This is a genomic window from Synechococcus sp. R55.4 (genome assembly GCF_047461935.1).
Classification (GTDB): domain Bacteria; phylum Cyanobacteriota; class Cyanobacteriia; order Thermostichales; family Thermostichaceae; genus Thermostichus.
This window is the reverse complement of sequence record NZ_JANSIF010000014.1, coordinates 1-55,592: the sequence shown is the minus strand read 5'-3', so window position 1 is coordinate 55,592 and position 55,592 is coordinate 1. Positions and strand designations below refer to the sequence as shown.

The following is a 55,592-nucleotide window of genomic DNA, read 5'->3' as shown; positions in this document are numbered from 1 at the left end:
CTAAAAGGAATAGAAAGACGCAGCGGCATTATGACAAGCATCTGTATCAAGAGAGGCATTTAATCGAATGCTTTTTTCATAAGTTAAAGCAGTACCGGCATCTATGTTCTCGTTTTGACAAATTGGCCAGGAACTTCTTGAGTTTTCTCTATCTCGTCAGTGCTCTCTTTTGGCTCAAATGAAAGATCAACACAACCTAGAGGTGTCCGATGTCTGCTTCGATCCCTGCTCCCCCTCAAGCCAACGTTCAGGAACGCCCCCCGCGTACCCTGTGGGGGGATGCTTGGCGGCGCTTTCGTCGGGATAGGCTGGCCCTGTTTGGGACGGCCACCTTGCTGCTCATCATCTTGGGATGTGTGGTGGGCCCGCTGATCTACACAGCTTCCCCCAGCCAGATCGACTTTTCTCGTTCTCAACTGCCCCCCAGTTGGGCCCATCCCTTTGGCACCAACGACCTGGGACAAGATGTCTTGGCGCGGGTGTTGCGCGGCGGGCGAGTATCGCTTTCAGTGGGCATTACCTCAATGCTGGTGGCCATTACGATGGGCACCTTGATCGGGGCGATATCGGGGTTTTATGGGGGTTGGATCGATGTGGCCCTGATGCGGTTTACGGATTTGTTTCTCTCCTTGCCGCAATTGCCGCTGTTGTTGTTGGTGATCTTTCTGTTTCGAGAGAGCTTGCGACGCTTGGCAGGGCCAGAAACGGGGATTTTTATCCTGGTGGTGCTGGTGATCGGCAGCTTGAATTGGATGTCGGTGGCGCGGCTGGTACGGGCCAGCTTCTTGAGCGTGCGGGAAATGGATTTTGTCTTGGCGGCTCGCGCCATTGGGGCTCCGGCCCGTCGGCTGATCTGGGTGCATATTTTCCCCAATGTGCTCAGCCCTGTGATTGTGGCGGCGACGCTATCAGTAGGGACGGCGATCATCACCGAGTCAACGCTGAGCTTCTTGGGGCTGGGGTTCCCGCCGGATGTGCCCACTTGGGGCAGATTGCTCTTCGATGCCCGCAATTACCTGGAGCAAGCGCCCCACATGGCCTTCTTCCCCGGACTGATGATTTTTTTGACCGTGCTGAGCATCAATTTTGTCGGGGATGGATTGCGAGATGCCTTGGATCCGCAAATGCGGCAACGGTGAAGTTCGTTGTTTTTCCTTCTGATTTTTTGAAACTTAACAAAGCTCCAAAGGACTCCTCCTCAAAATATTATACTATATAGAATTTTTGTATTTCTTTCACGGTTCTGGCATCAGCGGTTATCCTTAGTTCCAACTCCTTCTCGCCCAACGCTCTCTGTTGTCATGGCTAAGCCCTTTAACGTCCACATCGTTACTGCTCTCGCGGCTGCCGCCATTGCCTCTCTGCCTCAGCCAGCTTTTAGGAGAGCTCTCACGGTGGCTCTTGTAGCAGGAGCTGGCAGTGTAGCGGCTCAGAAAGTAGAGCGTAACAAATCACTGGCAGGATCCCAGGCTCAAAGAGGTCAGGTTGTCTTAGAGCTGCCTCGTCCTTCCTTTGAGCAATTTCAGGAAACGGAGGATCAGCTTCTACAGAAGGATGAGGAAACCCAGAGACAGGCACCAGAGCAGCTACGAAGCGCTCAGGCAGAGAACCTGGAACCGGGGAATCAAGCTGCACAAAAAGAGGAAGAGATCCAAAGACTGTTAGTGGATCTGCAAAAATGGCGGCAGTCCGCTACAAATTTGTCTCAGCAAGTTCAGGAAAAAGAGCATCTGCTGCGTAGTAAGCAAGACGAACTTGCACAGCTACAAGCTCGGCTTCAGCAGAGCAATGAGCAAATCCAGGCTCTGAAAGCGCAACTGGCTCAGCAGGCTCATTCGATTGAAAAGCTTCAGCTCCAGGAGCAGAGAATCAGGGATCTCTCTCAGCAAATAGAAGAAAGGAAGCAGCAACTACGCAATTACGAAAGCCAGCTCTCTGAACTACAAGCTCAGCTCCAGCGGAAGAACGAGCAAGTCACAAGCCTGGAAGCTCGGGTAGCTGAGCAAAACTGCCTGATTGAGAAGCTCCAACTCCAAGAGCAAAGAGCCAGGGATCTCTTTCAGCAAATTGAGGAGAAAGAACAGTGGCGGCAAAGTTACGAAAGGCAGCTTTCAGATCTGCGACGCCAGCTTCAACAGAAAGATGAAAAACTACAAGAATTAGAGATAGAACTAGAAGACCGGAACCAAAAGATCAAGAGTCTTGAAGAGGAGAGAGATTTTCTTAATTTAATTGTAGAAGGTTTTCAAAAGACTCTGTCTGTGCAGTACCAATGCAAAGGGGATAAACGTTACAGAGAGCAGATCTTATCAGAATGTGATATAGTATTAAGGCTAGAAAATGAGAGAGACTTTTACCCACAAGAGGCTAAGAGCTTTATCCTGGAAATTCTACGCAGGACAATTAACCAAGTGCACCAAGAAAGTCGAGTTCAGCATATCCTTAAAGACTTAATCCAGAGTAACGATGCATGTGAGGGCGACAGTTGCCGCCAAAGCATTAGAGAATTTGTAGACCACTGGTTTCGTGACTACCGAAAATGGAGTAATCGTGCCGAAAAAGAGCTTCAGAATTTTGGTTTTGAGCTTGTTTCAGAATCCCCTCACATCAAGATTTGCTTTTATGGGGATCGACGTTATTTGATTACCCTGTCTAAGACTGCTGGAGATTGGCGTGCCGGTCTTGAAATCGCTCATGATATTCGCAACAAAATCTTCGGCCTATAGACTGAGTAAAGCCGATTGCAGACTTATTTCTCATTCAAAGGATAGAGATCCCACTGGTTACAGACCTTGCCCGAAAAAATCACACTCAGTCTTGATAGGCTGGAGCTGACACCCGAGCGCCAGGGATCCCTGCCATGTTCTACCTGCCGGTCTCGCTGCTGTTGTTTTTCATGCTGGTGTTGCTGCTGCCTTTCCTCTGGCTGGGGCTGGCAGTGGATGTGGTGGCGCTGGCGGTGGGAAAGCTGGGGTTCTCGCGGGAGGGAGCGCTGTTACTGCTGCTGGCCATCCTGGTGGGCAGCTCGGTCAATATTCCCCTCTATCGAGTGAAATGCGAGGTGACGCTGGTGGAGGACTTAGCCAGCCTGTGGATGCGGCAATTCTGGGGGATCCCTTTGGCGAAAATCCCTCAGGAGACGGTAATTGCCTTGAACGTGGGCGGGGGGTTGATCCCGGTGCTCTTGGCCCTATATCAATTTGGGCGGGCCGACAGCGTGCTGATCCTGGCGGTGACGGCGCTGGTAACCTTGGTCAGCTACTATGCTTCCCACGTGGTGCCGGGGATCGGCATTCAAATGAACCCCTTGATTGCCCCGGCTACGGCAGCCTTAGCCGCTCTGTTTTGGGCAGGGGACCAGGCACCGGCAGTGGCCTTTGCTGGTGGAGTTTTGGGCACGGTGATCGGGGCAGATCTCCTGCATCTGCCAGAAGTCCTGCGGCGCAACTGCTCTGGCATTCTCAGCATTGGTGGGGCCGGGGTTTTTGATGGCATTGCCCTCTGCGGCCTGTTTGCCCTGCTGCTGAGCTAAACCAGCAAATAGGTAAGGGAAAGGGTGATGGATTGGGCGGGATCCAGCCAACGCAAGTCGGGATCCCCTTCGGAGGCACGCTGAGTCAACTCCTCGAGGAGCGTTTGCGTCCATTCCAGCGGCCCATTGAGCAACATCGGCGAACGGGCTACCCCCAGTTTGCGGGCCATAGCCTTGAGGGCTTCCAAGCTGGCGGACAGGGGGCGGGTGCTGGCCACAAACAACAGCTCCGTCAGCCCTTGGTCATGACAGGTGAGCAAGTCAGAGCTCACAGCAGAGCGCAGCTCGCCATCGACCTCCGGCAAGGGTGGCAAAGTTAAACTGCTCTTGGCTTCCAAGCGAAGAGGTGTGGTGAAGTTGTCCTGAGGCAGGGGGGCCAGCAGGTGCAGTTGTCCGGTCGGGTCGATCAGCAACAGGTAGCCGAACAGATGCTGATCGCTGTTGTTGCAAAGGGTGAGATGCAAGGGATCCCCTCGCGTAAACCGCTGCATACCCACCTCAGCAGGAGCGGAAGTTGCGGACTGGACAAGGCGTGCCGCCAACGAGGGAGCTTTGGCAGCTCTACCTTTGACAGCCAACTCCGCCACCACCGCCAAGGAAGAGGAAACAGCATTGAGAGTGGTGCGCAAACGTTTGGCAGCCAGCAGATGGGCAAGACGGGGAGCTAACCGCTGGACGGCCATTGCTGCAGCCTCTCCTGCTGGGCCACAGGAATTCAGGAGCAATTCTCGCCCCGGCCAGAACAGGCTGTAGCTGTTCACTTCCAGAGGCTTGAGCAGGGTGTCCGACCGTTCGCGCCAGCGGGACGGAGTCCTAAAAGCAGCGGCCATTTCCGGGGTGATGCGGCCCAACAAACAGTCCACCTGTCGCTCGCGGGGGTTGGCCGTTTCCATCCAGCTATAGCCGGCAATGGCATTGGTCAGATCCACCTTTTCGATGCGGCCCAGGTTCTCTTCTAGGCCAACCAAAAGCTTGAGCGTGCTGGAGAGGCCGCGCAGCTGCTCCCGCAAAGGTGTGCCCACAGGGGGAAACTGCCCTTCCGGGCTGGCCACCTGAACCTGAGCCAACAGCCCACTGCGAGAACGCATGAGCAGCGGCGTCGGCGAAGAGGCGGAAGGATCGGCGGGAATGGGAGCCAAAAGAGTACCCGGCTGCAAACCACACAGGGCCGCCGATGGGATCCCGCCTAACCACACCTGAGCCCGATTTCCCTTCACTTCTTGAACTACCCCGCTGACCCCTGCCGGTGTGGGCATGAGAAAATAGGGGTGGATGTGTCGAGCAGTGTCTTTGCCTTCCAAGGTGGGGCGTTGGCAGGCGAATAGGCCCAGCTCTCGCCGGCTAACCACTTGGTTAAAGGCCACCAGCAGACGAGTGGCAGGCGTGGTTTCCCACAGGTACTGCGTCAGCAGATAGGTGAGTACCCCAGCATAGAATCCTGGCCAAGCGGCTTCTGCTGCCAAGTCCTGGGGAGTGGTGGCCGAAATCAGCAAGCCCTTGGGCGGAGACGGCCAAACCCGCTGCGGCTCCGAGGAGTCCGAGATCGCGGCTGGGGGACGGGAACGCAGTTGCAAGTTGCCTCGCACCGACGGCGAGACATAGGTAAAGCCACAGTCCAGAAGGGTGGTGATCTGGGCAGTGCCCAAGCCTTCCAAAAGCCGGAAAAAGCTGTCTAGCTCCATTGCTGCCACTCCCTCAGAGCTAGACAACAGCAGCACCGGCTGCCAACAGTTGGGCGCGGATCCCAGCCGCCACTGGCCATAGCCGCTAAACTGCACCACTACCGTTTCAGCCGTGTGACCTTGACCCCCCAAGTGCTCTGCAAAGGCCGATTGGATCCCAGCCGGCGTGGCTGCCCCATCGGTAAGGGTGAGAATGTCTGCCGGGTCAAAACCAAAGCGATAGAGGAGTAGCTCCCGCTGCAACTCCACATCTGTCAAACACCCTTGTAGCGCGGATCCCTCACCAAGGTAGCGGTTAATACCGATGAGAACAGCCAGCTTGCGGGAGCCAGCCGCCAAAGCTTGCCCATATCGCTCAGCCCGGCCCCTCAACCAGCCAGGGGACAGGCCAAGACCGGCAGCAACCAGGAGGAGTTTTTGCAGAAAAGACCGCCTTTCCATGTTGACCCTCTGGGTTGACCCCCGGCCCAACGACTACCCCATCGGCCAGCGAGCCACAGCTAAACTTTGCACTGGAATCTGTTGCTGCCTATTTCAGGATATCCCCATCCACACAGCTTTTTCCCGAGATCGAGTGACAGTTTTTGGCGTTTTCTTTGCATTCCTTATCAATCAAACCTCCGCTACTTCCCATGGGGATCCCACGGCAGCGCTCTTCTGTCAGACAAGTCCGTCAGACAGGAGGGAAAGTGTGAGGAAGTCAATACTCAGCGGTTCAGGAAATAGGGCAAGCAAGCCCCACGCTCCGGCCAATGGAAGCGGACGAAGGGAACCAAAATGAACCTAGCTATCCCCAGACAGAACAGGCCAAAGTAGAGGTGGAAAGCCCCGACTGGATCAGCTGGTTCCATCCTTCCCCCTCCTAGGGATCCCAGCGCTAAGGCCAAGAGATTGTTCAAGGCATGAGCCAAGACAGGCAAGGTCAGGGAGCGAGTCTGCAAGTAGAACAGGCCCATCACCAAGCCGAACACCGTCAACCCGACTGGGTTGGGGTGCAGCAGGCCGAACACCACAGAAGAAGCCAGTAGCCCTCTGGAGAGGCCCCACTTGAGGCCCCAGCGGTGTAGCAAGATGCCGCGAAACAGCCACTCCTCCGTTATGGGGGCCACCACCCCAATCGAGAGCCAGCGCAACCCCTGATACACCTGCGGCCAGGCCATTTCTCCATCCTCTTCCCCCAGTGAGTGCAGCATCGACTCCGCCAGCTCCGGCGCAGGCAGGGATACCAGGTAGAGCATCAACAAAGTTGTGCCCAGGGAGAGCACCAGCAAAGCCGGCACCACCCGCAGCAGGGATCCCCAGGGAATAGCAGCCCGCCAGTTGCCCCACAGCCGCCTCATCTGCAGATGGGCTTGCTGCCCCCGCCGCCAGCTCCAAATACAGGTGAGGACAAAAGTGGAGCAATAGACCAGGTAGGCCAGCAGTGGATCATCCGGTGGGAGATGCAACATCTGGGCCAAAGCCACGGCTCCCAAACCCACGCCCAGGTTGATCACCAAGAAGGCCAACAGCAGGTGGCGCGCCTTAAGGGCTGCAAATCCGGTCGAACTCGGCTCGGCAGGCGGCAGAGGGGGGGATCCAGACACAAAGGCAGAGATCGCGGTTTTCCCATTTTAGGTTTGGCGGGGATCCCCGTAGGTGGGCTGCTGTCACCTTCTCCGGGAGAGGATGAAGATCCTTTTCTGAAGGTTTGGCTGGCCTTTTCAAGCCCAATCGAGCAGGCCGGTGGCCGCCTCCAAGAGTCGCCAGGCTGAGCCAGCAAGTTAAGATGTGTTACGGAATCCGTTGGGGCATCTATGGGCGCAACACCGTCAACACCGGTAGTGACAACAGCAGCGAGGCAGCATAACTTGGGTTCCGCAGCGGCGGACTCTCCGGTTATGACCATCCCGCCAGCAAATCTGGGAGTGGCACCGGAGTTGAGCCTGCGTTATGACCCAGAACAGTTGGCCAAGCAATATCGAGGGCGCTGGGATCTGGTGGTGCGGCGCCTGTTTCAGTTGATCACCCCTTTTTTGGGCTTGTTGGCCTGGGTGTTTTGGGATCGCTGGCGGGGAGTAGAACTGAAGAATCGCCCGAAACATGCGGCCCGGCTACGGGAGATCCTCACGGAATTGGGGCCGACAGCCATCAAAATCGGCCAAGCCCTCTCCACCCGTCCCGATCTGGTTTCGCCCCTGTTTCTGGAGGAACTGGCCAAACTGCAGGATGAGCTGCCCCCCTTTGACAATGCCATCGCTTTTGCCCTCATCGAGTCGGAAATCGGCAAACCCGTAGACAAAATCTTTCGAGAAATCAGCCCCGAACCGATTGCCGCCGCCAGCTTGGGGCAAGTGTACCAAGCCTACTTGCATACCGGAGAGAAAGTCGCCGTCAAGGTGCAGCGGCCCGATTTGATCGGGCGCATCTCTCTCGACATGTACATTGTTCGCAGCTTGGCGCTGTGGGCCAAAAAAACTTTCCGCCGCATCCGCAGCGACCTGGTAGGCATCGTCGATGAGTTCGCCGGGCGCCTTTACGAAGAGATGGACTACACCCAGGAGGGCCGCAATGCCGAGCGGTTCCTGGCCCTGTACCGTCACCCCTCCATCTATGCCCCCAGAATTTACTGGGAGTACACCCGCACCAAGGTGCTGACGATGGAGTGGATTGATGGCATCAAGCTGACTCAGGTTGACAAAATCGCTGCTGCGGGGCTGGATGGACGGCACTTGATCGAGATCGGTGTCAATTGCTCCCTCAAGCAGCTTTTGGAAAATGGCTTTTTCCACGCCGATCCCCACCCGGGCAACCTCTTGGCCATGTACGACGGGCGGCTGGCCTATATCGATTTCGGCATGATGAGCACCATCGCGCCCCATCAGCGCTACGGCCTGATCAAGGCGATTGTGCATTTGGTGAACCGAGACTTCGCCGGGCTGGCCCAAGACTACGTGGACTTGGAGTTCCTGGATCCAGATACCGACCTGACTCCCATCATCCCTGCTCTGGAAGCTGTCTTCGCCGAAGCGATGGGCAAATCGGTCTCCGAACTGAATTTCAAGAGCATCACCGATCGGCTCTCGGGGGTGATGTACGACTTTCCCTTTCGAGTTCCCGCCTACTACGCCTTGATCATCCGCTCTTTGCTCACCCTGGAAGGGATTGCCATCGGCCTGGATCCCAACTTTAAGGTGTTGAGCGTGGCCTATCCCTACGTGGCTCAGCGCCTGCTCACCGACCCGGCCCCGGAGCTGCGCGTATCTCTGCGGGAGCTGCTGTTTAACCAGGGGCAATTTCGCTGGAACCGCCTGGAGAACCTGCTGCGCAACGCCGTCAACAGCGAGGATTTTGACCTGCAGGGATCCCTGGAAAAGGCCGTTGATTTTATCTTTTCTGAGCGGGGCGCTTTCCTGCGGGAGCGCCTAGTGGATGTGCTCTTTTCCAGCTCGGGATCCCAGGGTGGCTCAGATGGCTTGGCTCATTTGCAGCGTCTGTGGGAACTCCTCAGCAGCAACCCGAGCTTTCAGCCGCTGCAGCTTCTGCCGATTGTTGCCAAGGTGGCTGCCAAACCGGAAGCTCAACAACTGGGCCGTCAATTGGCCTCCCGCTGGTTGCAACGCTCGGCAGCTCGCCTCATCCGCGACCTGCTATTGCCGGATACAGAAAAGCCCAGTTCACCCTCTTCCCTCAACGGGCGTGGTGGGATCCCTGGGCCAGCAACCTCTGCTTCTACCGCTCAACTTCCCCTTCCGGCCTAGCTCAGGTGCTCTTGGGGGGCAGTATCGCTGTTGGGGTTAACAGAGGCCAGAGCCAGCGTAATCCACTCGGAAAATTCATCGCGGCGGAAAACCTGGGGGCGGGAGCGGGGGCCAAAACGCAGCAGGCTGGGCATGCCGTGCTCCTTGAGTCGAGACTGTAGCCAGGTGCCCACACCGGTTTTGCCATCGTTGGGCATTTCGGTTTGGAAGTCACTGTACATCAACAACAACTGGCTGCGAGATTGGAGCACCGCATTCTCTTGAATTAACTTCGGCAAGGAGAGATGGGTGGCTGAGACTGCCCCTTTGCTCCCTTTGGCCGATTCACGACGACGGTCGCGCGGGCGCGGGTTAGTGCTTTCACGGCTCTTGCGGGTTTTGGGTTCACTAGGCATAGAATCTCCTAAACGACAGAGTGCTCCCCAACGGGGGTTAAAGCGGGAACTCGCAGGCCAAAAGCCGAGCCCGCTGTGAAAGTGGCTCGATGGGTACAGTTCTGGAGCAATCGCTGAGAAGAGGGACACCTGCTCTTGAGTAAGCGAAGAAGAACTGCGCTGAGCCGGCACGAAAGGCTGGGATCCCTTCGGCGCAACAGCAGTCCACAGCGGGCCGAGCTCCTGCCAATACATCCAAGGCCTGCCCTTGTTTTTCCTGTCGGAGGCCAGTTTGGCTACCACGAATCCGCAGGGCAAGCAAGCCCGGATGTTACCCCTATATTGACTTAAAAATGGACAAGTGGACAGTCCCTGGCCGAGAATTTAGCTGCTGCGGCGGGAGCTTCGGAAGGAACTAGGCTTGCCCGCCGGTGGCGAGTATCGCTGAGCTACGGGAGCAGCCTCCTACTACACCTGGAAGCGGTTGTTGGTGGTGTCCAAAAAGGAGTTTCACTGGCTTACTGAGATACTATGCGCATTGCCATTGTCGGGTTGGGGTTGATTGGCGGATCCCTGGCCCTCAAACTGACCGAAAAGGGATATCCCGTCTGGGGGATAAGCCGCAACCCGGCCACCTGCAAACAGGCTCTGGAACGGGGTGCTGTCCAAGGCTGTGGAACCGAGTTGGCCCAGTTGGCTCGCTTTGATCCGCAAATGGTGCTGATCTGTACCCCTCTGGAGCAGGTGTTGACCACGCTAGCCGCCCTGTTGCCTTATTTGTCGGCAGAAACCGTGGTGAGCGATGTCGGCTCGGTTAAGCAGCCCATCGTTGCTCCGGCAACCGAATTGTGGCCCTGGTTTGTGGGGGGGCACCCCATGGCCGGCAAAAGCCTGCAAGGGATCCAAGCGGCAGAAGCTGACTTGTTTCGGGGGCGGCCCTACGTGCTCACTCCCATCGCCGAGACCCAACCTCAGGCTCTCGATGCGGTGAAAGAACTGATTGCTGCTGTTGGCGCAGAAGCTGTCCTCACGGATCCCGCCCGCCATGACCGAGCGGTGGCCTGGATCAGCCATTTGCCGGTTATGGTCAGTGCCAGCTTGATCGCAGCCGTCAGCCAGGAGGAGGATCCCGCGATTCTGGAATTGGCCCGCACCTTGGCCAGCAGCGGATTCCGCGATACCAGCCGTGTTGGCGGAGGGATCCCGCAATTGGGTTTGGAAATGGCCCGCCACAACCGGCAGGCGCTGCTGACTGCCCTGAGCAGCTACCAAGCCCAGTTACGACAGATAGAGCGGTTGATCGATGGCGAAAAGTGGGACGAATTGCTCCGGGTGCTGCAACGAACTCAACAAGAATGGCAGCAGTTCCCGGTCAACCATCCTCGCGAAATTCTCCACAACCTGGGCGGTGGGAATGGATAGCAAAGATATCTTGAACGGGCTCGGGGATCCTTCATGCTACCTTGGGCTTATGTTGACAGATTGAGCTTATGTTGAATGCGGCTCAGCTCTGGCTTTACCACCTAGAACAATGGGCAACTGAGCTGGTGCAGTTTCAACTGCAGCACCTTTCTCCCGTCAGTCTGTTGGTGGTGGGTCTGGCGGGCTTGCTCACCAGTCTTTCCCCCTGCACGTTGTCTATGCTGCCGGTGACCATCGGCTACATCGGCGGCTACACCCCCGCTTCTGAGGAAACGGCTGGGGAAGGGCGGCGGCAAGTTTGGGCTCAATCCCTGGGTTTTGCGGCTGGCGTGGCTTTTACCCTGACCCTGCTGGGTTTGTCGGCAGCTTTGCTGGGTCGCGTTTACGGACAAACGGGATCCTTTGGGCCCACTGTGGCGGGGGGAATTGCCATCTTGATGGGGCTGAACTTGTTAGAGGTGATCCCCCTGCGTTTTCCCGATGGGTTTAACCGCCTCGAGATCCCCGGGAAATGGCCCAGGTTAGGCCGGGCAGTGTTGCTGGGGTTAACCTTTGGCCTGGTGGCCTCTCCCTGCAGTACGCCGGTTTTGGTGGCTTTGCTGGCTTGGGTTTCCACCACAGGGCAGCCATGGGTAGGGGGTGGGCTGTTGCTGGCTTACGGGCTGGGGTTGGCCTTTCCCCTGCTCCTGGCGGGGGTGTTTACCGGAGCGGTGAAGCAACTGTTGGCCTTGCGGCGCTGGTCGGGCTGGCTCACCTACGCCAGTGGGGTGATGTTGGTGGGGTTCGGCAGCGTAACGATCCTGTCGGCCTGGGTCTAAGGGATCCCTGCTGCTGCAGGCTAAGATGGGGCTACACCTACAGCACCCTGTTGAAAACTGCACCTTGCCTGGCAAGAGCAGCGATCTGAATCTTGAGCCGACAAACTTCTCATGGTCATATACTCTCTCCCGCTTGCCCGCTGGGCTTCCTCGCTGCGGCGGTATTTTCGACATGAGCTGCTGCCGCTGCTGGCGGATCTGCGCCTGGCCATCGGCCTTTTGTTGGCGATTGCGGTTTTGAGCGCCACCGGCACGGTAATTGAGCAAGAGGAAACAGCGGCTTTTTATCAAGCCCACTATCCGGAGCATCCGGCCCTGTTTGGCTTTCTCACGTGGCGGGTGATCCTGAACTTGGGATTGGATCACGTCTACCGCACCCCTTGGTTTCTGGCTATTTTAATCCTGTTCGGCAGCAGCCTTATCGCCTGTTCCTTTACGCGCCAGTGGCCAATGCTCAAGGTGGCTCGCCGTTGGAGCTATCTCACCCGTCCGCAGTCTTTTCAGCGCCTGCCCTTTTGGACTTATCTGCCCCAACAATCCTTACAATGGCTGCCGCAGCAGTTGCGTCGACAGGGCTATCTGGTGTTTCAGGAGGGCCATTACCTCTACGCCCGCAAGGGGTTAATCGGCAGGATCGGCCCCATCTTGGTGCATGTCAGCATGCTGCTGATCTTGCTGGGGGCGATTTGGGGCAGCATTGGCGGCTTCAAGGCCCAAGAACTCATTCCCAGCGGCAGCGTGGCTTCCATTCAACACTTGACCGGAGCAGGGGATCTGGCTCGCGCTCACTTGCCTACCTGGCAAATTCGGGCCAATCGCTTCTGGATTGACTACGCTCCCGATGGCCGTGTCAAGCAGTTTTATTCCGACCTCTCGATCTTGGATCAGGGTCAGGAGGTCAAACGTCAGACCATTTCCGTCAACCATCCTCTCTCCTACCGGGGTGTGACCCTTTACCAAGCCGATTGGAGCATCGACAGCATCCGCATCCGCATCAACAACAGCCCCACTTTTCAAATCCCGGTGGTGCCGGTGCGTACCGAGGCAGGCAACAAACTCTGGGGCGCTTTTGTGCCCACCCAGCCGGACATGAGCCAGGGACTCACGCTGCTGCTGCCGGATTTGCAGGGGACAGCCCTGCTCTACGACACTGAAGGGCAATGGATGGGATCCCTGCGCCAAGGCATGAGCTTGGCCCTCGACGAGGTCGCTCCCCAACGCTTCCCCAACCCCCTCACTCTGTATCTGGATGAGGTGATCGGCGCTACCGGACTGCAAATTAAATCCGATCCAGGGATCCCTGCGGTGTATCTCGGATTTGGCCTGTTGATGGTGGGGGTGGTGATGAGCTACTTCAGCTACAGCCAAATCTGGGCTTTGCAAACGGAGACGGGGCTCTACTTGGGGGGCAAAACCAACCGGGCCTTGGTTACTTTCGAGCGAGAATTCGACCGCTTGGTGGAGCAACAAAAGGTCGCCTTCTCTCTTTCCCAGATCCTGGCGGAAGCTGAGATTGGATAGGTGCTGCCTTTTCCTCCGAAACTGAGCTCTATCTCCTGCCCAATAGGGATCCCATGAGGTTGAAAGCCCTCATTTGATTTTCCTTGCCACATCCTAAAGTTCTCTGGAAGGATGTATACAATGCAGGGATCCAGTGGCCAGTCAGGGGGATCCCTTGGGTCGGGCTCATGGCTTGAGTTTGAGGGGATGTTCTCGGGTCATCCAAAGTGAGAGGGAACTTGAGAAAAATGCAAACTACTGTTTCAGTTTCCACACACTTCTCCACATCCGGAAAGCTTGCTTAGAGATTGAGTTAGAGTGTTTCCAGTCGGTTCCTGCAGTATGCTGCCTTTTCAGGAGGGCAAGACATGAAAGTTGGAGATCGGGTGCGGGTGCGTACCAGCGTGATTGTCTATCACCACCCGGAACATCGCAATCAACCTTTTGACCTCAAAGGTATGGAAGGGGAACTGAAGGCCGTGCTTCGAGATTGGAATGGCCGCCCGATCAGCGCCAATTTTCCCTTTCAGGTGCAGTTTGGCAACAAGTTCCGTGCCCATCTCCAGGCTGATGAGCTGGAGGTGGTGGAGTCGGCTGGTTCTGGAGAGTCTGCTGAGACGGCTGCCTAGTTGAGGCCCAACAGCGTGCGGTTGGTTTCCAGAATCGGCCTGATCAACTTGGTTTCTTCGGGGGTGAGGTAATTGGCTATCACTTCTTGTAGGAAGCGATAGGTGGCCTCGCAACTGCGTTGGGTGCGGAAGGCCCGCATTAAGGTCTGGAACCAGTAGAGAAATCGATCTTTGTAGCGTTGCTCATCGTCCAGGAGCATGGCCAAAGCCGAGAGGCGCAAAACCCGCACGGTGTCAGCCTTCCACTTGTTGCTGAAGTCTTCCACCCCTCGCATGAGCAAGTAGGGATCCAGCGCGCGCATTTTCATCTCCACATCCCGGATGATCTGGGCCTCCGCCGCCTGAATCTTGCGATAGGCGCTCAGGCGTAGGTCAAAGGAGGCTAGATAGGTCTCCATGAACTGCAGCTCTTCATCCCTGAGATAGCGCCCGTCGGCAGCGATGCTCAGTTCGCGCAGTTGAGTCAGCATAGGGATCCCTGGGCAAGCTGGAATGAGAGTGGAAAAAACACCACCTATCCTGGCTGACGGCACAGCCTTGGTCTCTCAATCCTATCCCCAAACTCCCGGCCAGAAGAGGGGAATTGCAGGGATCCCCGGCAACCCTCTCAGTCAGGTTAATATTAATTAACAGTCTGTTGCTGCAAGAACCCACCCGACCCCAGATTGTTACCCACAAGTCGCCATCTGCGAGTTCGATTCAAAAACACCCTTTGGGAGGAAACACTTCCGTGAGTCAGAAAGGTAAAAACAAGAAATGGAGAAGCGCGGGGTTATATGCGCTACTGGCCATCGTCTTGATCTCTTTAGCCACCACCTTCTTGGGTACCCGCCCGGCTGAGCGTTTGGAGATCAGCTACTCCGACCTGATCAGCCGCGTCGAACGGGGCGAGGTCAGCAAAGTTTTGGTGGAGACGGCCCCGGATGGTCGCCAAGTTGCCATTGCCGAGGCAGAAATCAACAACCGCGCCACCCAAGTGCAGGTGAATCTGCCCCCCCTTACCCCTGAGTTTGAGAACACCCTGGTTGCCAACGGGGTGGAGCTGGCGGTACGCCCTGTTCAAGAGGAGGGGCTACTTGGGCGCATTCTCAGCACCTTCTTCCTGCCGGTTTTGCTCTTGCTGGGGCTCTTTTTCCTGCTGCGGCGGGCTCAAAATGGCCCAGGCAGCCAAGCTCTCAACTTCGGCAAATCCAGGGCACGGGTGCAGATGGAGCCGAAAACCCAAATTACCTTCAACGATGTGGCCGGCATCGATCAGGCCAAGCTGGAGCTGGCAGAGGTGGTGGATTTCCTGAAAAACTCAGAGCGCTTCACCGCTTTGGGAGCCAAGATTCCCCGCGGGGTGCTGCTGGTGGGCCCGCCCGGCACAGGTAAGACCCTGTTGGCCCGCGCCGTAGCCGGAGAGGCGGGTGTGCCCTTTTTCTCCATTTCCGGCTCCGAGTTTGTGGAGATGTTTGTTGGGGTCGGCGCTTCTCGCGTGCGGGATCTGTTCGAGCAGGCCAAGCAAAATGCTCCCTGCATCGTCTTCATCGATGAAATTGATGCAGTCGGTCGCCAGCGGGGAGCTGGCTTGGGAGGTGGCAACGACGAACGGGAGCAGACCCTGAACCAGTTGCTCACCGAGATGGACGGTTTTGAGGGCAACTCCGGTATCATCGTCATTGCGGCCACCAACCGACCGGATGTGCTGGATGCGGCGCTGCTGCGGCCTGGCCGGTTCGATCGCCAAGTTACGGTGGATCGCCCCGATTTTCAGGGCCGGCTAGAAATCCTCAAGGTGCATGCCCGCGGCAAAACCCTGTCTGCCGATGTGGATCTGGAGAAATTGGCCCGCCGTACCCCTGGGTTTACCGGCGCCGACTTGGCCAACCTCCTGAACGAAGCGGCTATTCTGGCTGCCCGCCGCAACCTCACCGAGATCTCCATGGACGAGATCAACGACGCGGTGGATCGGGTGTTGGCCGGCCCAGAGAAGAAGGATCGGCTGATGAGCGAACGGCGCAAGGAGTTGGTGGCCTACCATGAGGCGGGCCATGCCCTGGTGGGATCCCTCTTGCCCAACTACGATCCCATCCAAAAAGTGACGATCATCCCCCGGGGACAAGCAGGTGGCCTCACCTGGTTCATGCCCAGCGATGACGACATGGGACTAACCACCCGTGCCCATCTGAAGAACATGATGACTGTTGCCTTGGGTGGGCGCGTGGCCGAAGAAGTGGTCTATGGAGAGTCGGAGATCACCACAGGGGCAGCCAGTGACCTGCAGCAGGTGGCCCGCATCGCCCGCAACATGGTGACCCGCTTCGGTATGAGCGATCGCCTGGGAAATGTAGCCCTAGGTCGCCAGTACACCAACATTTTCCTGGGCCGGGAAATTGCCGCAGAACGGGATTTCTCGGAGGAAACAGCGGCCCTCATTGACGAAGAGGTGCGGCGGCTGGTGAACGAGGCCTACCAACGGGCCACCTACTTGATTCGGGAAAACCGCGCCCTCTTGGATCGGATCGCCCGCCGCCTGGTAGAGGCCGAAACCATCGATGGGGAAGAGCTGCAGGCCATCATCGACAACTCTGAGGTGGTGATGTTGCCCCCCGAAGAGGAGCCAGAACCGCTGACTCTGCCTATGGCCGTCAACGCCAGCGCCTAGTCTCTTTTCCCCAAGCGCAAACTTGGGATCCCTGCTTTTCCTCTTGAGGAGAGAGGGATCCCAATGTTTTGTATGATTTGCGCTGGGAGAGGGGGAGTCCACCCTAGCCGGCAACAGCCGAACCCAACAAAGTCCGGCTCGCCTCTGCTTCCAGGGGCTGAGGCTCGTAGATTTTCAGCACGTACTCGGCCACCATGCGGTCGGTGTTGAAAACGGGGTTGAGCGTGCGGATCGCCTCCTTCATGCGGGCAATCCAACGACGTGGGATCCCTTTCTCATCCCGGTCGTAGAACATGGGGATTACTTCATACTCCAACAAGTCGTAGAGGGAGTTGGCGTCCAAGTCGTCTTGGGCAGCGGGATCCAGACCTTCGATTTCTTGGCCAATAGCCCAGCCATTGCGACCGTTGTAACCTTCCGGCCACCAGCCATCCAGCACCGACAAATTCAATCCCCCGCTGAAGCCCACCTTTTGTCCTGAGGTGCCGGAGGCCTCCAGAGGGCGTCGCGGGTTGTTCAGCCACACATCGACCCCCTGCACCAAATTGCGAGCGACATAGGCATCGTAATTTTCGATGAAGGCGACCCGGTTGGCCACCTCAGGCCGGTTCGACCATTCCACCACCCGCTGGATCAGGCGCTTGCCCCCTTCATCCCGGGGATGGGCCTTGCCGGCGAAGATAATCTGTACAGGGTACTCTTTGTTGGTGAAGATGCGGGTAATTCGCTCCAGATTTCGCAGGATCAAATCTCCTCGCTTGTAGGTGCTGAAGCGACGGGCAAACCCAATCGTCAAGACCTTGGGATCCAGCAACTGGTTGACCGCTTGGATGCGCTCGTTGCTTTCGCCGCGATTGCGCCGGGCCCGCAACACCCGGTGGCGGGTAAAAGACACCAACCGCTCCCGCAGAGCCTCTTTGCGCCGCCACAGTTCTTCATCTGGGATCTCTTCCACCTTGGCCCACAGTTCCGGGTCTGACACCCGCTCCGGCCAATCGGGGCCCAAGTACTGGTCGTAGAGATTCCAGAAGAGGGGGGAAACCCAGGTACGGGCGTGAACCCCATTGGTAATGGAGCTGATGGGCACCTCATCCACCGATCGCTCAGGGTAGAGCACATGCCACATTTCGCGAGAAACCCGTCCGTGGAGCTTGCTTACGCCATTGGCTGCCCGCGCGTACCGCAAAGCCAGCACCGTCATGTTAAAGCGCTCCCAGGGATCCCCGGTGCGCCGAGCTCCCAAGGCCAAAAATTGTTCCCGCGTCAGGCCCAGTTGAGGCCAGAAGGAGGCAAAGAACGCATCCATCTCATTGGGGCTAAAGGCATCGTGGCCAGCCGGCACCGGTGTATGGGTAGTAAACACACATTTTTCCCGCACCTTGGCCTCTGCCGTCTCGAAGGGGGTGCCCCGCGCCACTTCCTCCCGCAGCAACTCCAGCGTCAGGAAAGCAGCGTGCCCTTCATTCATGTGATAAACCATGGGATCCAAACCCAACTGGCGCAGCAGGCGCACCCCACCGATACCCAGGATGCACTCTTGGGCAATGCGAGTATCGGTGCTGCCCCCGTAGAGGTGGGCGGTAATCCAGCGATCGATGGGGTCGTTCTCCGGCAGGTCGGTGTCCAGCAGAAAAAGAGGTACCCGGCCCACGTCCGCCCGCCAGGCACGCGCCTTCACCAACCGCTGCCGCATCGCCACTTCCACCAACAGAGGGCTGCCATCCGGCTGGCGCACCAGAGTCAACGGCAGAGACTCAAACTCAGAGTCTTCGTAAAGCTCCCCCTGCCAGCCATTGTTGTCCAGGCGCTGTTGGAAGTAGCCCTGACGGTAGAGCAATCCGACGGCCACCAGGGGCACTCCCAAATCCGAGGCCGACTTGAGGTGATCGGCGGCCAACATACCCAGCCCGCCAGAGTAGGTGGGCAAAGACTCGTGCAAGCCGTATTCGGCACAGAAATAGGCAATAGGACGCTGCCAGTCGTAGGTTTTCATGGTGCGCTTGGCCCAGGTATCCTCAGCCGCCATGTACTTCCGATAGGACTGCACCATCCGGTTCAACGTGTTGAGGTAGTTCACATCGGTGGCCAAGGCTGCCAACCGCAAGTAGGAAACCTCCTCCAGCATGCGCACCGGGTTGTGGGAGGTTTTTTCCCACAGGGCGGGATCCATTTCCCGGAAAATGGTGAGGTGATCGGGGTTCCAGGTCCACCAATAGTTGCGGGCGATCTCGCACAGGGGCGTGAGCGCTTCCGGCAGCACCGGACAACGTTCGGGAAAAGCAGGAGCTAAGGTGGCAATGGACATAGGACAGATACCTGGGGTTAAAGTTATGGGCTCGAAAAAGAAGAGGTAGAGGTCGATGCTGGTAAACGTATCTCAATTATTATTGAGCCGATCCTGAGGATCCCGAGAGGGGAATTCAAGATCTCTACAAAATCTTCACAAAATCTTCAGGGATGTAACCCAAATTTGCCCAGGCTTCTCTCGATCTTGTCATAGCAGCGCGGAGCCTTCAAAAGCAGCGTTCACAGGCAGCCCAGCTTTCGATTCCGGCAGAAGCTGCCCGTCTATCTTCAGAGATGGTGCAACGTTAGAGTTAACTCAAAGTTAACAAAATCTACAGAACCCCAACGAACCCTTGGGGAACCCCTCCGGTTCAATTAAAATGCTGCTTCTCATAAGCTCTTAAAAACTGCAGCCGCTTTTGCTACCAATCGATGATTTTGTTGGCTTCTCCCTGAAGTTGAGCCCTAACGTCCTTCCACCACTGCCAAGGTGGTGTTGCGGTAGTAGTGGCTGAGGATCTGTTGGTAGGAGTAGTTCTGGCTGGCCATCCCAGCCGCTCCCCACTGGCTCATGCCCACCCCGTGCCCGTAGCCCCGCCCCTGAATCTCAAAGAAAGCTGGGAATGTCCCTGCCACAGGAGCCAAGCTGGCTGTAGTGGCGGCCTCTCCGCGTGGACTAATGGCAATCTTTGTGCTGCGCAACCCTAGAGCCCGACGAAAATCGCCGGCATTGAGATCTTTGATCCCTTGGGATCCCGTCAAGCGCACCGTGATTGCCCGTCCCCACGGGGAGCTGCGCAGTACCTCCACAGAACGAATGGCACCGATCCCGGCAGCCAATTGCTGAATCTGTTGGGCAGGAACGGTGGCCGTCCAGCTAAACACCGGTGAGTGCTGATCGAAATCCGGCACCCCCTGTAAGTAGGGCCGCGACTCTAACCAGACATTGCCTGCATCATCCGTATGTCCCCCCGCAGAGGAGTGGAAAACCGCATTGATCAACTGCCCCTGGTAGATGAGAACCTGCCCGGCGGTCTCACGGGCAGCCGCTTGGGTACGGCTGGATTCGGCAGCCACTCCCTTGTAAACCTGCCAATCAATCCCGTTTCCTAAGTCAAAAGGCTGCTGGGAACGGCGACTGCGGTGGTAGAGGGCATAGGTGCGGGAGGCCACGGCTTGGGCTTTAAGAGCCTCCATGGGAAAACGGTGTCCCATCTCGCTGCCCACCACGCTGGAAACGTAGTCTTCCAAGCCAACTTGGTTGATGGCAATCACCCCACGCTCGCCAGGGATCAACTCCACCCAGCCACGGTACCAATTCTGGTCGATAAACACTAACCCATCGGAGGTGGTGGGCTGTAGGTAAAGACGTTCTCCCTGTTGGCCGGCCAAACTGACTGCTGAACCCGAACGGCTGGCCTGCAGCGGTTGCATGGCCTGCACCTCTGCCAGCGGCTGTCCCTGGGCATTCAATATGCGGGCTCCGGTAGAGCTGCCGATCGTGACCTGAGACTTGTTGACGGCAATACCTACCCGCAGCAGCACCCGTGCCTGCACCGGAAAAGTTAAGCACAGCCAAGCCCAAACCAGGAGGGCAATACCTCTAATCGAGGCTGATGGGAGAGGAGAAAAGGAGAGGGTAATAGTCACACACCAATCCTCTGGGAAAGAGTATCACAGCCGGCGAGGGATCCCAGACAAGTCGGGTTTTGAGAATCCAGGCATAGGGCCGACGCACCCTCAACAACCCAAGCGGCCACCGTTGGGCTCAAGAGATCCCGCACTCGGAAAGCCTTTTTTGAGGCTGGTGCGGGATCCCGGGCAAGGGCCAGCCGAACCCGTTATGACAGTATCAAAAACATCCTGCAGATGCACGACTTCAACCCAGAATTTTCCGCCCCCAGTCCCTCGGTCAGGATTCAGCCGGCTCAGAGGGGATCCCGCGCCGGCGGCAAAACCACTGCTGCAATAGGCGGCGACACTCGGCCTCGCAGACTCCGCCGATGACCTCCGGGCAATGGAAGCTGGCGGCAGAAGCTGGCAAATTGAGCACGCTGCGCAGTGCTCCGGCCTTGGGATCATCGGCGCCGTAGATTACCTGGGCCAGCCGCGATTGGCTGATTGCCCCCGCACACATGGGGCAGGGCTCCAGGGTCACATACAGCCGACAGCCCTGCAGCTGCCAATCGCCCAAGCGCTGCCCTGCCTGCCGTAGGGCCAGAATCTCCGCATGGGCCGTGGGATCCCGATCCCGTTCCCGCCGGTTGCTGCTCAAAGCCAGCAACTTTTCCCCTGGCCCCACCACCAGAGCGGCCACCGGCACCTCTCCGGCTTCTCCTGCTTGCTTAGCTTCTCGCAAGGCCAACTGCATCCAGGCGCGGTGGCGCTGCCACGGATCCCGCCCTTGCGGCTCGGAGGAATGGAGCTCGCTCGGATCCCCGATCATTTTGGGCGTTTCGAGCACTGCCTCTGTCCGCAAGATTTGCTAGGGTAAGCACACATACCCCGAACATCCAAAAGTAAAGAGTAGGAATAGATAGAATAGACCAGGAGTGAACTGGGTCTTGATGGCGTAAGTCGGGGGAGCGGGTTCACGCCTTTTGAGTCTTGGCGATACGGCTTAGCTTTGGGAGGGATCATGGCGCGGATTCTACGGCATACACTTTTGGCGATGGCTCTGTTTGGTGGAGGCGTCGCAGGTGGGGTCTGGCTATCGTCTCGAGCGGGGCAGGAGTGGTTACAGCAAACTCCTCTGGTCACTTGGACGCGACGGGCCGGTGAGGGAGTAGGATCCCTTTTGCCCTGGTCTGAGTCCCGCCCTGAGGCTGCGAATTCTGCCCCTCCCGCCGATGCCGTCCGGCCTTCTAATTTTATTGCCGCCGTTGCCCAAAAGGTCGGCCCAGCGGTGGTGCGCATCGATGCCACCCGCACCGTGTCGAGGGGGGTCAACCCAGAACTGTTCAACCAGCCCCTGTTTCGCCGCTTCTTTGGGGATCAACTACCGCAGTTGCCGCAGGAGTTTCGGCAAGAAGGCACCGGATCGGGGTTTATCATCGACGCCAGTGGCCTGATCCTCACCAACGCCCATGTGGTGGAAGGCAGCGAGCGAGTCAGGGTTCATCTGCTGGATGGGCGCACCTTTGAAGGAGAGGTGAAGGGCTCAGATCCGGTTACCGATATCGCGGTGATCAAGATTGAGGGGGAGAATCTGCCCACGGTTACTTTGGGCAACTCTGACTTGGTGCGACCAGGGGATTGGGCTATTGCCATTGGCAACCCGCTGGGCCTGGACAATACCGTGACTGCCGGGATCATCAGCGCTGTTGGGCGCTCCTCCGGGCAAATTGGGGCTGTCAACAAGCGGGTGACTTTCCTGCAAACGGATGCGGCCATTAACCCCGGCAACTCGGGTGGCCCACTGCTGGATGCGGAAGGCCGCGTGATTGGGGTGAATACGGCCATCTTCCAGCGGGCCCAGAGTGTGGGCTTTGCCATCCCCATCAACCGCGCCATGGACATTGCCGAGCAATTGATCCGGAATGGTCGGGTAGAGCACGCTTTCTTGGGCATTCGCATGATCACCCTCAACCCCGACATTGTGGCCCGCCTCAACCGCGACCCCGCTCGCCCCACCACGCTGACGGTGGAAGAAGGGGTTTTGATCGGGCAGGTGATTTCGGGATCCCCGGCTGAGGAGATTGGCTTGCGGGAGGGGGATGTGATCACTGAAATCAATGGGCAGGCCATCCGCGATGCCGAGCAGGTGCAGCAGTTGGTGGAAGCCGCCGGGGTGGGCAATACGCTGACGCTGCGGGTCATCCGAAATGGACAGGCGCGCACCTTCCAGGTGAAAACTGGAGTGCTGCCCGTAGACTTCTAAGCAGTTTTATGTGCCGTCAATTTACTGATCCCCGTGTTACTGATCCCCGTGACACAATGGCCCTAGAGGCGGGGGTCAGATATGGCTTGGGCAGTTGGTGAACAATTGCAAGGGGGACGCTACCGCATCGAGGCCGTTTTGGGGGAGGGGGGTTTCGGCATCACCTACCGGGCCTGGGATAGCGTTCGTGCCGACCAGGTGGTTATCAAAGTTTTGAACGACAGCCTTCGTGAGGATCCCGACTATCCCCACTTCCAGCAGAACTTCATGAATGAGGCGCTGCAACTGGCCCGCTGCCGCCACCCCCATGTGGTGAAGGTGGAAGAAGTGATTTGGGAGCAGGAGCGCTGGTGTATTGTGATGGAGTACATCCGCGGCCAGACTCTGCACCAGCTTCTGCGGCAAAAAGGGCCGTTGCCCCTGCCGGAAGCCCTGCGCCTGACGCAGGAGGTGGGATCCGCCCTGATGGCCTTGCACGAACAGGGGATCCTGCATCGGGATGTGAAGCCATCCAACATCATGGTGCGGGAGGGATCCGGGCAGGCAGTTTTGATCGACTTTGGCCTAGCTCGCGGCTACACCCAAGGTCTGATCCAACGCCACACCTCCTACGGCACCGATGGCTATGCTCCTCTAGAGCAATACGACAGCTTGCGCCGCCGCGGCGCCTTCACCGATGTCTACGCCTTGGCAGCAACCCTCTACACGGCGCTGACGGGGATGGTGCCTATGTGTGCGCCAGTGCGGGCCACAGGCCGCCAGTTGGATACCCCTCGCAGCCTTAACCCCAACATTCCCGAGGTTGTGGAGGCTGCCATTCTCAAAGGGATGGCTCTCCACCCAGAAGAGCGCCCGCAAACCATGGCCGAGTGGCTGGCACTGTTACCGGCAGAAGCCTCTCAACAAGGGAGGAAGCCGGTTGCTTTTGAGCCAGCCATCCGCACCCAAGAGCTGAGGGAGCTGGAGCAGATCTTGGCCCAGCCTCCACAACCCCAAGACGAGCTGGAACAGCTCCTGTCCCGGCACTCGGCGGAAGAGCTAGAGCAACTGGTGGCACCTCCCACCCCCCCGACGGTGAAAAGAGAGACAGGGCCCGGATCCCTGATTTTCCCGGAAGTCTGTCCAGAAGGGCAGGGAAGTCGAGAGGGATCCCTGCCCGGAACTCTCTCTTGGCCAGAGTGGGTGGGGGAAGCAGCCCCTGCCTTGCAAGGTCTGTGGGATCGGCTGCGAGCGGGGCAGTGGGGGGAGGCGGATCGCTGGACGACAGCCCTGATGCTGAAGCTTGCTGGGCGCTCGCAAGTGGGCTTTTTTGATCCCAAGGATGTTCAGGCCTTCCCCTGCCCCATGCTGCGGCTGATTGACCAACTGTGGGTGCGGGCCAGCCATGGGCGCTTTGGCTTTACCGTCCAGAAGCAACTTTGGCAGGAGTGTGACCCGGAGGGAAGAGGAGGGATCCGTTCGGGCTCCTTCTTAGCCTTGCCCCGCGAAGACTGCATGGGGGAAAGAGTCGGCTGGCAGGTGCAGGGCCGCTGGCTGGGGTATGGGGAGCTCACAACCTGTCTGGCAGCGCCTAAGGGTCATCTGCCGGTGGGCTTTTTTTGGGGCTACTCAGGTGGCCTACGTGCGGCGCTGCTGATGCTGGATCGGGCGGTATTGAAAAAGTTCAAAGCTTGCCTGTAAAAAACTCCCCCCTCCCAAAGGGAGAGGGGCTGGGGAGTGAGGGGATAGAAAGCCCTAGTAGCGGTGCACCAGCTTGTTGATGGGCTTGAAGATGTCTGCCTCAAACTTTTTGCCCTTGAGCATGCGGTTCCAATAGAGCCAGGGTAATAGATGCACCTTGGCTAGGTACATGGAGTAGCGCTCCCGCGTCGGATCCAGCGGGAAGGAGGGAGCCAGTTTCCCCCCGTAGGCAAACTCCGCCATGATTAGGGAGTTATAGCCTGTGATCAGGGGACAACAGGTGTAGCCATCATACTGGGCCACCGGGGGCTTGGACTGCATGGCAGCCAAGAGATTTTCGGCCAGTACCGGCGCTTGCTTGCGGGCGGCAGCCGCCGTTTTGGACGTTGGCAGAGAAGAGGCATCTCCCAAGGAAAACACGTTGGGGTAGCGGGTGTGCTGCAGCGTTGCCTTATCCACATCCACCCATCCTCCCGGCCCGGCCAGGGGGCTGCGCTTGACAAAGTCCGGAGCGCTCATGGGCGGAGCCACGTGGATCATGTCGTAGTGCAGGCTCACCTCTTCTTTGCCATTGTCGGTGGTGACTTCAAAGATGGCTTCCTGAGTCTCAGGCCGGATGGCTTTGAGGTTGTGCTTGAATTTCACCTGGATCCCTCGCCGCTCTACCACCTTCTCCAGGGCAGCACTGTACTCCGGCACGGCAAAGAGAGTGGGAGTGGCTGTGCAAAAGAGAACCTTGGTGTTGACGCCAACCCCACTTTTGCTTTTGAAGACATCGTCGGCCAGGTACATGATTTTTTGGGGGGCGCCACCGCACTTGATTGGGGTAGCCGGGTACGTGAAGATGGCTGTTCCCCCCTTGAAGTTGCGGATGGTCTCCCAAGTGTAGGGGGCGTAGTCCTTGGAGTAGTTGCTGGTTACTCCTCCTTTGCCCAGCGCCTCCGGCAAGCCCTCGATCAAGTGCCAGTCGATTTGGATCCCTGGGGCAACGATGAGGTAGTCATACTGAATGATCTGCCCGCTCTCTGTGATCACGCGGTTGTGATCCGGATCTAACTCCGCCACGCGTGCTTGGATCCAGGTGGCTCCCTTGGGGATCACTGTTTTTTCGTCCCGGATAAACTTGGCCAGGGGGGCAATACCTCCCCCTACCAATGTCCAGCCGGGCTGGTAGTAGTGCTTGTCGGAGGGCTCGACAATCGCGATATCAAGATTGCGCTTGCGCTCCAGCAACTGGGCCGCTGCGCTGATGCCGGCAGCCCCTCCTCCCACTACAACAATTTGATGGTGAATGACAGGTTGCGAAGTTCTGGAGGTGGATCCCTCCACGCCAGGGCGCCCGTTCGTTTGGGTGGAGGCGGGTGGGGATTGGGTTTTGAGTTCCATTGGCTTAGTAGTCGTTGACACAGCAGTTTCCTCAAACAGAACTGAACTTGAGCTCAAGAAGCTGTTTAGTTTAATGCGGAAGAACCTGTTAAATGACAGCCAACAACCCCGAACTGGCAATCCGTAGAAGACTCTGCAGATTGCCAGCCTTCAGGAGTTGCAGCTGGGAAACAAGCGTAATCATAACACCCGATAAGAATATAGCCATTTTTTCAAGCTGTCGAGAATTTGAGGCAAATCTTAGCCTGGGACTTAGGCTTTGTTGACGCTGGTGGCAGCAGTGGCATCTCGGAGGATGAGCAGCATCCGCTAGGCTGTGGACTGTACGAAGGATTTGCCGCTGGGTTCACGGCTGGCCTTCAAGTTCTGTTGCGATTCAACTGGAGACCTTCATCACGATGGCAAAATCCATCCCTGCTGGCTCATTGCCGGTTGCTCCCTGGCACGCCCTGCCCGAAGAGGAAGTTGCCCGCCAAATCGTTGCAGTGGATCTGCCTCTGGCGGCGCTTCTGGAACGGGGTCTGTCTCAAGCTGAGGTGATCCAGCGGCAGAAGCAATATGGCCCCAACGAGCTAAAGGCCAAGGCAGCTACCCCGGCCTGGGTGAAGTTTCTGCAGCAGTTCAACCAATCCTTGCTCTACATCTTGATGGTTGCCGGGGCGGTCAAGGCGTTCTTGGGATCCTGGCGCAATGCCATCGTGATCTGGGCGGTGGTGGTAATCAACGCTCTCATCGGCTACATCCAGGAGTCCAAAGCGGAGGAAGCGATTGCCGCTCTGGCCCAGTCGGTGGTGACGGAGGTCACGGTCATCCGGGAGGGGCAAAAACTGCGGGTGCCCTCGCGGGAGCTGGTGCCGGGGGATGTGGTGCTCTTGAGCTCGGGAGATAAGGTACCCGCCGACCTGCGCTTGCTGAGCGTGCGCAACTTGCAGGTGGATGAATCGGCCCTGACCGGAGAGTCGGTGCCGGTGGAAAAACGGCTGGGATCCCTGCCAGAGGAGACTTCTCTTGCGGACCGCCAGAACATGGCCTATGCCGGCAGCTTTGTTACCTTCGGCCAAGGAGCGGGGGTGGTGGTGGCCATTGGCAACCAGACTCAAACAGGCCGTATCTCGGAGTTGGTCGAAAAGGGGGGATCCCTGCAAACCCCCCTGACTCGCAAGTTCGAGGAGTTCAGCCTCATGCTGCTCAGGATCATCCTCAGCTTGGCCGGGCTCACCTTTTTGGTGGGATTGGCTCAGGGACAGGGGGCGGCCAGTGTCTTTGAGGCGGCAGTGGCGCTGGCGGTGAGTGCTATCCCCGAAGGCTTGCCGGCGGTAGTCACTGTAACCTTGGCGATTGGGGTTTCCCGCATGGCAAAACGCCACGCCATTATTCGCAAGCTACCGGCAGTGGAAACCCTGGGCAGTGCCACGGTGATCTGCTCTGACAAAACCGGCACCCTCACGGAAAACCAGATGACGGTGCAGGCCATCTACGCCGGATCCCAGCTCTACCAAGTTACGGGCAGTGGCTACAGTCCTCAGGGACAAATCCTGGCCCAGGAGGGGGGTGATCCAGTGGAAGTGGAGCGGCTGCTGGCGTTACAGGCTTGTCTCTTGGCCGGCTGCCTCTGCAATGACACCCGTCTGCAACCCAAAGACAACGGCCAGTGGGAGGTGGTAGGGGATCCCACCGAAGCTGCCCTCATTGTGGCAGCCCAGAAGGGGGGTCTGGATCTGGAAGAACTGCAGCGCCGCCGCCCTCGCCTGGACAGCATCCCCTTTGAATCCGAGTTTCAGTACATGGCTACCTTACACAGATTGGGGCCGGAGGAGCATTGCATTTACGTCAAGGGATCCGTAGAGGCTCTCTTGTCCCGCTGCCATAGCCAGATGGGATCCCAGGGGGAGATCCAGCCTCTGGAAGAGGAGCGGATTCGCCAGCAGGTGGAGGCCTTGGCACAGCAGGGGCTGCGAGTTCTGGCCTTTGCCCAAAAAACCGTCCCCAGCAGCCAAACTCGGGTGGATCACCCAGATCTGCAGGAGGGTTTAATCTTCCTCGGTTTGCAGGGAATGATTGACCCGCCGCGGCCAGAGGCCATTGCCGCCGTGCGTTCCTGTCAAACAGCTGGGATCCAGGTGAAGATGATTACCGGCGACCACGTGCTCACGGCTCAAGCCATTGCCGAGCAGATGGGCCTGGGGGGTGGCAAACCAGTCAAAGCCTATAGCGGCCAGGATCTGGAGCGGCTCAGCCCCGAGAAGTTTGTTACAGCCGCCAATGAGGGATCCGTCTTCGCACGGGTGGTGCCAGAGCAAAAGCTGCGCCTGGTGGAAGCTCTGCAAGCGCGGGGGCAGATCGTGGCCATGACCGGCGATGGCGTCAACGACGCTCCGGCCCTAAAGCAAGCAGATGTGGGGATTGCCATGGGGCGAGGCGGCACCGAAGTGGCCAAAGCTGCTGCCGACATGATCCTGACCGATGACAACTTCGCCTCCATTGAGGCAGCCGTTGAGGAGGGGCGCACGGTTTACAACAACCTGCTCAAAGCCATTGCCTTCATCCTGCCGGTGAACGGAGGGGAGTCAATGACCCTTCTCCTCAGCGTCCTCCTCAACCGCAAACTGCCCATTTTGGCCATCCAGGTGTTGTGGCTCAACATGATCAACTCCATCACCATGACGGTGCCTCTTGCCTTTGAGCCGAGCACAGGCCGAGAGATGACTCGCCCGCCGCGGGATCCGAACGCCAACTTGCTCTCTCCTAGGCTGCTGCAGCGCATCCTGCTGGTGTCCGTGTTCAACTGGATCTTGATCTTCGGGGTTTTTGAATACATCGAACAAACCACCGGCAACCTTAACCTGGCCCGCACCATGGCCATCCAAGCGTTGGTGATCGGGCGCATCTTCTACTTGCTCAGCCTCAGCCAGGCCATTCCTACCCTGTTGGGCCGTGGACGTGCCAGCCAATTGGAGCACCATGAGCGCCTCATGGATACAGCAGCCATTGCCATCGGCATTGGGGCGGCCATCCTGCTGCAGATCCTCTTCAGCCAGTGGAGCTTGTTCAACATTATCTTCGACACAGCACCCCTGTCTTGGGAGCAATGGGGCTTTTGTTTGCTGGTGAGCTTGCCACTCATCGTTGTCTCAGCGGTAGCCAATCGAGTGGATCCTGAATGAATAACTTGCTTTGGGCAACTCGCGCTCACTGCGCTCCCATCTGAAGAAGTGCCGAAGAGGGGATCCCTCAGCCATTACTCAGATGTAGCCGGCCTCTGCCAAGAGATAAAAATGCCTGCTGGCCTAGGTCTGATGGCATCCAGCTTCACACCGCTCTGGCTGTCTTTTCGACCGATTTGCGCAAGGCAATCACCATCTCAGCGGCGGTTTTTTGGAAAGTCGAGCCTGTTTTCTGGCGGAAGTTGCAGAAGACGTGATCAGAGTTCGGGGCACCTGACGAGTGAGGATGAGGTTGTCTCCAAGCAATGCCTATCCCCTGCGCGCCTTCGGCCATGGGGTGAAGTCTCAATTGCTTTCCCCTCTCAAAGGCGGTCAATTGCATCTGCGCCACGGCACCACCCCTATTCCAACGGCAATCTTTTGTCAGCTCCCTCCACGCAAACCCCAGCAGCCTTCAGCGCTTGAGTTCTTTTTGCCTCCATCACCTTTTGGCAAGAGCGGGAACATCTCTTGAGTGAGAAGAGGCTTTTCCTTCCGAGCTGCCGGCTCAAGGAACAGGAGAAAAACCTGTCTTCAAAAAAGCCTCCGACTTTCGGTTGCAGGGGTACACCATAAGGCTATGATCTTAGGGGAAGGATGTAGGACATTAAAAAATGTCAGATATACCACCACAACCTTTAACCGGGAAGGCTCTGCTCCAGAAGGTCGAAGCGTTGGGGCATCTTCCACGCCGAGAAACGGCAAAGCGATGTGGCTATGTAACCATGACCAAGACCAACAAGCCTCGCGTCAACTTGAATGAGTTCTATGACGCGGTGCTGGCGGCAAAAGGTCTGAGTCTCAGCCCAAGTTCCAGCCGGGACAAGCGCGGTCGTGAACCAACCTTTCGAGTCAGCGTCCACAAAAATGGGCAGTTGATCATTGGGTCGGCCTACACCGAAAAAATGAATCTCAAACCCGGGGATGAGTTTGAGATTCAGCTAGGTTACAAGCACATTCACCTCAAGCAAGTGCTAAACGGCCAGGTGGTGGAGGAGTCAACCCCAAGTAAAGAAGCTTCCCCCAAAGCGACTCGCGGTCGCCGGAAAAAAACTGCTGGGGCTTGAGCCGCTGCCGGGCCGGGAGTGAGGAGAAGGGATCCAGTTGACGAACTGTCACTGTGTGGCTTTCTTCTTGCCTTGCCCTCTTTAAGATGGGATCCAAAGCCTAGGTTCACCGATCTTGCTGACCCTAGATAAGGATCCCTATGCAACAGAGGGTTCAGCCACCCCTCAAGTTTTTGCCGCCGCGATTGACGCCTTGGGTCGTTCATTTCGCTCAAGCAGGCTTGCCCTTTTGGTTGCGATGGACCAAAGGGATCCCTCGCGTTGAAGTAGAGGGGGGAGAGCGTTTGGCTCAGCTTTATCAGCAGTTTGAGGCGGGCAAGATTCGCCTGCTGGTGGCGTTTCGACACCCGACCCTCGATGATCCCCCCTGCTTGATGTACTTGTTTGCCCATCTCCTGCCGCAGGTGGCCCAACGCCAGGGGATCCGCTTTCGGGGCCGGCCCCACGTTTTGTTTGTCTACGACCGCGGCCTACCTCTGTGGCTGGGATCCGTTGCCCGTTGGGGCTTGCCGCGCTTGGGTGGGATCCCGATTTTGCGAGGCCGTCTGGATCGGGCAGGGCTAAAAAGTTCTCGTGAGCAGTTTGTATCGGGCCGATATCCGCTGGCGGTAGCTCCAGAAGGAACGATCAACGGTATGAGCAGTCTTCTCAACCCGTTGGAGCCGGGGGTAGCCCAGATGAGCTTTTGGGCGGTGGAGGATCTGCACAAGGCGGGACGGCCAGAGCAGGTGCTGATCTTGCCGGTAGGCCTTCGCTATTCCTACCTGCGGGATCCCAGTGCCGCTCTGAATAGATTGCTCAGCCGCATGGAGGCCGATTGCAAGCTGCCGCCCACGCGCTCGGCTCACGCCGGTCAAGCCTTTTTGCTGGCCCGTATCCTTCGCTTGGGAGAACACCTGCTCCAGGTCATGCAGACCTTCTATGAGCGCTTTTATGCCCCTGCTCTTCCTGCTGCAGATAGAGCCCAGGTTAAAGAGGGGGATCTGTTGGCGCGTCTTCAAAGCTTGTCAGATCTGGCCCTGCGGGTGGCCGAGCAGCATTTTGGTCTGGAGCCTCAAGGAGACTTCATCGAGCGGCGGCACCGCATCGAACAGGCGGGCTGGGCCTGGATCTACCGCGAAGATATTGCCGATATTGCTGCTCTCTCGGCTTTGGAAAGGGGGCTGGCCAATCGAGTGGCTGCTGAGGCCAGTTTTCACCTCTGGCACATGCGCTTGGCGGAAACCTTGATGGTGTTTGCGGTGCGCCCCATGCCCGAGCAGCCCAGTCTAAGTCTAGACGAGTTGGCGGAAACCGCCCTGCGCCTCTGGAGTCTGCTGGCTTGGATCAAAGGAGAAAATCCCGTCGGAACTGCTCCCCCCCGCTTGGGCCCCCGCCTGGCGCGTTTCAGCATTGGGGATCCCCTCTCGGTTTCCGAACGCTGGCCCGCCTACCAGGCCAACCGCCGACAAGCCGTACAAGCCCTCACCCAAGATTTACAAGCAGAAATGGAGCGGCTTATCAAAGGGATCCCGTGCTCCCCTGCGGTCCTCCCTGCTGTCTGACATGCCTAGTCGGCTCAGGGGCAAAAAGTATAACAATTCCTAAGACATTTTGTGAGATATTTCGTGAAAGTAAAACGAACTTTTGCATTATCTGACAAGCAGGTGAAGGAAAGGGGAAGTTTCTGGCTCTTGGGGTAGAAAGGGGGCAGAAAGGAAGTGAGGCTCGTTGACTTGGTCTATGTCTGATGAGCTGCTCCGCGCCATCCGCAGACGCGACCTAGAGGCCGCCACTTCAGCCGTGCAGCACTTGCGTTCTCGCCATTTAAGTGAAGCTGTAATCACCTCGATGGTGATGGTGGCCGTGGAGCGGTTGGCATGGGATGAAGGCGACCGGGCCGCCGCCAGTTGGTTACTGCGTCGCTGCTCCAGACGACGGCGCTGAAGGGATCCCCCCTGGCCCAGAGGTCATTGCGATACTTCCCCTTTCCCTGGATCCGAGGGGCTTCCTGTGTCAACCTGCCCACAAAGCCCTATCCGCAGAGGGATTAGCTTTCTTCCTTGCCCTTGATCATCTTCTCAATTTGCTCTTTGCGGAACTCGCGACTGGCATTCTCTTGCCCATCGGTTACCACAACCATCATAACCTTGGCCGGGCGATCTGCCTCGCTGAGTTCGCTGAGGCTCTTTTCTAGGTCGATGATGCCGCGCCCCATGGCATCCAGCAAGGGAGTAGAAGCTCGCGGCACGTAGGTCTCGCGGGTCAGCTCAGGGACCTCGGCAATTGGCTTGAAGCGGTGAATGACTTCATAGGGATCCTGGGAGTCGAACTGAACCAAGGTAAGGGTGGCACTTCCCGGTTCTGCTCCTGTAGAAAATCTAACTCTGGCTCAGGTGCAGTGATCTGTTTGTGAAGGTTTGCTTGCAATCTGTTACAAAGGGTATGAATGCTTATGAACGCTTTTTGAGTTCGCCTTGGTAGCTGGGAGCGCCAGAGCATTGTCTCGAATATTCAGCTCGACTACGGGTTAGCATTTTCTCTTAATTTTTAAGTGCTTCATATCCTAAGTACTAACAATGGTTCGTAAACTAACACACTAAAAGAAAGGTTTGCCCTTAATCCCTTTGCATTTCTGAGCTAAGCTTCTAGGCATTGGCCCCGTAAAGATTTTGGAAAAACTAGGGAGTGGCTATGTCTTTTCGCGCAGATTTACAGCGTTTTGCCTTCGCTGTGCTAACAGCGCTGCTTGTCCAGGCGGGGCCAGCTCGGGCCGATCTGCCAGGGACAGCGGATCCCCCAGGGCTTAAGCGCTTCGCAGGATCCAGCATTGTGTTTCAATCGCGGGCCGATTACGACCGCTTTAAGTTGGCCCTTGAAAAAATCGTCTTCAGTGGCGCGATGGGAGCTGTGCAGCCGTACCGGTCTCAAACTGTCGAAGGGCGTCGCATCACGACCTATTACCGACTGCCGGAGCGGGTTGCCCCTCTTGAGGCGCTGCTCAACTACGAAACCGAACTGAAAGAGTCTGGCTTTGAGATCCTCTTCTCCGGCTTGGGGGAGGAGATTGAGACCCTCGGCTACAACAACCAGATTGCTGACGAGATCCTGGATATGAAGGGCACCTACAGCACGCCGGAAGAACGGGCCCAGTGGCCGTTTCAAAACGCCAGAGAAAACACTGCTGCCTATTTAGCCGCACGTGGCAAGTCCCCCGAAGGCGATGAGCGATTCGTGAGCGCCTACTTTGTGGTCAATACCGATGACTGGGAGGTCACCCGCGGCAGTGGACCGATCCCGACCGGGATTACTCTGGGGCGAGTGGATGTCGTCGATGTCAAGCCCCGCCAGCAACGCCTGGAGCTGGTTGAAAGCATTACAAGCAGCGAGATCGATCAAGCCATCAGCCGCGATGGCCGGATCGCCCTCTACGGCATTCTCTTTGCCTATGACTCGGATCAGATTGAAGCGGCTGCCGAGCCCACCCTTGCCGAGATCGCCAAGCTGATGCGCGAGCGCACCAACCTCAGCATCCTCGTGGTCGGTCATACCGATGCGACCGGCAGCTTCGACTATAATCTGGGTCTCTCGCGGCGCCGGGCCGAGGCGGTTGTCAACCGGTTGGTTCAGCTGGGTATCGAGCAGCGCCGCCTTTATCCGGTTGGCGTGGGGTTTTCGGCTCCCGTTGCCAGCAACGCCACCGAGGAGGGCCGAGCAAAAAATCGCCGCGTGGAGTTGGTGGATCTGGCCGGTGGCAAAATCCCCTAGGGGAGAGTTTCTGAGTTTTGGCTCAGGGCAAGCATCGCCGAAAGTCTGGACACTGCGGCTGTGGCGAACTAGCTTAGAGGCAACTCTTCATTTCTAGGCTATTTCAAGGGGTGGGATCCATGCTTAGGCCCAGTCTTCTGTTCTCCGGCTCGGCTTTGTTGGGTTTGCTGTCCTTGCCGTTTTTGATCGGCGAATGTGGCTGGTTGGCCTCGTCTCGTAAGAGCCAGAGTCCTGTCACTGAGGCTTCTCTACAAGCTTGGGAGCACTCCCTGCCCTCATCCCAGGCCTTGTTTGAAGATGAACCAGGTTCTGGATCTTGGCTCATGCGGCAAGCCCAGCTGCAAGAACGGGTACAGCAGCTTGAGCAGCGCTCTCTAGCTCACCAGCAGCAGGCTCATCAGTTGCTGGTACAGCAGGCAGCTCCCCAGCCCGCCGGGGTTGTTGGCCGTTCCAACCCAAGCCTTGCCGTGCCGGCACGGCCTCGGCGTCAGGATCCCACTCTCTCTCAATCCTCTGCTCCGGCGGATCTTCCCAATGAGCTGGCGCGGCTAACCCAGTCCATCCAACAGGAGCCGGGAAATGCGCAGCTTTATCTGCAACGGGCGCAATACTTCTGGCGGGAGTCTCAAGAAGATCCTGCTGCTTTACCGCAGCCTGAGCATGCTTCTGCCATTGCTCGCTTGATGCGCTCTGCTCTGCGGGATCTGGATATTGCCATTGCTTTGGATCCCTACCTGGCTGAAGCCTATTTGCTCAAGGCCAAAATCCAACACGAGCGTTTGCAAGAACCTGAGCAGGCTCTGGCGACCTTGTCTCCCCTGGATCGGATTGCCTATCACAACCCGCAATTGCACTTGATCCGCTCTCGCATCTGGGCCGAACAAGGCCATCTGGAATCGGCGTTTGATGTGTCGCATCTGGCGATTGAGCTGGCCAAGCAAAATCAAGATGCTGCCGATCTTTTCGAGGCCTATGTCCATCGCGGCCTGATGTGGGCCAGCATCTGCGACTTCAATTTGGCCGTTCAAGATTTCAGCCGAGCTCTTGAGTTGCAGCCTTACCAAGGTGATGTGTACTACTACCGGGGTATGGCGCGCGCTTACCAGGGAGAGGATAGGGCTGGTGCCGCTTCCGATTTGGGTAGCGCTTTGATGTTGTGGCGGGCTTCCGGCACGGGATCCCCGGGGCTGCTGGAATATGTAGAAGCGGTGCGGAGGGAACTGTTGCGGTAGCTCAGCTCTGGCGGGGTTTTTGCTGAGAATCTGAAGCGCTGGGTTTGGGGTCTTTGCCCAGGAGCATTTGGCAAGTCCAGCTAGGGCAAGCCAGGATGGTAGAGCCGTCTGTTACCTAGCCCCCTGAAGAGAACCCAGCCAGATGATGAGCCGAAGACAATTGACCATCTCCGTATCCTCCGTAGCCCTGGTGGTGGCCACAGGGATGCTGTTGTTGCTGCTGTGGCAACTGCGCAGCTTGGTGCTGACGGTGATGATCGCGGTGGTGGTGGCGGCGGCGCTGGCTCCCCTGGTGGATCTGGCCGAGCGATTACGCATCCCCCGCTGGCTGGGGGTTGTGCTGGTGTATTTGAGTTTAATTGCCGGGATTGCCGGCTTGGCTCTGCTCATTGGCCCGACGGTGGCGACTCAGACCCAGCGGTTGCTGACGAGGCTGCCTTTCTATCTGGAGCAGTTGCAACTGTTGGTGGATACCTGGATTGCCGATCTGGCGGGGGTGGATCCGGCGGCGCTGGACTACCTAAACCAGTTGCTCGATCCTCAGTCGTTGATGAGCTGGGCGGTTCGCTCGGGACAACGGGTGCTGGTGCAGTCTTTCGACTTCACCCGTGGTTTGCTGGGCGGTCTGCTGACCATGGTGCTGACCCTCTTCATTTCCGGCTACATGCTGGTGAGCGGCTCTGACTTGGTGCGGGGCTTGGTGGAGTTGTTTCCCTATCCCTGGAATGAGCGGCTTGCTGAGCAGGTACACCCGATGGCCCAGCGCATGGGGGGCTACATCCAGGGGCGGGTGCTGGTCTCTGCCATTTTGGGTGTGATGATCACCGTCTCGCTTCGCTTTCTGGGCCTGTCGGAGTTTGCTCTGGCGCTGGGGGTGATCGCTGGGTTTACCAACCTTATCCCCTTCATTGGGCCGGTACTGGGATCCCTGCCCGCTTTGGTGGTGGCGATTGTGCAGGGGGGCTGGACTTTTTTGTGGGTGCTGATCCTATATGTTGCCGTTCAAAACCTGGAAACCTATGTGTTGGATCCTCTGTTGGTGGGATCCTCGGTGCGGGTGAAGCCCTTGTATCAGTTGCTGGCGGTGCTGGGGGGCACCCAGTTGTTGGGTATTGTTGGGGCGGTGATCGCCCCCCCGTGGGTGGCGGGTATGGCGGTGCTGCTGGAGAACCTCTATCTGAAGCCCAAGCAGGAGGCAGAGGTTCGAGCCAGGCTGTATGCTCGGGCCACCGAGGCTGCTGGTTCTTTGGCTTTGCCGGGGATGGATCCTGCCGACGCGAGCAGCCCAGAGCCATCTTTTTCCTCTCGTCCGAATGACTCGTCAAACGAGCCGGAAGGGTTGCCACAGAAAGAAAGTCTCTCGCCTGCGGATCCCGTAGCCGGAAGAAGTCCTTATTAGCAAGCTTCTCATCTGATTCGCCTCTCTCCGCTCTCGGAGAAGGGCTATTGTGGTTGCTGGATAAGGGGCGCTTCTCAGCGGTGACGGGCATCGAGGATAAACAGAGCACTACCTACGACGAACAGGAGGCTGGCTCCTATCCCCAGCAGGGTTTGGACAACCTTGAGATTGAGAAAGGCTGGAGCTGCTGGATCCCACAGAGAGGGGTCACTGCCCAAGGTCATCACCTCGCTCACCGCAAACAGGCTGCTCCCCAGCAAAAACAACCAACTGGCCAACTCGTAGCGGTGGCTGCCTCTCATGTCTGCTCCGACTGCAAGTGTTTGTAGGCTTGGGCAGCGGCGGCCATTTCCGCAGCCTTTTTTGAGCGACCTTCACCGCGACCCCAGCACCGTCCTTGCCCCCAGACTTCCATGGTGAAATGGGGGGGATGTTCCTGGGCGGCCACCAGGCGGTATTCCGGCAGGCTGCCCCAAAGGCGTTGGGTGAGTTCTTGCAGGGCTGCTTTGGGGTTGCGCCGAGTGGGGTCTTGAAACCACTGCTCCACTCGCCGGTGTAGATAGGGATCCAGCCAGGGATGCAGCTTGGGCAGCGTGTAAATACCCCAACTGAGATAAAAAGCCCCAAGCAGAGCCTCGAAAGCATCCGCCAGCCGCCGACCCCGTCCGGCCAAGTCGTTTTGAGAGCTGGATCCCACCTCGAGGTAGCGATCCAAGCCGTGCAGATCCGCCAGTTCTGCCAGGTAAGCATCGCTGGTCAGGTCGGAGCGAATCGCGGTCAGCTCTCCCACCGACAGATGGGGATAGGACTGAAACAAGAATTCTGTGACCAAAATTCGCAGGACAGAATCCCCCAACAACTCCAGCCGATCGTTGTTCCGTCGGCCATCCAGAGAAGGGTGAATCAGAGCCTGATCCAGCAGATCCCAACGCAGTTGTTCCAGCAAAGCCGGATCCCTGAATCCAAGGCGGGCCAGCAAATGCTCCAAGGCACGGCGACGGGGCGGGATCAACTCAACCATACACTCAGGTGCTGACGTTGCCTTAGCGGTCAGAACTGCACAGCTTGCAACCATTTTGACCTGAGCCATCTCACCCAGGCCGGGATCCCCGCTCAGGCGGTAAGCCAGCTATGCTACAGGAGTAGTATAGGCTTTTCGAGGGAGGATCCCTGCATGCCCGTTCGCGCCAATTCCCCCATTCCCACGACCCAGATGGAAGTGACCAGCATTCGGCTGGAACGTGAGCTGAAGCAGCGACTGAAGGCGTTGGCCGGAAATCGGGGCTACCAGGCCCTCATACGGGAAATTCTTTGGAGCTATGTCCTACGCCACTCCCAAGGGGCTGCCACCCTCAGTCCTGAGGATATTCGGGCCAGCTTCCCGGCCACGGCCCACCAAGCCCAATGCTGTGCTCTCACCGGACGGGCCATTCAACCGCAGGAGCCAATGTTGCTGGGGTGGACCACCAATGGAAAGTTCGTCGCCCTTAGCTCCTCCTGCTTTTAATCTTTGTTTTGGGGTCTCTCTCCAGTTTGCGAAGGGATCCAACCGGCACGAGTGCCCATCCGTTTAGATGCCACGAAGTTCTCGATATTTTCTGGCCCGTTCCTCGGCTGGATCGGGGGCTTGAGCTTTGGCAACTGCCTCCTCCAGTTGGGCCATCACCGTCTCTGCCGGTTCAGCGGAGCGGACGACGTAAAACATTAGGTTAATGGCTTCGTTGGCCGTCAGTTTGAGGGTTTCTTTTCCCTTGGGCACCAGCGCGATCTTGCCATCTGTGGTTGTGATGGCTGTGTGGGATCCCTTGGCCAGAATCTCCCCAGCTTTTTCCAGAGTGACAAGCATATCCGTAGCTCACGGCAGCAGGACATCTACTATCCTATCGAATGTCTTGGGGCAAACGTTCCAGAAGGGTCTAAGCCATTTGGCGGATTGGGTGGGTTCATCATGGGTTGCCATGCTCTGCCAGCCAAGCATACAAGTGGGGAAACAACTTTTGATTGGCCCCTGGGAAGGGAAATTCCGACAGTTCCGCCGGGCTGACCCAGCGCACCTCGCTACATTGCAGGGCTTGGGCTTCTCCGCCCAGGTAGCGACAGATAAAAGCGATAAGAGTAACGGTGAAATGGGTATAGGCATGTTCGACGGTGGCCAGCGGCGCGACCACCTCGATATCGATGCCGATTTCTTCTTTTACCTCCCGTACTACACACTCGGCAGCCGTTTCTCCCGGCTCGATTTTGCCTCCGGGAAACTCCCACAGCCCGCTGAGCATTGAGCTTTCCAGTCGTCGATCGATAAGGATTTCTTTTCCCCGAAGAACAATGGCAACCGCGATTTGCTTATGAGGACGGGAGGCACGGGGTGCAGACATAGGCAATTGTTGGTGTTGACCTCGATTGTAGGCGCTGCAATCCGCTTGCCAAGGGCACCGGCCACAGTGAGGCTTTTTGGGACGACAGACGGTAGCCCCCAAATCCATCAGGGCTTGGTTAAAAGCCCGCGGCTGCACGGGATCCAACAATTGCTGGGAAAGCTGCCACAACAGGGGCAGACACTGGGCCGGAGGCTGCTGCAAAGCCACCAAGCGAGCCAACACCCGCTTGACGTTGCCATCCAAAATGGGCAAAGGCTGATCGAAGGCAGCGCTGAGAATGCCGCCAGCCGTGGTGCGCCCGATCCCCGGCAGAGCCAGCACCTGCTCCAAATCCCTGGGGAACTCGCCGTTCCGTTCCCGCACCAGGATTTGGGCGGCTTTGTGCAAGTTCAGGGCCCGCCGGTAGTAGCCCAGGCCCTCCCACAGTTTCAGCACCTGCTGCTGGGGGGCTGCCGCCAATGCTGGGATCCCGGGCAGGGTTTGCATCCAGCGCTGAAAGTAGGGGATAACTGTTGCCACCTGGGTTTGCTGTAACATCACTTCCGAAACCCAAATGGCGTAAGGATCCCGGGTGCGGCGCCAGGGCAGATCCCTTCCGTGGTCACGGTACCAACGTTGAAGAGACTGCCGCAAGCGTTGCAAAGAAGCCTCGTCCCAATTCCCTACCTTGTCCGGGAGGCTTGCAGCGCAGGAAAAGCTGCCCTTAGCTTCTGGAAGAGGCTGAGACTCAAGCCGCGTAAGCAAAGTGCAAAGCCCACCAGATCAGGGCCGAAACCACACCGGCCACAATCCCTGCCGAGATCAAAACGACAATTGGGCTATCTGCCCCCTTGAACTTCATAATGCCGCGATTGTAGTCAGCCATCCTTGCCTCCTACCAGCTCTGGCGTTGGGGTTGCCATGGATGTTGATTGGGATCCAGATCTGCCAGCTCTATTCACAGGGAAAGCTGTGGCGAAGATGTCCCAGTAGAGGTGCTCCGCACCGCCGGCGCAAACATGCCTGGGGAGAAGCACCGTCCTCGGTCATGCATGATACAACCTTAGCATGGAACAGACTTTGACCCTGGTGATTTGGACTGTTTGGAATAACCAGAAGCTAGGCAACCCGCAGGACTAACCGGTCTGCTTCCCACTGTCGAAATAGGTTGAGAAGGTGGTCGGCTCTCTCTTCATGGGCAGCCAGGATCTCAGCGCCAGAACGGGCTTGATTGGCCAAGGGCAGCAGCAGCTCCACCACTTGGTAGCGGGTAGAGGCCATCATCTTGCCAGGGATCCGGGCGATAGGCCAGAAAATATCCATCTTCTGGGTCAGGATCTGGGCCGGATCCAGCTTGCCCAACAGATCTGAAAAGGGGATTTTTTGATCCCAGTAGCGCACGCTGCCATAGCGGACAAACAAGGGGTTGAGCTGCCAGCGGGAGCTCTTAAAAAATTCGACTGTAAAGGGATCCCAGTGGTCCACCTTTTTCCCTTGATGGCAACACCAGAAGAGATTTTGCGTGTGATACAGAGGCTCCAGATACTCCATGACCCGCAGTTGGTCGATGCGAGCAAGGGCCTCGTAGCGGCGATGGAACTCCGGGTGGGTGGCGGCAATCAACGGCCTGGCATTCCAATAGTCCAAGTAGGGGGCTACATCGATAAACTCCAGCCCGGCTTGGGCAAGCAAGTCGGGAATCTCGCCGATGTCGAAAGGAATATCATTGGCATGGAAGAAATTATCGACAATGTTTTCATCTTGTCCATAGTATTCTTGGTGAGCCTTGGCGTGCTTGGCCAAAAGGGAATTGGGGCTGGCTCCCTTCAGCAGTTGCCGCACAAATTCGATCTTTTCTGGGGTTGCAGGTGGGGTGATGCCCAACAACTCCAAGGCTCGCCGAATGCGGTACAGATGCCAACGGCCTGAACGGTTGTAGAGCATCAGCGCCATCACCCCATCGGGAGCCAACCGCGATGCCAGATTGCTCAAAGCCTTCACCGGATCTGCAGTGTGGTGAATCACGCCGTAGGAGCTGATCATGTCGAAGCTGCCTTCGGGCCAGGTAGAGGGATCCATTAGATCCCCGTACTGCACAGAGCAGTTGCGTAGGCCGTGGTGCTTAATTCGCTTTTGGGCAATCTCCAGGGCCGGGCGGCTGATGTCGATCCCGACCACCGAACCATAGCCGGGGTTGCTGGCGGCAATGCCATGCACTTCCCAGCCGGTGCCACACCCGGCCACCAAAAACCTGGATCCTGTGGGCTCTTGCAAGGTGCGGGTGCGGGCGTACTGCGCCAAGGTATAGCTGCCCAGACTGGAGAAGCCCTCAAAGGGCCGGTCGTAAGGAATAGGAGGATAGGGGAAAGTCTCGTACTGGGCCTGCACTGCCCGGGTAATCTCGGCTTCGCTCACCAAAAGCACTTCCTCCCACGCGTTCCCCCCCATCCTAAGGTCTTCTTGACGCTTTGAGCCGGGAGATCTTGCTGGGTTGCCCGTCTGAGAACCTGGCCCTTCACAGCCTGGTTGTAAACCCCGCCGGAGGCAGAGCGGGCGGGACGGAGTCCTCACAAAACCGAGTGAGGCAGGCGACCCTCTGCCGAGCCGTTGGCTAAGGCCCTGCCAGAGCGTGAGTTGCCCGCTTGTAGGCTTCCTCCAGCGTCTCTGCCAAGGTGGGGTGAACGTGCACCAAGCCGGCCAGTTCTCGCACCGTGGCCCGGCGAGCAATGGCCTGAGCTGCCTCGTGAATCAAATCCGCCGCATGGGGCCCGAAGATATGGGATCCCAGCAGTAGGCCGGTGCTCTTGTCAAAGACCAGCTTGACCATGCCCTCTGTCTCTCCCGAAGCAATGGCCTTGGAGTTGCCGCCAAAGTAGGTGCGCACCGTGCCCACGCTGTAGCCTTCCTCCTTGGCCTGAGGTTCGGTCAGCCCTACAAAACCCATTTCCGGGTGAGTGAACACCGCGGCCGGAATGCTCAGGTAGTCCATATAGGCGGTACGGCCACAGATGTTTTCCACGGCCACTCTCCCCTGGGCTGCCGCTGCGTGGGCCAACATCATCTTGCCGGTCACATCCCCAATAGCCCAGAGGTGAGGCAAATCGGTGGCCATGCGGCTATCGACGGGGATGAACCCCCGTTTGCCGGTGTCGATGCCCAGCTCGGCCAAGCCCAGCCCCTCTGAGACCGGGATCCGACCGGCAGCCACCAAGCAGCCATCCACCTGCAGCGTCTCGCCGTTGGAGAGGTGAATCGTTACTGGCTGGCCAGGGATCACCTGCTTGGCCGTGATCCCCACGTAGGTCTGGATTTGCCTGGGCTTAATCAGCACCCGCTGGGCCAGGCGGGCAATATCGGGGTCAAAGGCCGGCATCAGGGTCTCCAGGGCTTCGATGAGGATGACCTGGGATCCCAAGGCAGTGTAGATGTCGGCAAACTCCTGGCCGATGTAGCCACTGCCGATAATCGCTAGGCGCTCCGGGATCCACTCCAGCCGCACCGCCTCGTCGCTGGTGAACACCGTCCGGCCATCCACCTCGATGCCAGGGGGCACAAAGGGGCGGGAGCCCGTCGCGAGAATGACATCCTGTGCCGTGTAGGTGTGGGATCCCTTCTCTTCCTGGACTTCCACCTGCTGGGGTGCCACCAACTTGCCTCGCCCTCTCAGGATTGTTACCCCCAGCTTCTCCAGCGAGCGAGTCATGTCGGCGCGGATCTTCTCCACCACTTGGGCAGCATGATTGGCAATAGCCTCTCGGTTCACCTGAAGGGATCCCACTTGGATGCCCAGCCCAGAGCTATGTTGCAGTTCCCGCAGGCGTCCTGAGGCGGCCAGCAGAGCCTTGGAGGGGATGCAGCCGCGGTTGATGCAGGTGCCGCCCATTTCTGCACCTTCAACGATGGCGGTCTTCAGGCCAGATTCGACCGCATGTAAAGCAGCGCCGTGGCCGCCGACGCCGGCACCGATGATGATTACGTCAAAATCGAAGCTCATGGCGAGATTGGATAACCAGTGCCTCATTTTCTCACCTTGTTGGCCTTCCCAGAAACCTGGCTAGGGGCACCCAAGCCATGCAGTAGCATAGAGTCGCTTGTAGGCGGGTGGGGGTACACATGACACTCCAAGCTTTGATCTTCGATGTGGACGGCACGCTGGCGGACACGGAGCGGGATGGTCATCGCGTGGCCTTTAACGCTGCCTTTGCCGAGGCAGGGCTGGACTGGCACTGGTCGGTGGAGCTCTACGGCCAACTCCTGGCCATTACGGGGGGCAAAGAGCGCATTCGCCATTTCGTTGCAACCTGCCAGCCGCCGCTACCCCCTGGTGAAGATTTAAATGCCCTCATTGCCCGGCTGCACCAGGCCAAAACCCGCCACTACACTGCCCTATTGGCCCAAGGGGGGATCCCACTCCGCCCAGGGGTGAAGCGCCTCCTGCAGGAGGCCAGAGCTGCTGGGATCCGCTTGGCCATTGCCACCACCACCACGCCGGAAAATGTAACAGCCCTTTTGGAGCACACACTGCCGGAGAGCCTAAGCTGGTTTGAAGTGATCGCTGCCGGCGATATTGTCCCCGCCAAAAAGCCCGCCCCCGACATCTACTTCTACACCCTGGAACAGATGGGGCTGCCCCCCCAGGCCTGCCTGGCCTTTGAAGACTCGGAGAATGGGCTGCGCTCGGCCCAGCAGGCCGGTATTCCCACTGTGGTGACGGTAAACGACTATACCCGGGATCAGGATTTTTCCGGGGCGGCTCTGGTGCTGGATCACCTGGGGGAGCCTGAGGATCCGTTTCGGGTGTTGGCGGGAACGGTGGGATCCCACCGCTACTTCACCCTGGAGTTGGCCTGCCAAGTCCATGCCCAAGCCATTCCCTCTGAGGTGGGAGACTGATGTCAGCAGCAGAGCTCCCAGACCTGCAGCAGCGCCTAGAGGCTCATCTGCAGCAAGTGGCCCAGCCGCGGGATCCCGACTGGTCGCCCTTGGGCCATCAGCAGGTGGAGCGCTACATCCAAGAGCAGCTTTCTAAGTGGGGATCCCTGGAGTCCTTCCCCTTTGAGGCCGGTGGCCGCCTGCACCGCAACTGGATCTTGAAATTGCCGGGATCCCGTTCTGGCCGCCAACCCATCCTCATCGGAGCCCACTTTGACGCTGCCCCGGCAACCCCTGGAGCAGACGACAACGCCAGCGGCATAGCGGTGTTGCTGGAATTGGCCCGCCATTTTGCCGCCAACCCTGCCCCTTCCCCCCTGTGGCTGGTGGCTTTTGACCTGGAGGAGCGGGGAATGGTGGGCAGTGGGGCTTACGCCCAGTTTCTTCAACGTCAGAGGCAATCCCTACGGCTGATGCTGTCTTTGGAAATGCTGGGCTACCGGGATCCCGCCCCCGGATCCCAGGACTATCCCGCCGGCCTTGAGAAGCTCTACCCCAACCGGGGAGATTACATCGGTCTCATCGGCAACTGGCCCACCTGGGGGGATCTGCTCAAGCTGCAGCGTGATTTTCAAAAAGTGGGGATCCCTTGTTGCTGGCTGCTGGCCGGGCAGCGGGGCCTAATCCTGCCTGCCACTCGCCTGAGCGACCACTCCCCCTTTTGGGATGCGGGCTACGCCGCCGTTATGGTTACCGACACCGCTTTCTTGCGCAACCCTCACTACCACAAGCCAAGCGACACCCTCGAAACCCTAGATCAAGACTTCCTGACGGGGGTCTGCCAGGGCTTGATGGCCGGGATCCGCTCGCTGTAGCTCTTCCAAACCCCCCAGTCATTCCGGCAGCAAGTAGCATGCGTTGAATCCCAACTCCCCTCTCCTGGAAGGAGGCCAGGGGTAAGGATGGAATTGGCATCCTCAGTACGGAGATTTCTCCAGGGGGTTCGCGATTCTGCGACCGAGTCCTTTGCTGAAGAGGGGAGACAATAGACGAGAGTAGTAAGACGAGAGTAGTAGCAGGGAAAAGGTTAAAAAACCTGCCTTGGCACTGTAAAACTCAGCAGGAGATTGCGTATGAGCGCTTTTGCCCAAGCTCCCAAAAAGTGTGTTTCCGCCGCCTTCAAAGAAGAGGGCAAGCTGCAAGAGTGTATCCAGCGGCTTTTGAACCGTGGCATTCCCAACGATTGCATCTCCATTATTGGCCGCAACTTTCAAACCGAAGCCAAAATTACCGGGTTTATCACCCGCAAAGAGGTGGTTCTGGACGGTCTGACCAATGGGGCCATCTATGGATCCCTGTTCGGATCCCTGCTGGGGCTGCTCACTGGCGTGGGGGTGCTGTTCATTCCCTTTTTGGGGGCAGTGGTGGCCGCTGGGCCTCTGGGAGCCGCTTTGTTGGGGGCAACGGGCGGCGCTTTGTACGGAGCACTGGGAGCGGGCCTGGGATCCGCCCTGATTGCCTTGGGTATGCCGCAGGAGAAAGCCGCCATCTACCAAACCCGGGTACAGGCGGGCGAGTTCTTGTTGGTGGTGCAAGTACCGGAAGAGAAGTCGGGCGAAATTTACTGGCTGCTGCAGAGTGCTGGCGGAGAGGAAGTTTCCATTGCCGACTTGAACTTGCCCGGTGAGCCAGAGGGAGACTTAACCCCAGAGAGCATCTCGCCGGAAATCCGCGCTGACCTCTCGGAAGAAGCGCAGCAAACCTTTGTGGAAGCCTACAACCAAGCCAAACAAGAGAGCAATAACTCCACCCATGCACTCCTCAAAGCTTGGGAAAAGGTCAAGCAAATTTTCACACGAGATGAGAAAGGGATCTTCTCCAAACGCAAGCCCTAGCCCAAAAAGTTTCCGAAGTAGCGAGAGCACAGTAAAGCGCCATCTCGCCGCTCTGCCTGTACGTGTTCTGGGTCTGCTCCAATTTTTTAGCTGCAACCTTATATCCTGAGAATAGCCCGAAAAACTCTAACCTAACCTTGCAGGGGTGAGCCTATGGCTGCGAGTGACTTCAAGGATTACTACAAGATCCTGGGCGTCAGCAGAGATGCCTCTGCCGAGGAAATCAAGCGCGTCTATCGCAAGTTGGCCCGCCAGTATCACCCCGACGTGAACCCCGGCAACAAGGCGGCAGAGGAACGCTTTAAGGAGATCAACGAAGCCTACGAGGTGCTCTCTGATCCAGAGAAGCGGCGGCGCTACGACCAGTTTGGGCAGTACTGGCAGCGGGTGGGTACTGGTTCTGCTGCTGGAATGCCGGGCATGGAGGGCTTCGCCCAATACGCCAGCTTCGAGGAGTTTATCAACGAGCTGCTGGGCCGTATGAGCTCCCGCCGCAGCGGGTTCCAGGGCTTCGCCGGCGGCTTTGGGCCGTTTGTTTCGGTGGATTTGCCGGGGCAGGATGTGGAGGGCACTCTGGGTCTCAGCTGGGCAGAAGCTTTCCACGGCACCCAGAAACGGCTGAACCTAGATGGAGAAACGCTAACTATCCGCATTCCCCCCGGCGCTAAGCCGGGCAGTCGCATCCGCGTCAAGGGCAAAGGCCAGGTCAGCCCCTTTGGCGGGCCAAGAGGGGATCTCTACCTCACTTTGGAGCTGCCCCCCCATCCCTTCTTCCGCTTTGACGGAGACAACCTGCTCTGCGAGCTGCCCATTACTCCTGACGAGGCGGCTTTGGGAGGGACGGCGGAAGTTCCCACCCCTACGGGTCGCGTGCAACTGAGGATCCCTGCCGGGGTAGACAGCGGCCAAACCCTGCGGCTGCGGGGCCAAGGCTGGCGGGATCCCCAAGGCCAGCGGAGCGACCTGCTGGTGCGGCTGAAGGTGGTGGCACCCAAATCCCTTTCCCAGACCGAGCGGGATCTCTACGAAAAGCTGCGCCAAAGCCGTAGCTGGGATCCCCGCGCCCACTTGCAGGAGGTGAGTCTATGAGTTTGGCCATTGTGCGGGTAGAAGAACGGCTCTATACCTTCGAGCAGGCCACGGAACTGCTGGGGATCCCTCCCCACCTGCTGGAATGGCTGCTGGCTCAGGGCTTAGTGGAGGCCGAGAGCAGCTACCTGACCCCCCAACAGCTCAGGCGGTTGTTGCAAATGAGCCGCCTACACCGAGACTTAGGCCTCAACTGGACGGGGGCGGCGATGGTCTTGGACATGGCTCAGGAAATTGCCCGGCTCAGGGGGCAACTGCGCCACTACCGCGGATTTTGAGGCTGCCCAGCTAACCCATCAAGGAGATAACTCGATGAACCCTATGGAACAGATCATCCGACGTAGCCAGGTGGTGGGCCTGCTGGCCCTCGATGGCAGCACTGCTACCGCATTGGGTACCGTAGAAGAAATCTGGGTTGACCCAACAGGGCGGGTATGCTACTTCACCAGCCAGCAGGGGTACACCCCCCTGGAGCAGATTTCTCTCATCGGGCCAGACGCGCTGCTGACCTACTCTACCGTTTTTGCTACCCCCCTAACCCCCATCAGCTCTCTTTACCGTCGCACAGTGCGCATTGGGAATCGAGAGGTCGGCTGGATTGAGGATTTTCTCTTTGACTGGGAGACTGGAGCGATTGCCGCTTATATTCTGGGTGGCAGCATTGCCGAGCCTTGGGGGGGGCGCGCCGTTCTCCTGCCTGAGGATGTGGAAGCCATTGATGTGGACGCGGTGGTGGTTAAGGAGGATGCTCCGCAGCGGCTGAAATCGGAAGCGGAAGGCTTAAAGAACTTTTGGAGCGAAAAATCTCGGCAGGTGAAACAGCTTATCCAGCGCATGGGGGATCGCCTCAAGGCGTTGGTTGGCCCACAGGATCCGCCGGAGGTGGTGCGCGTTAAGGTGAAGCAGGTGCGGGACGAGCTGGCCAAAGGGGGCAAGTTCGATCTCTCCCTACTGGACGAGGCGGCAGAGTTTCTGCAACACAAGTGGGAAACCTGGCAACATCGCCTCAGCCGCGCCGCTCAGCGCATGCAGGCTGCCCTTCAGGCTGCTTGGGAGAAGCTGACCGAATAGCAAAGAATGACTCTGCAACCTCTGGCCTGCGGTCGCCTCAGATGCTGCACATTTGCTTCCCAACTGCTTCCCAACTCCCCTCTTCCTCTGGGAAAGGGGCTGGGGGGCAACAGCATGAGGTGCTTGGGGAGTCCGTCCCACTGCTCGACCGGAACTGTTGCAAGCCAGTCCTCGACCAAACCCAGCTGACGGACGGCGGCTTTTTCGGCTACGATCTAAGATCGCTGTCAATGCTCGGATCAGGTTTCAAGACCCCCGCAGGGCACCTGTACGGCAGGGAGAAAGATGACTTACGCAATTGTGGAAACCGGCGGTAAGCAGCTTTGGGTGGAGCCGGGGCGTTTTTACGAGGTCGATCGCCTGGCGGAAGTGGAGGAGAACAGCCCCTTCGATTTGTCTCGTGTGCTGTTGATCAACCACGAGGGACAAATCACGTTGGGGCATCCCTACGTTTCGGAGGCGGTCGTCAGGGCACGGGTTTTACAGCATCGGCGCGGCGATAAAATCATCGTCTACAAGATGAGGCCAAAGAAAAAGACCCGCAAAAAGAGGGGTCATCGGCAACCGCTGACCCGTCTGCTGATCGAGTCTATTGAACTCAATGGGGTGCCCCTAGCCACGGCACCATCCCGTACGGAAGCGGCTCCAGAGTCTAACCCAGAGGCAGCCCCTTCGGCAGCGGCGACAGGGATCCCTGCGGATGAGGAATAAACTCTGAACTCAGGTGTCCTGAATCCCGATTTTTTTATCTCGTTTCTGTTGATCACGCAGTTGCATAGGAGGCGTTATGGCTCATAAGAAGGGAACGGGCAGCACTCGCAACGGTCGAGATTCCAATGCCAAGCGGCTGGGGGTGAAGCGCTATGGGGGCGAGCTGGTGCATCCCGGCCACATTCTGGTCAGGCAGCGGGGCACCAAGTTTCACCCAGGGGTGAACGTGCGCATCGGCGGCGACGACACCTTGTATTCTGTGGTCACCGGCATTGTGACTTTTGAGCGCTATGGCAAGTGGCGGCAAAAGGTGAGTGTCTACCCAGCTGAGGTGGCTGCCCAGTAGGGAAAGGCCCAGCTTTGAAACTGCCTGGGAGAGTTTCTTCCGCAAGAGAAGATTCTCGCTTCTGTCGACCAAGCTGCTTGCCGGGCTGAAAACTGTCTGCTCCAGAGCAGACAGGGTTTTGCTGTTGCTGATTCCTGAACTTTTTTCGTTCTTGAGGATTGGGGCCAGCCGGAAGAGAAGAGGAGCTAGGGATCCCTGACCCTTCAAGGGCGAAAATGGCAAAAGCGTGGAAGGCAGAAAGCTGATGCGGGTGTATTTGTTTCGCTGGGCAGGGTTGCTTCACCTCATTGCCGGGGTGATGTACCTCTACTGGCGACTGACAGCCGGGTTGATGGATTTGGGATCCCTTTTGTTTTGGGGGGCAGAGCTGTATGTTTGGCTGGCGGCGGTGGGCTTTACCCTCAGCCGCTATCCCCAAGTGCCGAGAGAGACGATCCCATCCCCGGAGGTTCTGCGGCGGTCGTTTTTCCAGTTACCTCGAGTGGATGTGCTGGTGATGCGCCAGTGGGATTCCGTAGAGGCAACCCGGCAGACGGTGCTCTCGGCTCTGCACCTCGACTACCCTTGGGAGCGGTTGTTTGTCCACATTGTGGATCGGGTAGAGGATGAGGAGATGGCCAAGGCGGCCCGGGCCATTCCCTGCGAATACTGGGCCTGCCCTAGCCCCACAGCCGACCCCCTGGCTTACGCGATGGGATCCCCTCATATCCAAGGGGAGTATCTGCTCCTGGTGCAGCCGGGCCATTTTCTCGAGCGGGACTTCCTGTGGCAGACCTTGCCCCACTTTTACGACTCGCCGGAGCGGGCTCCCATCGCCAATCGTATCGGGTTTGTGCAGGCAATGCTGCGCACCCTAGGCCAGCCCAGAGCCGTTCACCCCCTGCAGCAGCTCTTGGCGGTGGGATCCCAGGGCTACCAGGCGGCACCCCTGTTGGGTTCTGGCTGTCTCATCCGGCGCAAGGCTTTGGAAGGGATCCCGCGGATCGACATTCGTCGCCCTGTGCAGTTGGGGTGTCAGATGCACTGCCGCGGCTGGCAGTCTCAATTGGTTCGCCAAACCCAGGTTACGGGTGTTTTGTTGCCCTTGCGCAACCGCCGCGTTGCTTTGCTGGCTTTGTTTTCGGCCTTGAGGGAAAATCCCTTCTGGGGCAAGCCGACCACGCAGCAGCAGCGCTTTCAATACCTGTGGCTGGCCCTCTGGGCTGCCGGTGGGATGGCGGAGCTGGTCTACTTGGCGGTGCCGATGGTCTTTCTCTGCACGGGGTGGATGCCGGTGCCGGCCTTTGACCGGGTCTTCTTCGCGTGGTTTTTGCCTTATGCTCTCCTAGGGCGCATCAGTTGGCTCTTGGCCTTTCCCCCGCATTTGTGGGGGGCAGCTTGGCAGTCGGAACGGCAGACGGGCAGCCAGTTTTTTCAGTCCATCCAGGCGCTGGTGCAAAGTCTGCAGGGAGTGCCCCCCTATCCCGAGCAGCCTTCCCAGCTCTCCTTGGGGCCTCAGGCTCTGGCTATTGTGCTGACTTTTCTGGCTATGGGGGTGGGATCCCTGCGTTCTGCCGGCAGTTGGGATCCCTCTTGGCCTGAGCTGCTGTTTGGCTTGGTCTGGGCCTTCTACAACCTGATGATCCTGACGGTGCGCCCCGACGATCACGATTTTGCCGGCTTTGCTTTTCCCAGCAGCAGCGCCGCTGCGGCGACAGAAGAGAGCGCCGACCCATAGGCTGCCAAGCCAAGACAAGTTCATCGCAAAACCAAATCCCCACATCCATTCAGCTGCTGCATGGATGAAATGGCAGGCTGCCGCGGCAGATGGTGGGCAAACGCTATGCTGTGAGAAGTGTAGGATAAGTGGATCGGCACAGGTTGTCTCCAACTCTCCGGGGAGGTGTACCGGTGGAGAGGGGGGATCCCTGGCCAAGTCGCCCCTCCTGTTTGCAGGATTGAACGCGGTCTTCTAGGTTCAGAACGACACACCTGTGGAGTCAGAGAGACCCCCCCTTCGACTGCTCCCCCTGGGTACGGATCCCTGGCAGCAGGGCTGTGCCTATTGGCTGGAGATGGGATCCCACCGTTTGCTTCTCGATTGCGGGTTGCCCGCTCCTGCCCTCTTTAAGGCTCTGCCAGGGATCCCGGATGCGGTAATCTGCAGCCATGCTCACTTTGACCATGTGCAAGGGCTACCTGCTTTTCATCGTCGTTACCCTCAGGTACCTCTCTACGCCACGCCGGTGACTGCTCATTTGGCCGCTGGTCTGTGGGAGTGTGGCGTTTGGCCAGGCTACGACCGGGACATTCGCTTTCCCCCCTTTCGGGCGCTGCCTTTGGGCCGGGCGCGAGAGATTTTGCCCCATCTGATGCTCACTTTCTTTGCGGCTGGGCATCTGCCGGGAGCGGCGGCAACCCTGCTGCAAAATACCCAAACCACTCCGGCCCAAGCCTGCGTGTACACGGGCGACTGTTCCCTGGCCTCAACTCGCTTTGCCCCCGGCTTGGATCTCATTGCTTTGCGCCACTGGCAGCCGGACGTGTTGCTCATCGAGGCTTCGCTGGGATCCACCCGCCATCCACCCCGTCGTCACCTGGAAAATCGCCTGGTGGAGCGGTTGCTCAGCGCCTTGGAAGCGGGGCAAACGGTGCTGTTTCCCCTGCCAGTGTTGGGGTTGGGGCAGGAGCTGATCTTTCTCCTCAAAGCCCACCACCGCTTTACCCAAGCCCCCCAAGAGCTCAAGATATGGGTGGCGCCGGGGCTGGCGGCAGGCTGCAATCTCTACGAGCGCTTGCTCACCTACCTGCCGGAGCCGGTGCGCAATTTCGCCACCTACCAGCCCTTGTTCTGGGAAGACCGCCTGCAGCCGCGGGTTCAGCCCCTTACCGAAGCGGATCCTCTGCCCCAAGGCTTGCTGCTGTGCGACGCCGATGCCGGGCCTGAGGCTTGGGATCCCATCTGGTCGAGATTGCTGGCCCAACCGCAGCGCTCCTGTCTGCTGGTGCGGCTGCCAGAGGTGGAACTGGCTACCCCGTTTGAGCGTTGGCCGGCGCCGCTGCGCTCCCGCATTGCCGTTGAATGGATAACCTGGCACAGCCACAACGATGTCGGGCATCTCACCCAGATCATCCACACCTTTCGCCCCCAGCATTTGGTCTTGGTTCACGCCGACCCCAAGCAGGCTCAGGATCTGGCGGATCTGCCGGAGCTGTGCAATCGCTACCATGTCCACTGCCCCCAGCCCGGACATTGGCTGGAGCTACCCGACGGCCGCCTGCAAACCCCGGTCAAGCTCCCGGATTCTCCTGCCGAGGTCACGGATCCCGCTGTGCGCTATGAGGGGGAGGTGGAAGAAGTTTGGCAGGAGCAGGGCTCGCCGCGGGCTTTGGCGGGGGTACAGGTGCGTCTGCCGCCCCAGATCACCCAGGATCCCCGTTGGCCGGCCTGGGCCGATACCGGCCTGGTGGAAGCCCGCTGGCAGGGATCCGAACTGGTGCTGCGCGGCCTTTCTCCACGGGAGCTGATCCGCCCGGCAGAGGCTGCCCCTTCTCCAGCAGGGATCGTGCCGCGTCCAAAACAGCCTTCTGTATCCAGTCATCACGGTGGCAAAAAGTGCCAAAATTGTCGCTTTGCCCGCCAGATCTTGACTTCCCAAGCCCAAGCCTTTCGCTGCGATCAGGAACGCTCTCCCCTCTACCGCCTCAGGGTGGATCCCCAGGGGAGCTGCCCCTACCATCAGCCGCAGGAGATCCGCTCTTCCGGTTAGCCGTCAAGCCAGGGAAGCCCAAAGGCTAGAATGGGGCAAGTCGCGGTGCCAACCATGCTTGAGCAAGATTCCTGGGCAAATCATCGCCGTGGGCCGGTCGGATCCCTGGAGCGCCCAGCCGAGGCCTTGGCTGCGGCCAGCCCGCCCGTAGTGCAGATGGTTGGGGTGAACAAAGTCTATCCACTGCCGGAGGGCAGTTTTCAGGCCCTCTACGATATCGACTTGGCGATCCAGCCGGGAGAGTATTGCGCCATTATGGGGCCCTCTGGATCCGGCAAATCCACCCTGATGAACCTCATCGGCTGCTTGGATCGGCCCAGCTCAGGGCGCTACTGGCTGGATGGGGTGGAAGTTTCCACCCTGACCGATCGCGATTTGGCCCACATTCGCAACCAAAAAATCGGCTTTGTCTTCCAGCAGTTCCATCTCCTGCCCGTCCTGACAGCGCTGGAGAACGTCATGCTGCCCTTGGCCTATGCTGGGATCCCGGAGCCGGAGCAACGCCGGCGGGCCAAGCAAGCCCTAGAACAAGTGGGCTTGGGGAGCAAACTGCAGCAGCGTCCGGCCCAACTCTCCGGCGGCCAGCAGCAGCGGGTGGCGATTGCTCGTGCCATTGTCAACCGACCCCAACTGTTGCTGGCTGATGAGCCGACTGGGGCTCTGGATAGCCATACCGGCCAGGAAGTGCTGAACCTTTTTGCGGAGCTCCACCGGCAGGGCATCACCCTGGTCGTGGTCACCCATGACCTTGAAGTAGCCCAGGCCGCCCAGCGCATTATCCGGGTTGGGGATGGCCGTTTGCTGGATTGAGGAAGACAGGGATCCGCCTGGGGGCAGTTGGGTTCAGGAGAGTTCCCAGTTGCGGTGAACTGGCGTGCCGGATGGATCCCCAGCTTCCCTCTCCCTTTGGGTGAAGGTCAAAGGGAATGTCTTAAACGACCCTATCTAGGACGGCCCGGCTTAGGCTACTCTAAACGCAACTGAGGGCTTGGGAAAAGGATCCATCGATGAAACTGATCGAAGATATCATCCGATTTTTGGAAACCCGCCTGGAGGAATTTCTCAGGGCCCACCCCGAGATCGAGCTGCAAGCCCTCGATGAGCAGTTGCGCCAGCAGGAATCGGATACCCTGCAGCTGTTGCAGGAAAGCCGCGTCCAAGAGGAGGCTCTCCAAAAAAGCATTCTCAACTTAGCCGAGGAGATTAAAACCTGGCACTTTCGCATTGAGAAGGCGCAGCGGGCCAATCGTCCCGATCTGGCCGAAGGAGCGCGACGCCGGGAGGCTGAGCTGTTGGAGAGGGGCAGCCAGCTATGGGGTCAAATGAAAGCCCAAAAGGAGAAAATCCAACAAATGGAAGCCCTGCTGCCGCAGATTCGCCAGCGCCGCCAAGAAGTGAAGGCTAAGCTGCAGGAGGTAAGAGCCGCGCAAGCCAAAGGCATCGACAACCCGGACCGGAATTTCAGCCCTTGGGGAAAACCTTTCGAGGCTTGGGATGAATTGGAAGAGCAATTTCGTCAGCTAGAGGTGGAAAACGAATTGAATGACACGAAGAGGAAGGTGCGGGAACAGCAGCGGCGGTAACAGCCTGACCCAAAATCTTGTTAGTTTGCTAATGTTGAATCCAGTCGCAACAGCCAAAATCGAGCTGGGCGGAACTTGTGATTTAAGCCCTTGGTCTCAAGAGCCATAGCCACATCATTTCCAGAACTTTCTCTGGCACCGACCGGGAAGAAAAGTCTCTCCTCTCCCCCAAGAGTGATACGCTATTGGGCATGAATGAGTTGTATCTGAATCACCCCACATTTGGTCTGCTCTACAGCCTGTGTCAGGTCGACGAAAATCAGGCTCTCTTCACCACTCTCTACGCCCAAAGGCTCTTTTTTCGGGTTTACTTCAGGCCGCCGGATAACAGCGGGGATCCTGCTGCCATGGAGGAGTTGGTCTTCGATCCGATTAGCCGTAATGAGGCTCGCCAGCTCATCGAAGAGCAAATGCGCCTGCTGCGCCGTGCTGCCCGCCAAGATGAGCTAGAACAATTGCAGTTGATCTACAAGCAAACCTTTTCCTGAAAGAGGTTTTTTCGAAGGTCTGGCACGGCTGAGGGTGAGGGTTTCGTCCCCCAATAGCCACCTAAAACTGAGACAGAAAGCGCAGGTCGCTGGTATAAAACAGGCGGATATCCTGAATGCCGTGGAGGAGCATGGCCATCCGCTCAATGCCGATCCCTGCCGCAAATCCGGTGTAGCGCTCCGGGTCGTAGCCCACCGCTTGAAATACATTGGGATCCACCATGCCGCAGCCGAAGATTTCCAGCCATTTCGAGCCAAAGCGCACGTCCATCTCAGCAGAAGGCTCGGTAAAGGGAAAATAGCTGGGCCGAAAGCGGGTTTCTCGCTTGCCCAATAGGCGGGTGATGAAAGTGTTGAGGGTGCCCTTCAGGTCGGAAAAGGTGAGGTTCTCGCCCACCGCCAAAATTTCCATCTGGTGAAACACAGCGGAGTGGGTGGCATCCACGGTATCGCGGCGCATCACCCGACCGGCATGCACAATGCGCAGCGGCGGCTGGTGTTGCTCCATGTAGCGCACCTGCACCGAGGAGGTTTGGGTACGCATCAGGTAGCCATTGGCCAGGTAGAGGGTATCCTGCATATCCCGCGCCGGATGGTCGGCAGGGGTGTTGAGGGCCTCGAAGTTGTAGTACTCCGTCTCGAGCTCAGGCCCATGCACCACGGTGTAGCCCATTCCCACAAAGATATCGAGCATGCGGTCGATGGTGGCCTGCAGCGGATGGATCCGCCCCAGAGGCCGACGGGGCCCGGGCATAGTGACATCCAGGCGCTCTGCTTCTAGGCGGGCCAGCAGTTGAGCTTCACCAAGGGCCTGTTTGCGCTGCTCCAGACTGGATTGGAGGGCCTCTTTAAAGGTGTTGGCCAAAGCGCCAATGGCAGGCCGTTCTTCTGGGGGCAGCTTCCCCATTCCCCCCAAGATTTTGGAGAGCTTACCTTTCTTGCCCAGGTAGTCGATGCGGATCTGTTCCAGAGCCTCCAGACCGTCAGCTTGTTCCACTTGGGCGAGGGCCTCGCTTTGCAGGGTGAGAAGCTGTTGGCGAAGCGTGTCTTTTTCGTCTTGCATGGGGCCGATTCCAAGGGCAGAAGGGATCCCTGGGGTTGTGAGGAGTCCCTACAAAGGTATCACAGGAGGGAGCATGACTCTAGTCAATAATAAGCTCAACTATACTGAAAATAATGTATAATATGTTCAGTACGGATTACTACC

At 58.2% G+C, this 55,592-nt stretch carries 50 protein-coding genes and 1 pseudogene; 33 read left to right on the top strand and 18 right to left on the bottom strand.

From position 1 onward, the window contains the following. From NW842_RS05185 to NW842_RS05170, 4 genes and pseudogenes are all read left to right on the top strand, one after another. Positions 1–182, top strand: a pseudogene (locus NW842_RS05185) (IS5/IS1182 family transposase); the annotation flags it as partial. A 27-nt stretch (positions 183–209) separates the two neighbouring features. Continuing rightward, the gene (locus tag NW842_RS05180; protein WP_414358445.1) at positions 210–1,139 is read left to right on the top strand and encodes an ABC transporter permease; all 930 of its coding nucleotides are present in this window, start codon (positions 210–212) and stop codon (positions 1,137–1,139) included. Between the two features lie 162 nt (positions 1,140–1,301). Further along, positions 1,302–2,726: a hypothetical protein gene (locus NW842_RS05175; protein ID WP_414417604.1), complete on the top strand. Its 1,425-nt coding sequence runs from the start codon at positions 1,302–1,304 to the stop codon at positions 2,724–2,726. A 134-nt stretch (positions 2,727–2,860) separates the two neighbouring features. Further along, positions 2,861–3,532 (top strand): DUF1614 domain-containing protein, encoded by a 672-nt coding sequence (locus tag NW842_RS05170; protein ID WP_414417603.1) that lies wholly within the window; start codon positions 2,861–2,863, stop codon positions 3,530–3,532. Here the strand turns inward: NW842_RS05170 and NW842_RS05165 are convergent. Next, a complete protein-coding gene (locus NW842_RS05165) occupies positions 3,529–5,655 on the bottom strand; it encodes a caspase family protein (protein ID WP_414417602.1) in 2,127 nt (708 codons plus the stop codon). The two genes, NW842_RS05170 and NW842_RS05165, sit on opposite strands and share 4 nt — an antisense overlap. A gap of 266 nt (positions 5,656–5,921) precedes the next feature. Continuing rightward, positions 5,922–6,800 (bottom strand): lysostaphin resistance A-like protein, encoded by an 879-nt coding sequence (locus NW842_RS05160; RefSeq protein ID WP_414357463.1) that lies wholly within the window; start codon positions 6,798–6,800, stop codon positions 5,922–5,924. A gap of 210 nt (positions 6,801–7,010) precedes the next feature. Here NW842_RS05160 and NW842_RS05155 point away from each other — a divergent pair, with 210 nt between their 5' ends. Then, complete coding sequence (locus tag NW842_RS05155; protein ID WP_414357462.1) at positions 7,011–8,954, top strand: ABC1 kinase family protein; 1,944 nt, start codon at positions 7,011–7,013, stop codon at positions 8,952–8,954. On the opposite strand, the gene NW842_RS05150 is transcribed toward NW842_RS05155, so the two are convergent. Next, positions 8,951–9,349: a hypothetical protein gene (locus NW842_RS05150; protein WP_414330450.1), complete on the bottom strand. Its 399-nt coding sequence runs from the start codon at positions 9,347–9,349 to the stop codon at positions 8,951–8,953. The two genes, NW842_RS05155 and NW842_RS05150, sit on opposite strands and share 4 nt — an antisense overlap. Positions 9,350–9,859: 510 nt before the next feature. On the opposite strand from NW842_RS05150, the gene NW842_RS05145 reads away from it, so the two are divergent. The 4 genes from NW842_RS05145 to NW842_RS05130 all read left to right on the top strand — a co-directional run bounded on the left by NW842_RS05145 (position 9,860) and on the right by NW842_RS05130 (position 13,697). Next, on the top strand, positions 9,860–10,750 hold the full coding sequence (locus tag NW842_RS05145; protein ID WP_414417601.1) for a prephenate/arogenate dehydrogenase: 891 nt from the start codon (positions 9,860–9,862) through the stop codon (positions 10,748–10,750). Between the two features lie 68 nt (positions 10,751–10,818). Continuing rightward, positions 10,819–11,568: a cytochrome c biogenesis protein CcdA gene (locus NW842_RS05140; protein WP_414417600.1), complete on the top strand. Its 750-nt coding sequence runs from the start codon at positions 10,819–10,821 to the stop codon at positions 11,566–11,568. 111 nt (positions 11,569–11,679) lie between these two features. Beyond that, positions 11,680–13,089, top strand: a complete 1,410-nt coding sequence (locus NW842_RS05135; protein ID WP_414417599.1) for a cytochrome c biogenesis protein — start codon at positions 11,680–11,682, stop codon at positions 13,087–13,089. A gap of 347 nt (positions 13,090–13,436) precedes the next feature. Beyond that, entirely contained in the window at positions 13,437–13,697 is a 261-nt protein-coding gene (locus NW842_RS05130; protein WP_414416427.1) for a ferredoxin-thioredoxin reductase variable chain, read from the top strand. On the opposite strand, the gene NW842_RS05125 is transcribed toward NW842_RS05130, so the two are convergent. Beyond that, on the bottom strand, positions 13,694–14,167 hold the full coding sequence (locus NW842_RS05125) for a hypothetical protein (RefSeq protein WP_011432275.1): 474 nt from the start codon (positions 14,165–14,167) through the stop codon (positions 13,694–13,696). The genes NW842_RS05130 and NW842_RS05125 overlap by 4 nt on opposite strands. A 260-nt stretch (positions 14,168–14,427) precedes the next feature. Here NW842_RS05125 and ftsH point away from each other — a divergent pair, with 260 nt between their 5' ends. Next, entirely contained in the window at positions 14,428–16,344 is a 1,917-nt protein-coding gene (ftsH, locus tag NW842_RS05120) for an ATP-dependent zinc metalloprotease FtsH (RefSeq protein ID WP_414349995.1), read from the top strand. 103 nt (positions 16,345–16,447) lie between these two features. Here the strand turns inward: ftsH and glgP are convergent, their stop codons facing one another. From glgP to NW842_RS05105, 3 genes are all read right to left on the bottom strand, one after another. Further along, a complete protein-coding gene (gene glgP, locus NW842_RS05115; RefSeq protein ID WP_414417598.1) occupies positions 16,448–18,649 on the bottom strand; it encodes an alpha-glucan family phosphorylase in 2,202 nt (733 codons plus the stop codon). Positions 18,650–19,095: 446 nt separating this feature from the next. After that, entirely contained in the window at positions 19,096–20,280 is a 1,185-nt protein-coding gene (locus NW842_RS05110; RefSeq protein ID WP_414417597.1) for a SpoIID/LytB domain-containing protein, read from the bottom strand. A gap of 262 nt (positions 20,281–20,542) precedes the next feature. Further along, entirely contained in the window at positions 20,543–21,076 is a 534-nt protein-coding gene (locus NW842_RS05105; protein ID WP_414417605.1) for a nucleoside deaminase, read from the bottom strand. A gap of 192 nt (positions 21,077–21,268) precedes the next feature. On the opposite strand from NW842_RS05105, the gene NW842_RS05100 reads away from it, so the two are divergent. Both NW842_RS05100 and NW842_RS05095 read left to right on the top strand, forming a co-directional pair. Next, on the top strand, positions 21,269–22,510 hold the full coding sequence (locus tag NW842_RS05100; protein WP_414374254.1) for an HhoA/HhoB/HtrA family serine endopeptidase: 1,242 nt from the start codon (positions 21,269–21,271) through the stop codon (positions 22,508–22,510). 81 nt (positions 22,511–22,591) lie between these two features. Further along, positions 22,592–24,190, top strand: coding sequence for a serine/threonine-protein kinase (locus NW842_RS05095; RefSeq protein WP_414417596.1), 1,599 nt, complete (start codon positions 22,592–22,594; stop codon positions 24,188–24,190). A 54-nt stretch (positions 24,191–24,244) separates the two neighbouring features. Here the strand turns inward: NW842_RS05095 and NW842_RS05090 are convergent, their stop codons facing one another. Beyond that, positions 24,245–25,597 (bottom strand): FAD/NAD(P)-binding oxidoreductase, encoded by a 1,353-nt coding sequence (locus NW842_RS05090; protein WP_414374260.1) that lies wholly within the window; start codon positions 25,595–25,597, stop codon positions 24,245–24,247. A gap of 377 nt (positions 25,598–25,974) precedes the next feature. On the opposite strand from NW842_RS05090, the gene NW842_RS05085 reads away from it, so the two are divergent. Next, positions 25,975–28,740, top strand: a complete 2,766-nt coding sequence (locus tag NW842_RS05085; RefSeq protein ID WP_414355636.1) for a cation-transporting P-type ATPase — start codon at positions 25,975–25,977, stop codon at positions 28,738–28,740. Positions 28,741–28,885: 145 nt separating this feature from the next. Here NW842_RS05085 and NW842_RS05080 read toward each other — a convergent pair whose 3' ends face one another. Next, positions 28,886–29,131 carry a hypothetical protein gene (locus tag NW842_RS05080; protein WP_414355635.1) on the bottom strand — a complete coding sequence of 82 codons (246 nt, stop codon included), beginning with the start codon at positions 29,129–29,131 and terminating at the stop codon, positions 28,886–28,888. Positions 29,132–29,393: 262 nt separating this feature from the next. On the opposite strand from NW842_RS05080, the gene NW842_RS05075 reads away from it, so the two are divergent. The 3 genes from NW842_RS05075 to NW842_RS05065 all read left to right on the top strand — a co-directional run bounded on the left by NW842_RS05075 (position 29,394) and on the right by NW842_RS05065 (position 31,772). Further along, on the top strand, positions 29,394–29,846 hold the full coding sequence (locus NW842_RS05075) for an AbrB family transcriptional regulator (RefSeq protein ID WP_011432404.1): 453 nt from the start codon (positions 29,394–29,396) through the stop codon (positions 29,844–29,846). 140 nt (positions 29,847–29,986) lie between these two features. After that, positions 29,987–31,390 (top strand): 1-acyl-sn-glycerol-3-phosphate acyltransferase, encoded by a 1,404-nt coding sequence (locus NW842_RS05070; protein WP_414374264.1) that lies wholly within the window; start codon positions 29,987–29,989, stop codon positions 31,388–31,390. Positions 31,391–31,568: 178 nt separating this feature from the next. Then, positions 31,569–31,772 (top strand): hypothetical protein, encoded by a 204-nt coding sequence (locus NW842_RS05065; protein WP_041436260.1) that lies wholly within the window; start codon positions 31,569–31,571, stop codon positions 31,770–31,772. A 103-nt stretch (positions 31,773–31,875) separates the two neighbouring features. Here the strand turns inward: NW842_RS05065 and NW842_RS05060 are convergent, their stop codons facing one another. Further along, positions 31,876–32,166, bottom strand: coding sequence for a hypothetical protein (locus tag NW842_RS05060; RefSeq protein WP_414374267.1), 291 nt, complete (start codon positions 32,164–32,166; stop codon positions 31,876–31,878). Positions 32,167–32,519: 353 nt separating this feature from the next. Here NW842_RS05060 and NW842_RS05055 point away from each other — a divergent pair, with 353 nt between their 5' ends. From NW842_RS05055 to NW842_RS05045, 3 genes are all read left to right on the top strand, one after another. Continuing rightward, on the top strand, positions 32,520–33,593 hold the full coding sequence (locus NW842_RS05055; protein ID WP_414374270.1) for an OmpA family protein: 1,074 nt from the start codon (positions 32,520–32,522) through the stop codon (positions 33,591–33,593). A gap of 323 nt (positions 33,594–33,916) precedes the next feature. Further along, positions 33,917–34,825 (top strand): hypothetical protein, encoded by a 909-nt coding sequence (locus NW842_RS05050; protein WP_414374272.1) that lies wholly within the window; start codon positions 33,917–33,919, stop codon positions 34,823–34,825. A 142-nt stretch (positions 34,826–34,967) separates the two neighbouring features. Beyond that, positions 34,968–36,224 (top strand): AI-2E family transporter, encoded by a 1,257-nt coding sequence (locus tag NW842_RS05045; protein WP_414417595.1) that lies wholly within the window; start codon positions 34,968–34,970, stop codon positions 36,222–36,224. Positions 36,225–36,298: 74 nt separating this feature from the next. On the opposite strand, the gene NW842_RS05040 is transcribed toward NW842_RS05045, so the two are convergent. Together NW842_RS05040 and rnc are read right to left on the bottom strand one after the other, a co-directional pair. Beyond that, a complete protein-coding gene (locus NW842_RS05040; protein WP_414375257.1) occupies positions 36,299–36,526 on the bottom strand; it encodes a hypothetical protein in 228 nt (75 codons plus the stop codon). After that, positions 36,523–37,245, bottom strand: a complete 723-nt coding sequence (gene rnc, locus NW842_RS05035; protein ID WP_414375259.1) for a ribonuclease III — start codon at positions 37,243–37,245, stop codon at positions 36,523–36,525. The genes NW842_RS05040 and rnc overlap by 4 nt, the downstream gene beginning before the upstream one ends. Positions 37,246–37,398: 153 nt before the next feature. On the opposite strand from rnc, the gene NW842_RS05030 reads away from it, so the two are divergent. After that, the gene (locus NW842_RS05030; protein WP_414417594.1) at positions 37,399–37,731 is read left to right on the top strand and encodes a hypothetical protein; all 333 of its coding nucleotides are present in this window, start codon (positions 37,399–37,401) and stop codon (positions 37,729–37,731) included. 63 nt (positions 37,732–37,794) lie between these two features. Here NW842_RS05030 and NW842_RS05025 read toward each other — a convergent pair whose 3' ends face one another. The 5 genes from NW842_RS05025 to lpdA all read right to left on the bottom strand — a co-directional run bounded on the left by NW842_RS05025 (position 37,795) and on the right by lpdA (position 42,575). Next, positions 37,795–38,070, bottom strand: coding sequence for a hypothetical protein (locus tag NW842_RS05025; protein ID WP_011432394.1), 276 nt, complete (start codon positions 38,068–38,070; stop codon positions 37,795–37,797). Positions 38,071–38,170: 100 nt separating this feature from the next. Further along, positions 38,171–39,235 (bottom strand): A/G-specific adenine glycosylase, encoded by a 1,065-nt coding sequence (mutY, locus tag NW842_RS05020; protein ID WP_414417593.1) that lies wholly within the window; start codon positions 39,233–39,235, stop codon positions 38,171–38,173. Positions 39,236–39,329: 94 nt separating this feature from the next. Beyond that, positions 39,330–39,467 (bottom strand): hypothetical protein, encoded by a 138-nt coding sequence (locus tag NW842_RS05015; protein WP_011432392.1) that lies wholly within the window; start codon positions 39,465–39,467, stop codon positions 39,330–39,332. Positions 39,468–39,700: 233 nt separating this feature from the next. Further along, positions 39,701–40,996 (bottom strand): class I SAM-dependent methyltransferase, encoded by a 1,296-nt coding sequence (locus tag NW842_RS05010; protein WP_414417592.1) that lies wholly within the window; start codon positions 40,994–40,996, stop codon positions 39,701–39,703. A gap of 196 nt (positions 40,997–41,192) precedes the next feature. Beyond that, positions 41,193–42,575 carry a dihydrolipoyl dehydrogenase gene (lpdA, locus tag NW842_RS05005; RefSeq protein ID WP_414388752.1) on the bottom strand — a complete coding sequence of 461 codons (1,383 nt, stop codon included), beginning with the start codon at positions 42,573–42,575 and terminating at the stop codon, positions 41,193–41,195. A gap of 119 nt (positions 42,576–42,694) precedes the next feature. On the opposite strand from lpdA, the gene NW842_RS05000 reads away from it, so the two are divergent. The 13 genes from NW842_RS05000 (at position 42,695) to NW842_RS04940 (ending at position 54,385) form a co-directional block, all read left to right on the top strand. Continuing rightward, entirely contained in the window at positions 42,695–43,474 is a 780-nt protein-coding gene (locus NW842_RS05000) for an HAD family hydrolase (protein ID WP_414417591.1), read from the top strand. Continuing rightward, entirely contained in the window at positions 43,474–44,328 is an 855-nt protein-coding gene (locus tag NW842_RS04995) for a M28 family peptidase (protein ID WP_414417590.1), read from the top strand. Before NW842_RS05000 ends, NW842_RS04995 begins: the two co-directional genes overlap by 1 nt. A 258-nt stretch (positions 44,329–44,586) precedes the next feature. After that, the gene (locus NW842_RS04990) at positions 44,587–45,348 is read left to right on the top strand and encodes a ChaB family protein (protein WP_414332456.1); all 762 of its coding nucleotides are present in this window, start codon (positions 44,587–44,589) and stop codon (positions 45,346–45,348) included. A 153-nt stretch (positions 45,349–45,501) separates the two neighbouring features. Further along, a complete protein-coding gene (locus tag NW842_RS04985) occupies positions 45,502–46,437 on the top strand; it encodes a DnaJ C-terminal domain-containing protein (protein WP_414417589.1) in 936 nt (311 codons plus the stop codon). After that, on the top strand, positions 46,434–46,715 hold the full coding sequence (locus NW842_RS04980; protein WP_011432385.1) for a chaperone modulator CbpM: 282 nt from the start codon (positions 46,434–46,436) through the stop codon (positions 46,713–46,715). Before NW842_RS04985 ends, NW842_RS04980 begins: the two co-directional genes overlap by 4 nt. A 34-nt stretch (positions 46,716–46,749) precedes the next feature. Beyond that, positions 46,750–47,508 (top strand): photosystem reaction center subunit H, encoded by a 759-nt coding sequence (locus tag NW842_RS04975; protein ID WP_414349974.1) that lies wholly within the window; start codon positions 46,750–46,752, stop codon positions 47,506–47,508. A 285-nt stretch (positions 47,509–47,793) separates the two neighbouring features. After that, the gene (gene rplU / locus NW842_RS04970) at positions 47,794–48,219 is read left to right on the top strand and encodes a 50S ribosomal protein L21 (RefSeq protein WP_011432383.1); all 426 of its coding nucleotides are present in this window, start codon (positions 47,794–47,796) and stop codon (positions 48,217–48,219) included. Positions 48,220–48,295: 76 nt separating this feature from the next. Continuing rightward, positions 48,296–48,565 (top strand): 50S ribosomal protein L27, encoded by a 270-nt coding sequence (gene rpmA, locus NW842_RS04965; RefSeq protein ID WP_011432382.1) that lies wholly within the window; start codon positions 48,296–48,298, stop codon positions 48,563–48,565. 226 nt (positions 48,566–48,791) lie between these two features. Next, positions 48,792–50,282 carry a cellulose synthase gene (locus NW842_RS04960; RefSeq protein WP_414417588.1) on the top strand — a complete coding sequence of 497 codons (1,491 nt, stop codon included), beginning with the start codon at positions 48,792–48,794 and terminating at the stop codon, positions 50,280–50,282. 256 nt (positions 50,283–50,538) lie between these two features. Further along, positions 50,539–52,314, top strand: a complete 1,776-nt coding sequence (locus NW842_RS04955; protein ID WP_414375267.1) for an MBL fold metallo-hydrolase — start codon at positions 50,539–50,541, stop codon at positions 52,312–52,314. Between the two features lie 54 nt (positions 52,315–52,368). Beyond that, positions 52,369–53,124 carry an ABC transporter ATP-binding protein gene (locus NW842_RS04950; RefSeq protein ID WP_011432379.1) on the top strand — a complete coding sequence of 252 codons (756 nt, stop codon included), beginning with the start codon at positions 52,369–52,371 and terminating at the stop codon, positions 53,122–53,124. 197 nt (positions 53,125–53,321) lie between these two features. Continuing rightward, entirely contained in the window at positions 53,322–53,897 is a 576-nt protein-coding gene (locus tag NW842_RS04945) for a TIGR04376 family protein (RefSeq protein WP_414329872.1), read from the top strand. A gap of 191 nt (positions 53,898–54,088) precedes the next feature. After that, the gene (locus tag NW842_RS04940) at positions 54,089–54,385 is read left to right on the top strand and encodes a PipX family protein (RefSeq protein ID WP_011432377.1); all 297 of its coding nucleotides are present in this window, start codon (positions 54,089–54,091) and stop codon (positions 54,383–54,385) included. A gap of 61 nt (positions 54,386–54,446) precedes the next feature. Here the strand turns inward: NW842_RS04940 and pheS are convergent, their stop codons facing one another. Continuing rightward, positions 54,447–55,448: a phenylalanine--tRNA ligase subunit alpha gene (pheS, locus tag NW842_RS04935; RefSeq protein WP_011432376.1), complete on the bottom strand. Its 1,002-nt coding sequence runs from the start codon at positions 55,446–55,448 to the stop codon at positions 54,447–54,449. Between the last annotated feature and the right edge of the window lie 144 nt (positions 55,449–55,592).

Coding starts and splice junctions, on each gene's coding strand:
- NW842_RS05040 (WP_414375257.1), bottom strand. CDS start 36,526: ATGAGAGGCAGCCACCGCTACGAGTTGGCCAGTTGGTTGTTTTTGCTG.
- NW842_RS04950 (WP_011432379.1), top strand. CDS start 52,369: ATGCTTGAGCAAGATTCCTGGGCAAATCATCGCCGTGGGCCGGTCGGA.
- NW842_RS05095 (WP_414417596.1), top strand. CDS start 22,592: ATGGCTTGGGCAGTTGGTGAACAATTGCAAGGGGGACGCTACCGCATC.
- NW842_RS04940 (WP_011432377.1), top strand. CDS start 54,089: ATGAATGAGTTGTATCTGAATCACCCCACATTTGGTCTGCTCTACAGC.
- rnc (WP_414375259.1), bottom strand. CDS start 37,245: ATGGTTGAGTTGATCCCGCCCCGTCGCCGTGCCTTGGAGCATTTGCTG.
- NW842_RS05165 (WP_414417602.1), bottom strand. CDS start 5,655: ATGGAAAGGCGGTCTTTTCTGCAAAAACTCCTCCTGGTTGCTGCCGGT.
- rplU (WP_011432383.1), top strand. CDS start 47,794: ATGACTTACGCAATTGTGGAAACCGGCGGTAAGCAGCTTTGGGTGGAG.
- NW842_RS05155 (WP_414357462.1), top strand. CDS start 7,011: ATGGGCGCAACACCGTCAACACCGGTAGTGACAACAGCAGCGAGGCAG.
- NW842_RS05100 (WP_414374254.1), top strand. CDS start 21,269: ATGGCGCGGATTCTACGGCATACACTTTTGGCGATGGCTCTGTTTGGT.
- glgP (WP_414417598.1), bottom strand. CDS start 18,649: ATGTCCATTGCCACCTTAGCTCCTGCTTTTCCCGAACGTTGTCCGGTG.
- rpmA (WP_011432382.1), top strand. CDS start 48,296: ATGGCTCATAAGAAGGGAACGGGCAGCACTCGCAACGGTCGAGATTCC.
- NW842_RS04945 (WP_414329872.1), top strand. CDS start 53,322: ATGAAACTGATCGAAGATATCATCCGATTTTTGGAAACCCGCCTGGAG.
- NW842_RS05075 (WP_011432404.1), top strand. CDS start 29,394: ATGTCAGATATACCACCACAACCTTTAACCGGGAAGGCTCTGCTCCAG.
- NW842_RS05015 (WP_011432392.1), bottom strand. CDS start 39,467: ATGGCTGACTACAATCGCGGCATTATGAAGTTCAAGGGGGCAGATAGC.
- NW842_RS05170 (WP_414417603.1), top strand. CDS start 2,861: ATGTTCTACCTGCCGGTCTCGCTGCTGTTGTTTTTCATGCTGGTGTTG.
- NW842_RS05125 (WP_011432275.1), bottom strand. CDS start 14,167: ATGCTGACTCAACTGCGCGAACTGAGCATCGCTGCCGACGGGCGCTAT.
- NW842_RS05025 (WP_011432394.1), bottom strand. CDS start 38,070: ATGCTTGTCACTCTGGAAAAAGCTGGGGAGATTCTGGCCAAGGGATCC.
- NW842_RS05045 (WP_414417595.1), top strand. CDS start 34,968: ATGATGAGCCGAAGACAATTGACCATCTCCGTATCCTCCGTAGCCCTG.
- NW842_RS05140 (WP_414417600.1), top strand. CDS start 10,819: ATGTTGAATGCGGCTCAGCTCTGGCTTTACCACCTAGAACAATGGGCA.
- NW842_RS05055 (WP_414374270.1), top strand. CDS start 32,520: ATGTCTTTTCGCGCAGATTTACAGCGTTTTGCCTTCGCTGTGCTAACA.
- NW842_RS05105 (WP_414417605.1), bottom strand. CDS start 21,076: ATGATCGGGGATCCGAGCGAGCTCCATTCCTCCGAGCCGCAAGGGCGG.
- NW842_RS05150 (WP_414330450.1), bottom strand. CDS start 9,349: ATGCCTAGTGAACCCAAAACCCGCAAGAGCCGTGAAAGCACTAACCCG.
- NW842_RS05065 (WP_041436260.1), top strand. CDS start 31,569: ATGTCTGATGAGCTGCTCCGCGCCATCCGCAGACGCGACCTAGAGGCC.
- NW842_RS04975 (WP_414349974.1), top strand. CDS start 46,750: ATGAACCCTATGGAACAGATCATCCGACGTAGCCAGGTGGTGGGCCTG.
- NW842_RS05145 (WP_414417601.1), top strand. CDS start 9,860: ATGCGCATTGCCATTGTCGGGTTGGGGTTGATTGGCGGATCCCTGGCC.
- NW842_RS05085 (WP_414355636.1), top strand. CDS start 25,975: ATGGCAAAATCCATCCCTGCTGGCTCATTGCCGGTTGCTCCCTGGCAC.
- NW842_RS05175 (WP_414417604.1), top strand. CDS start 1,302: ATGGCTAAGCCCTTTAACGTCCACATCGTTACTGCTCTCGCGGCTGCC.
- pheS (WP_011432376.1), bottom strand. CDS start 55,448: ATGCAAGACGAAAAAGACACGCTTCGCCAACAGCTTCTCACCCTGCAA.
- NW842_RS05000 (WP_414417591.1), top strand. CDS start 42,695: ATGACACTCCAAGCTTTGATCTTCGATGTGGACGGCACGCTGGCGGAC.
- NW842_RS05135 (WP_414417599.1), top strand. CDS start 11,680: ATGGTCATATACTCTCTCCCGCTTGCCCGCTGGGCTTCCTCGCTGCGG.
- NW842_RS05030 (WP_414417594.1), top strand. CDS start 37,399: ATGCCCGTTCGCGCCAATTCCCCCATTCCCACGACCCAGATGGAAGTG.
- NW842_RS05070 (WP_414374264.1), top strand. CDS start 29,987: ATGCAACAGAGGGTTCAGCCACCCCTCAAGTTTTTGCCGCCGCGATTG.
- lpdA (WP_414388752.1), bottom strand. CDS start 42,575: ATGAGCTTCGATTTTGACGTAATCATCATCGGTGCCGGCGTCGGCGGC.
- NW842_RS05180 (WP_414358445.1), top strand. CDS start 210: ATGTCTGCTTCGATCCCTGCTCCCCCTCAAGCCAACGTTCAGGAACGC.
- NW842_RS04985 (WP_414417589.1), top strand. CDS start 45,502: ATGGCTGCGAGTGACTTCAAGGATTACTACAAGATCCTGGGCGTCAGC.
- NW842_RS05130 (WP_414416427.1), top strand. CDS start 13,437: ATGAAAGTTGGAGATCGGGTGCGGGTGCGTACCAGCGTGATTGTCTAT.
- NW842_RS05050 (WP_414374272.1), top strand. CDS start 33,917: ATGCGGCAAGCCCAGCTGCAAGAACGGGTACAGCAGCTTGAGCAGCGC.
- NW842_RS04990 (WP_414332456.1), top strand. CDS start 44,587: ATGAGCGCTTTTGCCCAAGCTCCCAAAAAGTGTGTTTCCGCCGCCTTC.
- NW842_RS04980 (WP_011432385.1), top strand. CDS start 46,434: ATGAGTTTGGCCATTGTGCGGGTAGAAGAACGGCTCTATACCTTCGAG.
- NW842_RS04995 (WP_414417590.1), top strand. CDS start 43,474: ATGTCAGCAGCAGAGCTCCCAGACCTGCAGCAGCGCCTAGAGGCTCAT.